Source organism: Ornithinimicrobium humiphilum (assembly GCF_006716885.1).
GTDB classification, from domain to species: domain Bacteria; phylum Actinomycetota; class Actinomycetes; order Actinomycetales; family Dermatophilaceae; genus Ornithinicoccus; species Ornithinicoccus humiphilus.
In genome coordinates this window covers 1539414-1596572 of sequence record NZ_VFPU01000001.1, presented here as the reverse complement: position 1 = coordinate 1596572, position 57159 = coordinate 1539414, and the positions used below count along the sequence as shown (strand labels likewise).

Annotated in this window: 51 protein-coding genes and 1 pseudogene (2 of these 52 running past the window's edge); 22 read left to right on the top strand and 30 right to left on the bottom strand. The window is 73.8% G+C overall.

Features of this window, described 5'->3' with window-relative positions; all coding sequences use genetic code 11:
- On the bottom strand, positions 1-759 hold the 5' portion of the coding sequence (locus tag FB476_RS07305) for a DegT/DnrJ/EryC1/StrS family aminotransferase (protein ID WP_141818191.1). It extends 369 nt beyond the left edge of the window; 759 of the gene's 1128 nt are visible here — the first part of the coding sequence; the start codon lies at positions 757-759; its stop codon lies beyond the left edge, outside the window.
- The gene (locus FB476_RS07300; protein ID WP_141818190.1) at positions 756-1358 is read right to left on the bottom strand and encodes an acyltransferase; all 603 of its coding nucleotides are present in this window, start codon (positions 1356-1358) and stop codon (positions 756-758) included. Before FB476_RS07300 ends, FB476_RS07305 begins: the two co-directional genes overlap by 4 nt.
- Before the next feature lie 60 nt (positions 1359-1418).
- On the opposite strand from FB476_RS07300, the gene FB476_RS07295 reads away from it, so the two are divergent.
- Together FB476_RS07295 and FB476_RS07290 are read left to right on the top strand one after the other, a co-directional pair.
- The gene (locus FB476_RS07295; RefSeq protein WP_202876926.1) at positions 1419-2102 is read left to right on the top strand and encodes a glycosyltransferase family 2 protein; all 684 of its coding nucleotides are present in this window, start codon (positions 1419-1421) and stop codon (positions 2100-2102) included.
- Positions 2103-2115: 13 nt separating this feature from the next.
- On the top strand, positions 2116-2502 hold the full coding sequence (locus tag FB476_RS07290) for a DUF2304 domain-containing protein (RefSeq protein ID WP_141818188.1): 387 nt from the start codon (positions 2116-2118) through the stop codon (positions 2500-2502).
- 37 nt (positions 2503-2539) lie between these two features.
- Here the strand turns inward: FB476_RS07290 and FB476_RS07285 are convergent, their stop codons facing one another.
- Positions 2540-3316, bottom strand: coding sequence for an inositol monophosphatase family protein (locus tag FB476_RS07285; protein ID WP_141820012.1), 777 nt, complete (start codon positions 3314-3316; stop codon positions 2540-2542).
- Between the two features lie 194 nt (positions 3317-3510).
- Here FB476_RS07285 and FB476_RS07280 point away from each other — a divergent pair, with 194 nt between their 5' ends.
- Positions 3511-4374: a serine protein kinase RIO gene (locus FB476_RS07280; protein WP_238329600.1), complete on the top strand. Its 864-nt coding sequence runs from the start codon at positions 3511-3513 to the stop codon at positions 4372-4374.
- 4 nt (positions 4375-4378) lie between these two features.
- Here FB476_RS07280 and FB476_RS07275 read toward each other — a convergent pair whose 3' ends face one another.
- From FB476_RS07275 to FB476_RS07255, 5 genes are all read right to left on the bottom strand, one after another.
- The gene (locus FB476_RS07275) at positions 4379-4807 is read right to left on the bottom strand and encodes an OsmC family protein (RefSeq protein WP_141818186.1); all 429 of its coding nucleotides are present in this window, start codon (positions 4805-4807) and stop codon (positions 4379-4381) included.
- A 129-nt stretch (positions 4808-4936) separates the two neighbouring features.
- Positions 4937-6109 carry a phosphatase domain-containing protein gene (locus FB476_RS07270; RefSeq protein ID WP_141818185.1) on the bottom strand — a complete coding sequence of 391 codons (1173 nt, stop codon included), beginning with the start codon at positions 6107-6109 and terminating at the stop codon, positions 4937-4939.
- A 46-nt stretch (positions 6110-6155) separates the two neighbouring features.
- A complete protein-coding gene (locus FB476_RS07265; RefSeq protein ID WP_170233564.1) occupies positions 6156-7109 on the bottom strand; it encodes a diacylglycerol/lipid kinase family protein in 954 nt (317 codons plus the stop codon).
- Between the two features lie 13 nt (positions 7110-7122).
- A complete protein-coding gene (dxs, locus tag FB476_RS07260) occupies positions 7123-9054 on the bottom strand; it encodes a 1-deoxy-D-xylulose-5-phosphate synthase (RefSeq protein WP_141818183.1) in 1932 nt (643 codons plus the stop codon).
- A 110-nt stretch (positions 9055-9164) separates the two neighbouring features.
- Positions 9165-9524 carry a hypothetical protein gene (locus tag FB476_RS07255; RefSeq protein ID WP_141818182.1) on the bottom strand — a complete coding sequence of 120 codons (360 nt, stop codon included), beginning with the start codon at positions 9522-9524 and terminating at the stop codon, positions 9165-9167.
- A gap of 143 nt (positions 9525-9667) precedes the next feature.
- On the opposite strand from FB476_RS07255, the gene FB476_RS07250 reads away from it, so the two are divergent.
- The 5 genes and pseudogenes from FB476_RS07250 (at position 9668) to FB476_RS07230 (ending at position 13937) form a co-directional block, all read left to right on the top strand.
- Positions 9668-10648: a siderophore ABC transporter substrate-binding protein gene (locus tag FB476_RS07250; RefSeq protein ID WP_141818181.1), complete on the top strand. Its 981-nt coding sequence runs from the start codon at positions 9668-9670 to the stop codon at positions 10646-10648.
- 80 nt (positions 10649-10728) lie between these two features.
- Positions 10729-11715 carry an ABC transporter permease gene (locus FB476_RS07245; protein WP_141818180.1) on the top strand — a complete coding sequence of 329 codons (987 nt, stop codon included), beginning with the start codon at positions 10729-10731 and terminating at the stop codon, positions 11713-11715.
- Positions 11708-12748: an iron chelate uptake ABC transporter family permease subunit gene (locus tag FB476_RS07240; protein WP_420359353.1), complete on the top strand. Its 1041-nt coding sequence runs from the start codon at positions 11708-11710 to the stop codon at positions 12746-12748. Before FB476_RS07245 ends, FB476_RS07240 begins: the two co-directional genes overlap by 8 nt.
- Positions 12745-13497, top strand: a pseudogene (locus FB476_RS07235) (iron ABC transporter ATP-binding protein); the annotation flags it as partial. The gene FB476_RS07240 and the pseudogene FB476_RS07235, both read left to right, overlap by 4 nt.
- 119 nt (positions 13498-13616) lie before the next feature.
- Positions 13617-13937 (top strand): DUF2218 domain-containing protein, encoded by a 321-nt coding sequence (locus tag FB476_RS07230; RefSeq protein WP_141818178.1) that lies wholly within the window; start codon positions 13617-13619, stop codon positions 13935-13937.
- A gap of 71 nt (positions 13938-14008) precedes the next feature.
- On the opposite strand, the gene FB476_RS07225 is transcribed toward FB476_RS07230, so the two are convergent.
- The 14 genes from FB476_RS07225 to FB476_RS07160 all read right to left on the bottom strand — a co-directional run bounded on the left by FB476_RS07225 (position 14009) and on the right by FB476_RS07160 (position 30257).
- A complete protein-coding gene (locus FB476_RS07225) occupies positions 14009-14326 on the bottom strand; it encodes a hypothetical protein (RefSeq protein WP_141818177.1) in 318 nt (105 codons plus the stop codon).
- Positions 14327-14358: 32 nt separating this feature from the next.
- Positions 14359-16026 carry an LLM class flavin-dependent oxidoreductase gene (locus tag FB476_RS07220; RefSeq protein WP_141818176.1) on the bottom strand — a complete coding sequence of 556 codons (1668 nt, stop codon included), beginning with the start codon at positions 16024-16026 and terminating at the stop codon, positions 14359-14361.
- A 19-nt stretch (positions 16027-16045) separates the two neighbouring features.
- The gene (locus FB476_RS07215; RefSeq protein ID WP_238329599.1) at positions 16046-16927 is read right to left on the bottom strand and encodes a VOC family protein; all 882 of its coding nucleotides are present in this window, start codon (positions 16925-16927) and stop codon (positions 16046-16048) included.
- Positions 16928-16960: 33 nt separating this feature from the next.
- Positions 16961-19912: a helix-turn-helix transcriptional regulator gene (locus tag FB476_RS07210; RefSeq protein ID WP_141818175.1), complete on the bottom strand. Its 2952-nt coding sequence runs from the start codon at positions 19910-19912 to the stop codon at positions 16961-16963.
- A gap of 68 nt (positions 19913-19980) precedes the next feature.
- A complete protein-coding gene (locus FB476_RS07205; protein WP_141818174.1) occupies positions 19981-20172 on the bottom strand; it encodes a hypothetical protein in 192 nt (63 codons plus the stop codon).
- Between the two features lie 254 nt (positions 20173-20426).
- The gene (locus tag FB476_RS07200) at positions 20427-23246 is read right to left on the bottom strand and encodes an aconitate hydratase (RefSeq protein WP_238329598.1); all 2820 of its coding nucleotides are present in this window, start codon (positions 23244-23246) and stop codon (positions 20427-20429) included.
- Between the two features lie 164 nt (positions 23247-23410).
- Positions 23411-24739 carry a class I SAM-dependent RNA methyltransferase gene (locus tag FB476_RS07195; RefSeq protein ID WP_141818172.1) on the bottom strand — a complete coding sequence of 443 codons (1329 nt, stop codon included), beginning with the start codon at positions 24737-24739 and terminating at the stop codon, positions 23411-23413.
- Positions 24736-25476, bottom strand: coding sequence for a DUF3159 domain-containing protein (locus FB476_RS07190; RefSeq protein WP_141818171.1), 741 nt, complete (start codon positions 25474-25476; stop codon positions 24736-24738). Before FB476_RS07190 ends, FB476_RS07195 begins: the two co-directional genes overlap by 4 nt.
- The gene (locus FB476_RS07185; RefSeq protein ID WP_170233563.1) at positions 25473-26348 is read right to left on the bottom strand and encodes a DUF3710 domain-containing protein; all 876 of its coding nucleotides are present in this window, start codon (positions 26346-26348) and stop codon (positions 25473-25475) included. The genes FB476_RS07190 and FB476_RS07185 overlap by 4 nt, the downstream gene beginning before the upstream one ends.
- Positions 26349-26355: 7 nt before the next feature.
- A complete protein-coding gene (gene dut, locus FB476_RS07180; protein WP_141818169.1) occupies positions 26356-26835 on the bottom strand; it encodes a dUTP diphosphatase in 480 nt (159 codons plus the stop codon).
- A 96-nt stretch (positions 26836-26931) separates the two neighbouring features.
- Positions 26932-27231 carry a DUF4193 domain-containing protein gene (locus FB476_RS07175; protein ID WP_141818168.1) on the bottom strand — a complete coding sequence of 100 codons (300 nt, stop codon included), beginning with the start codon at positions 27229-27231 and terminating at the stop codon, positions 26932-26934.
- Between the two features lie 181 nt (positions 27232-27412).
- Entirely contained in the window at positions 27413-28321 is a 909-nt protein-coding gene (locus FB476_RS07170; protein ID WP_141818167.1) for an inositol monophosphatase family protein, read from the bottom strand.
- Positions 28321-29589, bottom strand: coding sequence for a ferrochelatase (locus FB476_RS07165; protein WP_420359352.1), 1269 nt, complete (start codon positions 29587-29589; stop codon positions 28321-28323). Before FB476_RS07165 ends, FB476_RS07170 begins: the two co-directional genes overlap by 1 nt.
- A complete protein-coding gene (locus FB476_RS07160) occupies positions 29586-30257 on the bottom strand; it encodes a trimeric intracellular cation channel family protein (RefSeq protein WP_141818166.1) in 672 nt (223 codons plus the stop codon). Before FB476_RS07160 ends, FB476_RS07165 begins: the two co-directional genes overlap by 4 nt.
- Before the next feature lie 85 nt (positions 30258-30342).
- Here FB476_RS07160 and sepH point away from each other — a divergent pair, with 85 nt between their 5' ends.
- The gene (gene sepH, locus FB476_RS07155) at positions 30343-31758 is read left to right on the top strand and encodes a septation protein SepH (RefSeq protein WP_170233562.1); all 1416 of its coding nucleotides are present in this window, start codon (positions 30343-30345) and stop codon (positions 31756-31758) included.
- 95 nt (positions 31759-31853) lie between these two features.
- A complete protein-coding gene (locus tag FB476_RS07150; RefSeq protein WP_141818164.1) occupies positions 31854-32561 on the top strand; it encodes a thymidine kinase in 708 nt (235 codons plus the stop codon).
- A 166-nt stretch (positions 32562-32727) separates the two neighbouring features.
- Here FB476_RS07150 and FB476_RS07145 read toward each other — a convergent pair whose 3' ends face one another.
- The 5 genes from FB476_RS07145 to FB476_RS07125 all read right to left on the bottom strand — a co-directional run bounded on the left by FB476_RS07145 (position 32728) and on the right by FB476_RS07125 (position 39277).
- Positions 32728-33930, bottom strand: a complete 1203-nt coding sequence (locus tag FB476_RS07145; protein WP_238329597.1) for an alkaline phosphatase family protein — start codon at positions 33928-33930, stop codon at positions 32728-32730.
- 2 nt (positions 33931-33932) lie between these two features.
- Positions 33933-34511: a DUF5998 family protein gene (locus tag FB476_RS07140; protein WP_141818163.1), complete on the bottom strand. Its 579-nt coding sequence runs from the start codon at positions 34509-34511 to the stop codon at positions 33933-33935.
- A 26-nt stretch (positions 34512-34537) separates the two neighbouring features.
- The gene (locus FB476_RS07135; protein WP_141818162.1) at positions 34538-37201 is read right to left on the bottom strand and encodes a bifunctional acetate--CoA ligase family protein/GNAT family N-acetyltransferase; all 2664 of its coding nucleotides are present in this window, start codon (positions 37199-37201) and stop codon (positions 34538-34540) included.
- 73 nt (positions 37202-37274) lie between these two features.
- Positions 37275-38744 (bottom strand): hypothetical protein, encoded by a 1470-nt coding sequence (locus FB476_RS07130; RefSeq protein WP_141818161.1) that lies wholly within the window; start codon positions 38742-38744, stop codon positions 37275-37277.
- Positions 38741-39277, bottom strand: coding sequence for an RNA polymerase sigma factor (locus FB476_RS07125; protein WP_202876925.1), 537 nt, complete (start codon positions 39275-39277; stop codon positions 38741-38743). Before FB476_RS07125 ends, FB476_RS07130 begins: the two co-directional genes overlap by 4 nt.
- A gap of 161 nt (positions 39278-39438) precedes the next feature.
- Between FB476_RS07125 and FB476_RS07120 the strand changes: the two genes are divergently transcribed.
- The gene (locus tag FB476_RS07120) at positions 39439-40062 is read left to right on the top strand and encodes a nitroreductase family protein (RefSeq protein ID WP_141818160.1); all 624 of its coding nucleotides are present in this window, start codon (positions 39439-39441) and stop codon (positions 40060-40062) included.
- A 17-nt stretch (positions 40063-40079) separates the two neighbouring features.
- On the opposite strand, the gene FB476_RS07115 is transcribed toward FB476_RS07120, so the two are convergent.
- A complete protein-coding gene (locus FB476_RS07115; protein ID WP_141818159.1) occupies positions 40080-40340 on the bottom strand; it encodes a hypothetical protein in 261 nt (86 codons plus the stop codon).
- A 168-nt stretch (positions 40341-40508) separates the two neighbouring features.
- On the bottom strand, positions 40509-41453 hold the full coding sequence (locus FB476_RS07110) for a PfkB family carbohydrate kinase (RefSeq protein WP_238329596.1): 945 nt from the start codon (positions 41451-41453) through the stop codon (positions 40509-40511).
- 102 nt (positions 41454-41555) lie between these two features.
- Here FB476_RS07110 and FB476_RS07105 point away from each other — a divergent pair, with 102 nt between their 5' ends.
- From FB476_RS07105 to FB476_RS16415, 11 genes are all read left to right on the top strand, one after another.
- Entirely contained in the window at positions 41556-42827 is a 1272-nt protein-coding gene (locus FB476_RS07105) for an amidohydrolase (protein ID WP_141818158.1), read from the top strand.
- Positions 42828-42913: 86 nt separating this feature from the next.
- Positions 42914-43891 carry an ATP-binding cassette domain-containing protein gene (locus FB476_RS07100; RefSeq protein WP_141818157.1) on the top strand — a complete coding sequence of 326 codons (978 nt, stop codon included), beginning with the start codon at positions 42914-42916 and terminating at the stop codon, positions 43889-43891.
- The gene (locus FB476_RS07095; protein WP_141818156.1) at positions 43888-44760 is read left to right on the top strand and encodes an ABC transporter permease; all 873 of its coding nucleotides are present in this window, start codon (positions 43888-43890) and stop codon (positions 44758-44760) included. Before FB476_RS07100 ends, FB476_RS07095 begins: the two co-directional genes overlap by 4 nt.
- Positions 44761-44896: 136 nt before the next feature.
- Entirely contained in the window at positions 44897-46633 is a 1737-nt protein-coding gene (locus FB476_RS07090) for a cell wall-binding repeat-containing protein (RefSeq protein ID WP_141818155.1), read from the top strand.
- Positions 46634-46735: 102 nt separating this feature from the next.
- Complete coding sequence (locus FB476_RS07085; RefSeq protein WP_141818154.1) at positions 46736-49210, top strand: DNA gyrase/topoisomerase IV subunit A; 2475 nt, start codon at positions 46736-46738, stop codon at positions 49208-49210.
- 63 nt (positions 49211-49273) lie between these two features.
- Positions 49274-49717 (top strand): hypothetical protein, encoded by a 444-nt coding sequence (locus tag FB476_RS07080; protein WP_141818153.1) that lies wholly within the window; start codon positions 49274-49276, stop codon positions 49715-49717.
- Entirely contained in the window at positions 49714-51519 is a 1806-nt protein-coding gene (locus FB476_RS07075; RefSeq protein WP_141818152.1) for a DUF5671 domain-containing protein, read from the top strand. Before FB476_RS07080 ends, FB476_RS07075 begins: the two co-directional genes overlap by 4 nt.
- A 71-nt stretch (positions 51520-51590) precedes the next feature.
- Entirely contained in the window at positions 51591-52637 is a 1047-nt protein-coding gene (locus FB476_RS07070; RefSeq protein WP_141818151.1) for an NAD(P)-dependent alcohol dehydrogenase, read from the top strand.
- Between the two features lie 181 nt (positions 52638-52818).
- On the top strand, positions 52819-54342 hold the full coding sequence (locus FB476_RS07065) for a DEAD/DEAH box helicase (RefSeq protein ID WP_141818150.1): 1524 nt from the start codon (positions 52819-52821) through the stop codon (positions 54340-54342).
- 84 nt (positions 54343-54426) lie between these two features.
- Entirely contained in the window at positions 54427-55362 is a 936-nt protein-coding gene (locus FB476_RS07060; protein WP_141818149.1) for an aldo/keto reductase, read from the top strand.
- A 23-nt stretch (positions 55363-55385) separates the two neighbouring features.
- On the top strand, positions 55386-56657 hold the full coding sequence (locus FB476_RS16415) for a T3SS (YopN, CesT) and YbjN peptide-binding chaperone 1 (RefSeq protein WP_170233561.1): 1272 nt from the start codon (positions 55386-55388) through the stop codon (positions 56655-56657).
- On the opposite strand, the gene FB476_RS07055 is transcribed toward FB476_RS16415, so the two are convergent.
- Positions 56654-57159, bottom strand: the 3' portion of a protein-coding gene (locus FB476_RS07055; RefSeq protein ID WP_141818148.1) for an alpha/beta fold hydrolase. It continues 361 nt past the right edge of the window; the window shows 506 of its 867 coding nt (coding positions 362-867); its start codon lies off the right edge, out of view; its stop codon occupies positions 56654-56656. The genes FB476_RS16415 and FB476_RS07055 overlap by 4 nt on opposite strands.

Genomic DNA, 57159 nt, shown 5'->3' with positions numbered 1-57159 from the left:
CTCGGTCCAGCCCCACACCTTCGTCAGCTGCACCCGCCCGATCGCGGCGTGGATGTCGGTCATCCGGTTGTTGAGCCCGATGACCTCGTTGGCGTACTGACGCTCCATACCCTGGTTGCGCAGCAGCCGCACCCCCCGGGCGATGTCCTCGTCGGCGCAGGCGACCATGCCGCCCTCGCCGGAAGTCATGTTCTTCGTCGGGTAGAGGCTGAACATCGCGAACACCCCGAAGGACCCCACCGGCGACCCGTGGTAGCTCGCACCGTGCGCCTGCGCGGCGTCCTCGAAGAGCGCCAGCCCGTGCTCGGAGGCGACCGCGCCCAGCCCGTCCATGTCCGCCGGGTGACCGTAGAGGTGCACCGGCATCACCGCCGCGGTCCGCTCCGTGATCGCGGCCCGGACCGACCCCGGGTCCAGGTTGAAGGTGTCCGGGCTGATGTCGGCGAACACCGGCGTCGCACCCGTCAGCGCCACCGCGTTGGCGGTCGCGGCGAACGTGAACGACGGCACGATGACCTCGTCCCCCGCGCCGATGCCCGCGGCCAGCAGACCCAGGTGCAGCCCCGAGGTGCCCGAGTTGACCGCCACGCACTCACGGCCACCCACCAGCACCTGCGCGAACTCCGACTCGAAGGCCGCGACCTCCGGCCCCTGCGCCACCATCCCCGAGCGCATCACCCGGTCCACCGCCGCCCGCTCCTCATCCCCGATGATCGGCCTCGCAGCAGGGATCATGGGCAGGTCCTCGGTCGCGGTCATGCGTCGTTCTCCTCGGTGAGGGAGCCGTCGAGCTCCCGGTACAGGGTCCCGGTCGTGGGGCAGCGCCACTGCCCGGGCGTGGTGGTCTGCTCCAGCGGGTGACCGGCGCGCCCGACCCACCCGACCTGGCGGGCGGGGACGCCCACCATGAGCGCGTGCGCGGGCACGTCACGGGTGACGACCGCACCGGCCGCCACGGTCGCCCAGGCGCCGATGCGCACCGGCGCGACGCAGACCGCGCGGGCGCCGATCGAGGCCCCCTGGCCGATCGTCACGCCGACCGCCTCCCAGTCGGAGGCGTCCTTGAGCGAGCCGTCGGGATTGATCGCCCGCGGGAAGGTGTCGTTGGTCAGCACGGCCGCGGGGCCGATGAAGACGCCGTCGGCCAGCTCGGCCGGCTCGTAGACCAGCGCGTAGTTCTGGACCTTGCAGTGGTCGCCCATCCGGACGCCGGTGCCGACGTAGGCGCCGCGCCCGATGACGCACCCCCGCCCGAGCACGGCGCCCTCGCGCACCTGCGCGAGGTGCCAGATCGAGCTGTCCTCACCCACGGTCGCCTCCGGCGACACGTCGGCGCTGTCCACGATGCGAGTCGTCACACCACTCCTAGATCGGGCCGTTGCCGGGCATCCCGGCCTGCGTGCGGGACAATGACGGGTATGACCCTACCGTCCCGTCTCGACGACGCCTGGTTGGTCATCCCCCTCTACAACGAGGCCACCGTCGTCGAGGAGGTCGTGCGGGCCGCCCGCGAGACCTTCCCCAACGTGGTCTGCGTCGACGACGCCTCGACCGACGACTCCGCCGCCCGGGCGAGGGCCGCCGGGGCCGTCGTCGTGAGCCACCCCTTCAACCTCGGTCAGGGCGCGGCGCTGCAGACGGGGCTGCGCTACGTGCTCGAGGCGACGGACGCGGCATACCTCGTGACGTTCGACGCCGACGGCCAGCACCGCACCGAGGACGCCGCCGCGATGGTGCGGCGCGCCGAGGAGGAGGACCTCGCGGTCGTCTACGGCTCGCGCTTCCTCGACGACCGGACGCAGCCGGGGTTGCTGAAGAAGCTCGTGCTCAAGGCGGCGGTCTTCCTCACCAACCAGCAGACGGGGGTGCGCCTCACCGACGCCCACAACGGGCTGCGGGTGATCCGTCGCGACGCCGCCGAGCAGCTGGACCTGCGCCAGAACCGGATGGCGCACGCCACCGAGATCGTGCTGCAGCTCGGGCGGACCGGCCTGCCCTGGGCCGAGCACCCGGTGCACATCATCTACAGCGACTACAGCAAGGCCAAGGGTCAGTCGCTGATCAACTCGGTCAACATCCTCGTCGACACGCTGCTGAAGTGAGGGAGCGACCGCCATGCTCGACCAGCCCCTGATCAAGATCGTCCTGCTGCTGGCCGTCGTCGTCATCACGGCGATGCTCAACCGGTCGACCGCCGACTCGCGCCACCAGGCCGTGCGGCGGCTGCTGCTCATCGCGTTCGTGATCCTCGCCGCGATGGCCGTGCTCTTCCCGCGGCTGCTCACGCAGGTCGCGCAGTTCCTGGGCGTCGGGCGTGGTGCCGACCTGCTGCTCTACGGCCTGACGGTCTTCTTCCTCGGGTATGTCGCTTCCTCCTACCGGCGCATGCGTCACATGGAGCAGCAGGTCACCACGCTCGCTCGCGAGCTGGCGCTGCGGGCGGCGATCCACGACGCGCGGGAGCACCCGAGGCCGGGTTCTGGGGAGACGCAGGGCGACTGACGTCGGCCGGAGGCGGCCTCCTCGGACGTGATCCTCCTCAGAGGTGGCGGCGGAGGGTCTCGTAGACCTCGCGGCCCTGGGCGACGACGATCCCCCTGGGGCGGCAACGCGGCGTGTAGGGCTCCCCGTCCGTCGTGCCGACGTGGCCGCCGACCTCGGTGACCATGAGCGAGCCGGGCGCGTGGTCCCAGGGCATCGTGCCGCTGTAGACGATCGCGTCACAGGCCCCGGTCGCGACCTTGGGGTAGTCGACGCCGCTGCAGACCCAGGTGAGCGTGAGCGGCCCGGTCTCTCCGAGCATCGACCCGATCATTGTCCGGGTGGAGGTGCGGACGTCCCAGTCGCGCGGGTCCGTCGAGGGCGCGCGAAGGTCGGGGACCCGATCGCCGTTGCACCAGAGCCCGGCCCCGCGCTCGGCGACGAAGGCCGTCCGGTGCTGGGGCTGCCAGATCCAGGCCCGGACCGTCTCGCCGTCGCGGACCTCGGCGGCCATGACCGCGTGGTCGGGCGAACCGTGGACGAAGTTGCGGGTGCCGTCGACCGGGTCGACCGTGAAGGCGTGGTCGGCGGCCCGGAACTGCTCCAGCAGCGAGGCGTCCTCGGCGTAGGCCTCCTCCCCCAGGACCAGCGCGTCGGGGTAGGCCGCGCGCAGCGCCGCGGTGATGAGCACCTCGGCCTCACGGTCGGCGATCGTCACCCAGTCGCCCGGGTGGGTCTTGGAGGTGATCTCCCCGTCCTCGAGCGCCCTGAAGCGCGGCGTGATCACCTCCTCGGCGGTGTCCTGCAGGAGGGTGAGCACGGCGTCGGTGTCCATCGGCACGGCACCAGCGTGTCATGAGGGGACGGGGCAGAAAAATGCGTTGCGCGCCGGCGCGCACCCCGGGCACGCTCGTGCCCTCGACCAACGCACCGGCAGACGGCCGGCGCCCGGAGGAAGGAGGCCGCAGATGTTCGTCGCTGTCCGCAGCCTGCCCACTGCACCGTTCTTCCCTTCCTCCAGGAGCACCGTTGACCCTCTCGCACGAGCACCCCACAACGGGTGACCTCGACCTCTTCTTCACCTTCGACTACGTCCCGCTCGACCAGCCCGAGGTCGCGACCCCGGACCGACGCCCCACCACCTGGTGGGACGTCGAGCGCGGCGACCGCGGCCCCGAGCCACGCCCCGACTGGGTGGTGGTCGACGCGGGCGCCGTCGACACCGAGCTCGGCATCCTCAAGACCGGCAAGGAGGCGGACGTCTTCCTGCTGGAGCGCGCCGCCGAGCTGACCGGGGAGGCGTGCCTGCTCGCGGCGAAGCGTTACCGCGACGCCGACCACACCTCCTTCCGACGCAGCGCCCTCTACACCGAGGGCCGCGGGGTGCGCCGCAGCCGCGACCAGCGAGCGCTCGCCAAGGGCACCACCTACGGCCGGCAGGTCGCCTCGGGCATGTGGGCCCGCGCCGAGTGGACGGCCCTGTGCGCCGCCTGGGCGGCGGGTGTCGCCGTGCCCTATCCGGTGTGCGTGCAGGGGACCGAGCTGCTGCTGGAGTTCGTCGGGACGCCCGACGGCCTGGCCGCACCACGGTTGGCCCAGACCCGGCCGGCGGACGACCTGCTGGACCACGCCTGGCACCAGGTCCGGGAGATCGTGCTCGGCCTGGCCGGGCTCGGCTGGGCGCACGGGGACCTCAGCCCCTACAACCTGCTGCTGCACGACGAGGTCGTCGTCGCCATCGACCTGCCGCAGGTGGTCGACCTGGTGGCCAACCCCTCGGGCCCCGAGCTGCTGCACCGCGACTGCTCGGTCGTGGCGGCGTGGTTCGGGGCCCGGGGGCTCGAGGCCGATGGCGAGGCGCTCTTCGCGGAGGCCCTCGCCGAGGCCCTCTAGCCGGTCAGGCGAGCTCGGCCGTCAGCGTGATCTCGGTGCCGGCGAGCGCCTGGGAGACCGGGCAACCCGCCTTGGCCTCCTCGGCGATCCGCTGGAAGTCCTCGGCGCTGATGCCGTCGACCTGGCCCCGGACCGTGATGTGGATGCCGGTGATGCCCTCGCCTCCGACGAACGAGACGTCGGCGCGGGTGTCGAGCTGGGTCGGCGGGGTGCCGAACTTGTCGAGCATGTTGGAGAAGGCCATCGAGAAGCAGGCCGAGTGCGCTGCGCCGATGAGCTCTTCGGGGTTGGTCGTGCGCTCACCGTCCTCGGTGCGGCCCTTCCAGGTCATCTCGAAGCTGCCCAGTCCCGAGGTCTCCATGCGGGTGGTGCCAAAGCCCTCGAACAGGCTGCCCTGCCAGGTCGTGCTCCCCGTGCTCACCTTCGGTGCCATGCGTGCCTCCTTCGGCTGCGGCCGGGCCGTCCGGCCGTCCCGGACCATCCTGCCGCGCGCCCTCGGCGCCCGCCACAGCACCGGACGGGTCGACCCACCGGAGTGGAACCCGCCGACCGGCCCTGCGGCTCACGACAGCGCGGCGACCGCCTCCACGTCCGCGGCGAGGTCGCGCTCGAGACGCTCGCGCTGCGCCGCGTCGAGCTCCAGCTCGGCGATCCCCTTCCGGGTGGCCTCGACGACCGTCTGCGCCTGCTCGGCGCGGATCAGCCCCAGCCGCAGCGCGTGCGCGGCCGCACCCGCATAGGTGTCGAAGGCGTGCACGCCGTCCTGGGCGAGCTCGGCCCTGGCCTCGCGGGTGAGGTCGGTGACGTTGTGCAGCAGCGTGGCCACGATGTGGTCGGGGTCGCGCCGGTGCATCTCGGCGCCGACCTGGGCGTCCGCCTGGCCGCTGTCCCCGATGAACACCATCCGGCACTCGGGGAAGAGCTGCCGGTCCCGGTCCATGTTGAGGATCTTGCGGTCGGCCATCCGGGCCTTGGTGTGGAGGTTGAGGATCGAGCCGCCCATCACCGAGTGCGGTGGAAGCCCGAGGGTGGACAGGTCGTTGCGGGTGTAGCGCTCGACGAGCCCCCGCGGGCCGCCCGGCCGGGCGGTGACGAAGGTGAGGTCGCCGGCCCGGTTGGGCTTCTCGGCGGCACCGTCGTCGAGGGCCTGCAGCAGCTCGACCACCCCGGGGTAGATCGTGCCCCGCGGGTAACGGTCGTCGTGGATCGCGCACTTGACGGTGTCGTCGATGTCGCACAGCACCCGCAGGTCGGAGTTCGGGTCGACGTGCGCCTGCTCCGCGAAGTGCTCGAGCAGCGTCTCACGCAGGTCCTCGTCGATCTCCTCGAAGACGAGGTGCTCGAGGTCGTGGTGGTCGCGGGTGGAGTTCAACCGGTACTTCAGGTCGTGGAAGGCCGTGCCCGTGCGGCTGAGCAGCACCTCGGTGATCAGCTCCTGGTGCGTGCGGGGCGTCGGCCCGACGTGGAGCGCGGCGAGGAGCACGGCGAGCGACTCCAGCGACAGGGCGTCGCGGCGCTCGCGCAGCAGCAGGGTCATGAGCTGGGTCCGGTTGTCCGGCCCCCACACGTGGTTGTCGACGTCCCCGATCAGGTCGTCCACGTCGAGGTCGGCCAGCACGTCGTCGAGCTCCTCCGGCGGGGCGCTGCGCAGGATCTCGATCACCTGCGCCTCGGCCTCGGCGTCGGTGCGCCAGCCGTCGGTGAGGTCGATGATCTGCTGGGCACGGGGGTGCATCGGGCTCCTTCGGGGCCGGGCGGCGGGCGGGGGTCGCGAGGTGGGCTCAGCGGGCGACGTTTAGCGCGCCGGCGAGCACGGTGACCCGGGCCCTCACGATATCGGGGACCACGTCGCCGTCGACCTGGGCGAGCACCGGCTCGGGCGACTCCACCACGAGCGTCCGCCCCGACCGGTAGCGCAGCGCCGGGTGGTCGTGCGGCGCCACCCGCCCGGTCCCGGTCGCAGCGATGCGCGCCCAGTCGGCCAGGTTGCGTGGCGAGACGAGTACGGTGTGCAGCTCTCCGTCGTCGAGGGAGGCGCCCGGCACCACCCGCATCCCGGCCGGCAGCCGGGCCGCGTTGACGGCCAGCAGGCTCCACAGGGGGCCGGCGTCGACCGGCTCCCCGTCGAGGGCGAGGCGCAGCGCATGACCGGGGCTCCCCAGCCGTCCGAGACCGGGCAGCAGGTAGGCCAGCCAGCGCAGCCCCGCCTTGGCGCTCGGTCGCACCGCAGCGAGCGTCGCCGCGTCGTGCCCGAGACCCGCGAGGACCAGGAAGGGATGGTCGGCCGCTTCTCCCCCGGGCCCCTCGAAGCGGGCGTGCCCCAGGTCGGTCGGTCGCCCCGCGCCGGTCACGGCCAGCCGGGCTGCGCGGCGGACGTCCGCGACGGGCAGCAGCGCGCTGCGGGCGAAGAGGTTGGCGGTGCCGGTCGGCACCACGCCGAGCGTTGGCCGGGCAGGACCCACCCGGGCGTCGTCACCGTCGTCCGGTGACCGCTCCCCCAGAACGCCCGCCACCAGGCGCACCGTGCCGTCACCGCCGGCGACCACCACGCGCTCGACCCCGGCCTCCCGGGCCTGCCGGGCCTGGGCCCCGCCGGGTTGCTCGACGGTGGTGGGCAGGATCCACGGATTCCCCAGCCCGGCGTCGCGCGACGCGTGGGTCACCGCCTCGACGGCCGTTGCGGACGCACGCGAGACAGGGTTGACGACGAGCGCGACGCGGGGCGTCGGAGCCACGCCAGGCCTCGGCTCAGGCGGGGGCGAGGCGGGCGACGAGCGAGGTGGCGACGGAGTCGGCGGTGAGACCGACCCGCTCGAGGACCTGGTCACGCGACCCGTGGTCGAGGAACTGGTGCGGCAGGCCGTAGGCGTGCACCGGCACGGTCAGACCCGCCTCGGAGAACGCCTGGGCGACGCGGTCGCCCACACCACCCACGAGTCCGTCCTCGACCACGGCGACGGCCCCGGCCGAGCGCGCCAGGTCGACCAGGTCGGGGCTCACCGGGAGCACCCAGCGCGGGTCGACGACGCGCACGCTGCGGCCCTGGGCCTCCAGCTTGTCGGCGACCTCGAGGGAGGTGGCGGCCATCGAGCCGACCCCCACGAGCAGCAGGTCGACGGGCTGCCCCGCCGCGCCGGCCTCGTCCCCCGATTCGTCCGCCGCCCCCTCGTCGGCGCCGAACGCGGGCATCGGGTCGCGCAGCACGTCGACCCCGCCCACGGTGCGCACGGCCTCGAGCGGGGCACCCACGGTGCCCTTCGGGAAGCGCACGACGGTCGGGGCGTCGTCGACGGCCACGGCCTCGCGCAGGGCGAGCGCGACCTGCTGGCCGTCACGGGGCGCGGCCACGCGCACCCCGGGGACGAGGCCGAGCAGGCGCAGGTCCCACATCCCGTTGTGGCTCGCGCCGTCGGTGCCGGTGACGCCCGCGCGGTCGAGGACGAAGGTCACGCCCTGCCCGTGCAGCGCGCAGTCCATGAGCAGCTGGTCGAAGGCCCGGTTGAGGAAGGTCGCGTAGACGCAGACGACGGGGTGCAGGCCGGTGAACGACAGCCCGGCCGCCATGGTGACGGCGTGCTGCTCGGCGATCCCGACGTCGAAGACGCGGTCCGGGAAGCGCTCGGCGAAGGGCTGCAGCCCGACGGGGATGAGCATGGCCGCGGTGAGCGCCACGATGTCGTCGCGCTCCTTGCCCAGCCGCACCAGCTCGTCGCTGAACTCGTCGGTCCAGCTGCGCCCGGAGAGCTCCAGCGGCAGGCCGGTCTCGGGGTTGATCTTGCCGACGGCGTGGAAGCGGTCGGCCTCGTCGGCCGTCGCCGGGTCGTAGCCGTGCCCCTTCTCGGTGATGGCGTGGACGAGCACGACGCCGCCGAAGTCGTGCGCGCGGCGCAGCGCCGTCTCCATGGCCTCCACGTCGTGGCCGTCGACCGGGCCGAGGTACTTCAGGCCGAGGTCCTCGAACATGCCCTGCGGGCTGACGATGTCCTTGAGGCCCTTCTTCATGCCGTGAAGGGTCTCGTAGACCTGCTTGCCCACGACCGGCGTCCGGTTCAGCTGCCGCTTGCCCCAGGACAGCATGTTCTCGTAGCCCGGCTTGGCCCGCAGCGAGGCGAGGTAGTCGGCCATCCCGCCACGGGTGGCGGCGTAGGAGCGCTCGTTGTCGTTGATGACGATGATGAGCGGCAGGTCGCGGTTCTCGGCGATGTTGTTGAGGGCCTCCCACACCATGCCGCCGGTGAGCGCGCCGTCACCGATCACCGCCACGGTGTGCCGGTCGCTCTCGCCGCGCAGCCGCCGGCCGTTGGCGATGCCGAGGGCCCAGGACAGCGAGGTCGAGGCGTGGGAGTTCTCGATGACGTCGTGGTCGGACTCCGCCCGCGACGGGTAGCCCGAGAGGCCGCCCTCCTTGCGCAGGGTCGAGAAGTCGTGGCGCCCGGTGAGCAGCTTGTGGACGTAGCCGATGTGACCGGTGTCGAAGAGGATCGTGTCGCGCGGGGAGTCGAAGACCCGGTGCAGCGCGATGGTCAGCTCGACGACCCCCAGGTTGGGGCCGAGGTGGCCACCGGTGCGGGAGACGGAGTGGATCAGGTAGTCGCGGATCTCGTCGGCGAGGACGTCGACCTGGGACGGCGTCAGCCGCTTCAGGTCGCTCGGCCCGCTGATGGTGCGCAGGAGTGCCACGGCTCTCGCCCTCTCGTCGTCTCGACCACGTCCGCGCGACGCACCGTCAAGGACCACGTCACGAACCCCGCCAGTGTAGGTGCCGGACGCTGAGGAGTCGCTGTGCACGCTCAGGAACGGAGGGGCGCCCGCAGGCGCAGCGCCTCGAGCAGCAGCCCGGCCGCCCGGTGCGCCGCGCGCAGCCGCAGCCCCTCGCGCGCCAGCGAGTCGAGCACGTCGGCGAGGCTGCCGGGAGGCAGCAACGGACCGAGCTCCGGACGCACGTCGCGCCAGGCGCCCCGCATCGCCTCCAGCTGGGCCTCCAGGTGGCGGGTCGCGACCCACGCCAACGCGGCCGGGTGCCGACGCCAGGCGGCGTAGGCGCGGTAGTCGGCCGGGCACTGGTCGAGCAGCCACGACACCGCCGCCTCCTCCCACCCGGGCACCCCGGCCGGGGGCACCCGGTCCGGCCAGCCAGGAGGTCCGCTCATACGAACAAGTGTACGACTGTCCCACCCACGGGCATGACCTTGATCACATTGGCAAGACCCGACTGTCGTTAATGCTCACGACTGTGGTTAGGCTTGCCTCACTGTCACCGCCGACCCCCACTTTCTCCGGAGGCCATACCCGCATGCGTGCACCCGCCCTGATCGCCCTCGCCGTCGCCGGCTCCCTGACCCTCGCCGCCTGCGGGTCCGACGCCGACACCGGCACGGAGGCCGAGGCCGCCGACACGACCACCATCGAGGTCGAGGACAACTTCGGGACCCACACCATCACGGTGCCCCCGCGCTCGGTCGTCGCGACCGACAACCGCACCTTCGAGACGCTGGACGCCTGGGGCGTCGAGCTGACCGCCGCCGCGGTCGCCCTCATGCCGAGCTCGATCGGCTACAAGACCGACGACTCGATCATCGACCTGGGCACGCACAACGAGCCCGACCTCGAGGCCGTCGTCGCCGCCGAGCCCGACGTCATCCTGGCCGGCCAGCGCTTCGCGCAGTACCGCGAGGACTTCATCAAGCTCGCGCCGGAGGCCGCCGTCCTCACGCTCGACCCGCGCGAGGGCGAGGACCTCGCCGAGGAGCTCAAGCGCCAGACCACGATCCTGGGCTCGATCTTCGGCAAGGAGTCCGAGGCCGAGGCGCTCAACGCCGACCTCGACGCCGCCATCGAGCGCGCCCGCGCCGCCTACGACCCGGCCGACACCGTCATGGCCGTCATCACCTCCGGCGGCGAGATCGGCTATGTCGCCCCGGGCGTCGGCCGCACCCTCGGCCCGGTCTTCGACATCCTCGGCATGACCCCGGCCCTCGAGGTCGAGGGCAGCGAGGACCACCAGGGCGACGACATCTCGGTCGAGGCGATCGCCGCCTCCAACCCCGACTGGATCCTCGTCATGGACCGTGACGCCGCCGTCTCCGCCGACGACCCGGCCTACACCCCGGCCGCCGAGGTCCTCGAGGACAGCGAGGCGCTGGCCAACGTCACCGCGGTGAAGGAGGACCGGATCGTCTACCTGCCCGCCGACACCTACACCAACGAGGGCATCCAGACCTACACCGAGTTCTTCAACACCCTGGCCGACGCCCTGGAGGCCGCGGCCCGCTGAGCCGGTAGGGTCGCGGGGCTCCGCACGCCGGAGCCCCGCGGCCGCACGGCCCGCCCGACCGCCCTCCCCGAAGGCCTCGTGTGACGACCACCACGTCCCCCCGCCCGCCGCAGACCCGGCGGCGGCTGTTCGACCCCAAGCTCCTCCTCGGCATCGCCGGGGTGGGGCTTCTGCTCGTGCTGTCCCTCCTCACCGGCGTCTACGACATCTTCGGCGCCGAGGACGGCGCCCAGATGTTCGCGATCACCCGGATCCCCCGCACCATCGCCCTGGTGCTGGCCGGCGCCGCCATGGCCATGTGCGGCCTGGTCCTGCAGCTGCTCACCCAGAACCGCTTCGTCGAGCCCACCACGACAGGCACCACCGAGTGGGCGGGCCTGGGCCTGCTCGCGGTCATGATCGCCATGCCGGACGCCAGCATCCTCACCCGGATGATCGGCGCGGTGGTCGCGGCCTTCGTCGGCACGATGGTCTTCTTCCTCTTCCTGCGCCGGGTGTCGCTGCGCAGCTCGCTCATCGTGCCGATCGTCGGCATCATGCTCGGCGCGGTGGTGGGCTCGATCTCGACCTTCATCGCGCTGCAGACCGACATGCTGCAGAGCCTGGGCGTCTGGTTCGCCGGCAGCTTCACCTCGGTGCTGCGCGGCCAGTACGAGGTCCTCTGGGTCGTCGCCCTGGTCGTCGTCGCGGTCTTCGTCGCCGCCGACCGGTTCACGGTCGCGGGCCTGGGCGAGGAGATCGCCACCAACGTCGGCCTCAACTACAACCGCATGGTGCTCATCGGCACCGCCCTCATCGCCGTCGCGACCGGGGTCGTCACGGTCGTCGTGGGCAACCTGCCCTTCCTCGGCCTCATCGTGCCCAACGTGGTCTCGATGGCCCGGGGCGACGACCTGCGCAGCAACCTGCCGTGGGTGTGCCTGCTGGGCATCGCGATCGTCACGGTCTGCGACCTCGTGGGCCGCACGATCATCGCGCCCTTCGAGGTGCCGGTCTCGCTGATCCTCGGCGTCATCGGCGCGGTCGTCTTCATCACCCTGCTCCTGAGGCAGCGTCGTCGTGGCTGAGGCGACCATCTCCCCCACCGCGCCGGCCCGCCGCCGCGAGTCCGGCCCGCTGCCCGGCCCCCACGCCCGGCGGCGCTACGCGCTCGTCCTCCTCGGTCTGCTGACGCTCGCGCTGCTCCTCGGCGGCGGTCTGCTGACCTGGGACAACCCGATGCCCTACGGCACCCCCGGTTTCTGGCGGATCGCCGAGATGCGGGCGACGAACATCGTGGTCATGGCGGTCGTCGCGATCTGCCAGGCCGTCGCCACGGTGAGCTTCCAGACCGTGACCAACAACCGCATCCTCACGCCCTCGATCATGGGCTTCGAGTCGCTGTACGTCGCCGTGCAGACCAGTGCCGTCTACCTGCTGGGCGTCTCCGGAGTCGTGGTCCTCGCCGGGCTGCGGCAGTTCGTCCTCATGGTCGTGCTCATGGTGGTGCTCTCGCTGCTGCTCTACGGCTGGCTGCTGTCCGGGCGCTACGGCAACATCCAGGTGATGCTGCTCATCGGCATCATCCTGGGCGCCGGCCTCGGCTCGGTGTCGACGTTCATGCAGCGTCTGCTCAGCCCGAGCGAGTTCGACGTCCTCACCGCCCGGCTCTTCGGCTCGGTGAGCAACGCCGACCCCAGCTACCTGCCGGTGGCGATCCCGCTGTGCCTCGGGGCCTCGCTGCTGCTCTGGCTGGGCTCGCCCCGCCTCAACGTGCTGGCGCTGGGCAAGGAAACCACGCTCAACCTCGGGCTCAACCACCGCTTCGAGACCATGCGCGTGCTCTTCCTCGTCTCGGTGCTGATGGCGACGTCGACCGCGCTCGTGGGTCCGATGACCTTCCTCGGCTTCCTCGTGGCCACGCTGGCCTACCAGTTCGCCGACACCTACGACCACCGGCGTATCTTCCCGGTGGCAGCGCTGACCGGTTTCGTCGTCCTCGCGGGCGCCTACTTCGTCATGCGCAACATCTTCTACGCCCAGGGCGTGGTGTCGATCATCATCGAGCTCGTCGGGGGCTCGGTGTTCCTCTACGTCATCCTCAGGAAGGGACGACTGTGATCCGCCTGACCTCGGTCCGCAGGGACTACAGCGACGAGGTGTCCATCGGCCCGGTGGACCTGGAGATCCCCCGTGGCGGGATCACCGCGCTCATCGGCCCCAACGGCGCCGGCAAGTCGACGCTGCTGACGATGATCGGCCGCCTCCAGGGGCTCGACGACGGTGTCATCGAGGTCGCCGGCTACGACGTCACCCGCACCGCCTCCGGCGACCTGGCCAAGATCCTGTCGATCCTGCGCCAGGAGAACCACTTCATCACCCGTCTGACGGTGCGCCAGCTCGTCGGCTTCGGCCGCTTCCCCTACACCAAGGGGCGCCTGACGGCCGCGGACGAGGAGATCATCAGCCAGGCCCTCGGCTTCCTCGAGCTCGAGGACCTCGAGGGTCGCTACCTCGACGAGCTCTCCGGCGGCCAGCGCCAGCGCGCCTACGTCGCGATGGTGCTCGCCCAGGACACCGAGTACCTGCTGCTCGACGAGCCGCTCAACAACCTCGACATGCGCCACGCCGCGGCCACCATGGGCCTGCTCCGCCGCGCGGCCGACGAGCTCGGCAAGACCGTGGTCGTCGTGCTCCACGACATCAACTTCGCCTCGGCCTACGCCGACCACATCGTCGCCATGCGCGACGGGCAGGTCGTGGCGCTGGGCTCCCCCGCCGAGATCATGCACCGCACCGTGCTCCAGCAGGTCTTCGACATGGACATCCACGTCCAGGACCTGCACGGTATGCGGCTCGGCATCTTCTGGACCCCGGGCGCCCCGGTGCCCACCGCCCCGCCCGTCGGCCCGGGCGCTCTGACCGAGCCCGTGCTCGAGGCCGAGCTCGAGCGCCCCACCCACCCCGTCCCCGCAGGAGAGCAGCAGCGATGACCGACACCACCACCCTCGACGTGACCCGCACCGCACTGGTGGCGACCGACACCCCTGCCCGCTGGGCCAAGCAGCTCGCCTCGCACCTGGGCCGCCCGGGCAAGATGACCGTGGAGGAGACCGACCGCGGCCCGCAGCTGGCCATGGCCTTCGACGACCAGCAGGCGACCTGCCTCATGGACACCACGGCCGCGGACACCCTGGGTCTGCACGTCGCCAGCTCCACCGAGGAGGCCGCCGAGCGCATGACCCGCGTCGTCGGCAGCCACCTGGAGCGCTTCGGCGCCAAGGTCGGCCTCACCGTCACCTGGGGCTGAGCCCTCCCGCCGGACGGTGGGGCACGACCCCTCTGGCCGGCCCGTGCCGGGCGGGTCGGTCGACGCCCGGCTCACGGCAGGCCGCGGTGCTCCGACCACAGCTGGCCCGCCCGCCGCGCCCCTTCCTCGACCAAGGCCCTCAGCTCGGGCCGGTCGGGCACGCGGAACGACGTGTAGGCCCCGCGCCCGCCCGCGGTCGGCCGCCCGTAGGCCTTCGCGGCCAGCCCACCGTCGGGCAGCAGACGCACGTTGAGCGAGCTCAGCTCGAACTCGACACCGCGACGTTCGTCGGTCCACCGGAGGTGCTCGGGGACCGTGACGTTGATGGCGAGGGCCGAGACGACGACCTCGGCAGCCTCGCCGGTCGGCTCATCGGGTACAGCATCCATGCCCCGATGCTGGCACGCGGCCGGGCGCCCCGTCAGGCGAAGCCGTGGCGGGCCAGCGGCCCGCCGAGCTCCCGCTCCTCGTAGGCCAGGTGCGACAGCAGGGTGTCGGTGAGCAGGTCGACGCTGCGCCCCAGCTCGTCCAGGGCCCTCCGCCCGTGCTCGCCGTAACCCTCCTCGTCGGCGAGCGCCACGAGGGCCCGGTCGAGCTGGTCGAGGACGTCGGCGATCACCTCGTGCTCCTCGTGCAGCCTGTCCAGCACGGGTCCCACCGTGGGCTCGGCCCGCCGCAGGTGCGGGAAGACCGAGCGGTCCTCCAGCGTGTGGTGGCCGGTGACGATGCGGCAGTAGGACTGGCAGAAGGCACCGAGCGTCCAGGTGTTCTGGCGCATCGCCATCGTGTTGATGACCGAGCGGGCCTGACCGACCTCGAGGTGCCCCGCCCGCACCTGGTCCACGATGTCGCGGACCCGCGCCAGCTCGCCCCGCAGGTGGTCGTGGATGTCGACCAGGTGCTGCGGCGCCGCGAGCTGCTGCGCGGTGTATGCCGTGGGCGCGCCGGGCGGCTCCGGAGCGGTCGGGCGCGCGGCCTCGTCCCACTCGAGCTCGCCGGTCAGGCGGGTGCCGTCGTCCGGGGTCGGCCGGAAGACCGACCCGGCCTGGGTCACCCCGGCGGCGGGGATGCCCGCACCACCGGGAGCACCCGCTTCGCCGGAGGCGCTGGCACCACCGGAGGCGATCGCGCCACCGGCAGCACCGACATCGATCTGCTCCTGAGCACCACCCTCGACCTCGTCGACCTCGGTCGCCGCGGCCCGCTCCCGCCCGGCCGAGACCAGGTCGCGCACCATCGGCCCGACCTCCTCGCCGAACACCCGCACCGCGCGCGCGTCGTCGGTGGCCAGGATGAAGGTCGACATCCCCTCGCCCAGCGCCAGCCCGGCCAGCTGCTCGGCCCAGTCAGCGGGCGTCCCGTGCAGGCCGCCGCGGCCCGAGGCCGGGCCGAAGGTGCCGTGGACGTTGTAGAGCCGCACCACGTCCTGCGGGGCGCGACCTGCCTTGCGGGCAGCCTCGTCGATGCGGGCGTTGGCCTCGGCGAGACGCTCCGGCGGCAGGTAGCCCATGCTCGGCAGCCAGCCGTCGGCCAGCCGGCCGGTGACCCGCTGCATGCGGGGCCCGTAGGCGCCGATCCAGATCGCCGGCTCCCCCGCCGGGGCGGGGCCGGAGTGCAGACCACGGATGCGGTAGTGCTCCCCGTCGACGCGCACCGCGCCCTCTCCGCGCCAGACCTGCCGGACGACGTCGATCGCCTCGACGAGCGCGTCGACGGCCTCGCCCGGCGTCCGGCGCGGGCCACCGGCCGCCGCGATCGCGTCCCAGAACGCCCCGGTTCCCAGACCCAGGTCGGCACGACCGCCCGACAGCAGGTCGAGGGTAGCGACGGCGCGGGCGAGCACGACCGGCTGGTGCAGCGGCAGGCTGGCCACGTTGGGACCGACCCGCACGCTCGTGGTGCGGGCGGCGATCCACGACAGCAGCGTCCAGCTGTCGACCTGCCGGGCGTTGTAGGGGTGGTCCTGGACCGTGACCAGGTCGATCCCCGAGGTGTCGGCGACCTCGGCCAGCGCGACCGCGCGTTGCGGGTCGGCCGCGTCGGGCGTGGGGAAGATGCCGAGCCGGATGTCGTGGCCGTAGTCGGTCATGGCTCCAGAGCCTGCCAGGTCAGGAGCCGGCGACGGTGACCCGGATGAGGTTGGCCCACGGGTCCTCGAAGGAGACCGTGCGGCCGTCGTCGGCTGCCTGCACCCCGTAGTGGCGCATCCGCTCGGCGAGCTCCCCCACGTCGTCACCGGTCGGCAGCTCGATGTCGACCTGCCCCAGGCCCAGGGTGGGGAACCGGCGACCGGCGCCACGGCTGTTCCAGACGTTCATGGCCATGTGGTGGTGGTATCCGCCGGCGCTGACGAAGAGCGCCTGGTTGCCCAGCTCGGCGGTGGTGTCGAAACCGAGGCGGTCGACGTAGAACTCCTTGGCGGTCCGGGTGTCGCCCACCGACAGGTGCACGTGCCCGACCTCGGCGTCGCTCGTGCCCGGCTCCTCGAGCGCCTGCGGCGTGAGGTGCTGGCGGAGGAAGTCGTTGGGGTCGAGGTAGAGGGTCGCCATCTCGACCTGGCCGTGCACCCAGCTCCACTGCGTGCGGTCGCGGTCCCAGTAGAGCTCGATGCCGTTGCCCTCGGGGTCGTCGAGGTAGAACGCCTGGCTCACCAGGTGGTCGGCGCTGCCGGTGAAGCGCTGCGGCGCCTTCTGCGCGACGGAGGCGAGCACGGCGGCCAGGTCGGTCTGGGTCGGGAAGAGGATCGCGGTGTGGAACAGGCCGGCCGAACCGGGGGCCGCGTGCCGCAGCTGGGGGCTGTGGCGCAGGATGACGATCGGCGTCCTGCCGCGGCCGAGGGTGACGACCGGGCCCTCCTCGGAGAGCACCTGCAGCGTGATCACGTCACGGTAGAAGGCCGTCATGCCCGCCAGGTCGGCGACGTCGAGGGTCACCGGACCCATCGCGGTGTCGGCGGCGAGACGGTCGGGGCGTGCGGTCGGGGCGGTCATCGGATCCTCCATGTGTATGACGTGTCACCTATCTTAACCCATGCGGTCGCCGCTTTCTTCCGCCGCCAGCTCCAGCCCCAGCCGTCCGGCCAGCACCGCGGCCTCGGTCCGGCTCGTCGCCCCGAGCTTGCGCAGGATCGCCGAGACGTGGACGCTCGCGGTCTTGTCGCTGATGAAGAGCCGCTCCCCGATCTGCCGGTTGGTCAGGCCCAGCGTGACGAGGCCCAGCACCTGCTGCTCGCGCGTGGTGAGCTCCAGCGGCCCCGCGGCGCGCCCCGGCCGCTCGGTCCCGGACCGGGACGCCAGCTCGTCGACGAGACGACCGAGCCGCACCAGTCCGTGCTGCTCCGCCAGCGCGGTCGCCCCGGCCAGGGCGTCGGCCGCCCCCGCCCGATCGCCCGCGGCCAGCTGGGCCTCGGCCAGGCGGTAGAGGGCGTAGGCGTGCTCGGGGAGCGGCACACGTCCGCCCGCCGCGGCGCGCACCGCCTCCTCCCAGGCGGCGACATCGGTCCCGTCCCGGCCAGGGCCGGACAGCTCGGCCTCGAGCAGCGCGCCCCAGACCGCCTTGACGTCCCACGTGGGAACCCCTGCGAAGACCGTGCGCAGGCGCTGCTCCGCCTCGTCCGGGGTCAGGTCTCCGAGCACCGCACCCCCGCGCCGCGCGGCCGCGACCACCGCCGCACCGGTCGCCAGGAGGGCGTAGGACGACCCCGGCAGGACCTGGGGGTGACGGTCGAAACGGTCCACCGTCGACCAGGCACGCAGCAGGTCGCCCCGGGCGAGCGCGAGGCGGGCCGGGGCCAGGGCCAGGGCCATCGCGTCCTCGGCGTCGTTGTCGGCGGCCGTCTCGAGCAGGGCGCCCGCGTCGTGCAGCACCTCCTCGGCGGCGACCAGCTCGTCCCGGACGAGGTGCAGCTCGGCCCGGTGGCAGGCCTCGTAGGCCCCGACCAGGCCCCAGGGACGCATGGTCCGCACCCGGTCGAGGAGCGCCTCGGCCTCGTCCCACCGGCAGAGCGCGAGCAGGGCGGCGACCGCGGAGAGCCCGATCGACAGGCCCCAGCCCCGCTCCATGCCGAGATCCCGCGCCACGGCCTGGCCCCGCAGTCCGGCCTCGATCGCCTCCTTGTAACGTCCCGTGGCCCAGAGCAGCATCGCGCGGCGCTCGGCGTCGCGCAGCACCGCGCTGGGGTCGTCGCCCGCCTCGGCCACCGCCTCGTCGAAGATCGCGACGGCGGTGTCCGTGTCGCCCTCCCACGCGCGGACGGAGCCGAGGTTGGTCAGGGCGCGGACCAGCTCCACCCGGGCCCGCTCCTGCACGTCGGGATCGGTGGCCTCCGCCTGGAGGCGCCGCGCGTCGGCAGCGACCTCCTCGAGCAGGTCGGCCGACCCCAGGTCCCCCTCGAAGGCGCGCACCAGCGCCACGCCGCAACGGACCCTCAGACGCACGACACGGTCCTCGTCCTCGTCCCCCTGGGGGAGGTGGGCCAAGGCCTGCTCGCCCAGCTCTCGCGTGCCGGGTCGACCGTGGGCGTGCCAGACCACCATCGCCTCGTGCAGCAGCGGGGCGTAACGGCGGCGGTCCTCGCGCGGGCATTCCGCCAGCCCCTCCTCCATCACTGCCAGGGCCCGCGCGTCCCCCGCCTCGTCGTAGTCGACCGCCGTCTCCACGAACAGGTCGGCCCGCTCCAGACCGGCGACCGCCGCCGCGTCGGGCACCTGCGGCCACAGCTCCAGGGCGCGCTCCCCCAGCCGCGCGGCGCTCCCGGGCGCGCCCGCGGCACGGGCCTCGCGCTGCGCGGCCAGCGTCGCGGCGAAGGCGCGGGGCAGGTCGTGAGCGAGCAGCCAGTGGTGGGCGACCTCGGCCGCCCGCGTGGCGACGTCCGGACGGGCCTCAAGGGCGGCGGCGTAGCGCGCGTGGTAGCGCACCCGCTCGCCCGGCAGCAGCTCGTCGTGCACCGCCTCCTGGGTCAGCGCGTGACGGAAGGAGTATGCCGTGCCGCTGGTGGTGAGCACCTGCGCGGCCACGGCCTCACGCACCGCGGCCTCGAAGTCCTCCGCGGCGCCGTCATGGACGGCGGTCACGAGGTCGTGCTCGACCGTGACGCCACCGGCCGAGAGCAGTCGGACGACGGCCTGGGTGGCCTCGCCGAGGTGGGCGTAGCGGGCGAGCACGAGGTCGCGCAGCGTCTCGGGCAGGGACCCCACCCCCACGCCCTGCAGCCCCACGAGCTCCTCGACGAAGAACGGCACGCCCTCGCTGCGTTCGAGGAGCAGGTCGAGCGCGGCGGGATCGAGCCGCTCCCCGCGGATGAGAAGGGCCAGCTCTGCTGCGGCCTCGGTGTCGAGCCGGCGCAGCTCGAGGCGGGTCACGGCGCGGTCGCGCTCCAGCTCGAGGAGGACAGGGCGCAGCGGGTGGCCGCGGCCCACGTCGTCGGTGCGATAGCTGAGCACCACCAGCGCCCGGGAGTCGCGGAGGGTGGCGAGCAGCGACCGCACCAGGCCGAGCGTCGCGACGTCCGCCCAGTGCACGTCCTCCACGAGGAGCACCAGCGGGGCACGCCGCGACAGCTGTGCCACGAGCTGGCCGACGATGTCGTGCAGCTGCTCCTGGGCCACCTCCTCACCGCTGGCGCCCTCCCCCGCCAGCTCGGGCACGAGAGCGCTCAGCAGGTGGCCGGCCGGACCCGCCGCCTCCACGACCGACCCCGCGCCGAAGCGGCCCACCAGGTCGCGCAGCACGGCGCGCACCGGGGCGAGCGGGCTGCCCAGCGTCCCGATGGCGACGCACTGCCCACGCGCGACGACCACGTCGTCCCCGAGGCCCTCGACGAACTCGTCGAGGAGCCGCGTCTTGCCGATGCCGACCTCGCCGGCCACCACGACACCACGTGGCGCACCCGACGTCGTCGCCAGGTGCGCCTCGTGCAGGGCCGCCAGGTCACGGTCGCGGCCCACCATGACCGGGCTGGTCGCGGGTGTGCGCATGGCCCATGCTTGCACCTGGGCGGCCTGGTGACCAGGGTCGACGCGGGAGCCCTGGTCCGTCCCGGTGGTCACCGGGCCGGGTGGAGGACCAGCGACAGACGGGCCAGCAGCGCGGGCCGACGACGGACGACCTGACCGACCGGGTCGGTGCTGCCGGCGGCCCGCGCGGCGGCGGTGCGGCGGTGCTCCAGGTCGCGGGTGAGGCTGCGCTCACGCTCGGCAGCGACGGACTGTGCGGCGAAGAGGTCGAGCTGTCCCATGGTTCCTGCTCCTTCGAGTGGGTGTCCCCGTCCTTCGGGGTTGACTCCACACTCGTCCCTGAGGCGGGGCCCGCGGATCGGGCAGGTGCCCTATCTTTCGGGACCGCATACCCCGGGGACGCCGCCTAAGGGCCCCTTAGAGGCCCCCGGTCCCACCTCGGTCCGCCGAGGTGCCGCCGCACGCCGCCCACCGGGCACGGCGACGCCCCGCCGACCGGGTGGTCGACGGGGCGTCGTGGATCAGCCGTGGTGCGTCAGGCGCTGACCAGGGACCGCAGCACGTACTGGAGGATGCCGTCGTTGCGGTAGTAGTCGGCCTCGCCGGGGGTGTCGATGCGGACCACCGCGTCGAAGTCCACCGTCTCGCCGGACTCCTTGGTGGCGGACACCTTGACCGACTTCGGCGTCGTTCCGTCGTTGAGGGCGGTGATGCCGGAGATCGCGTAGGTCTCGGTGCCGTCCAGGCCGAGGGACTCGGCGTTCTGGCCCTCCGGGAACTGCAGCGGCAGCACGCCCATGCCGATGAGGTTGGAGCGGTGGATGCGCTCGTAGGACTCGGCGATGACGGCCTTGACGCCAAGCAGGCGGGTGCCCTTGGCGGCCCAGTCGCGCGAGGAGCCCGAGCCGTACTCCTTGCCGGCCAGGATGACCAGCGGGGTGCCCTGCTCGGCGTAGTTCTGCGCGGCGTCGTAGATCGTCTCCTGCGGGGCGCCCTCCCGGGTGAAGTCGCGGGTGAAGCCGCCCTCGACGCCGTCCAGCAGCTCGTTCCTGAGCCGGATGTTGGCGAACGTGCCGCGGATCATCACCTCGTGGTTGCCCCGGCGCGAGCCGTAGGAGTTGAAGTCCTTGCGCTCGATGCCGTGCTCGGACAGGTACTTGCCCGCGGGGCTGTCGGCCTTGATCGAGCCGGCCGGGCTGATGTGGTCGGTCGTGACCGAGTCTCCCAGCTTGGCCAGCACGCGCGCGCCGGAGATGTCCTCCACCGGCGACGGCTCGCGCTGCATGCCGTCGAAGTAGGGGGGCTTGCGCACGTAGGTCGAGTCCTCGGCCCACTCGAAGGTGTCGCCCGCCGGGGTGGGCAGCGACTGCCAGCGGTGGTCGCCCGCGAACACGTCGGCGTAGTCCTCGGTGAACATGTCGCGGCTGATCGAGGTGGCGATCGTCGCCTCGACGTCGTCCGGCGAGGGCCAGATGTCCCTGAGGTAGACGTCGTTGCCGTCGGTGCCCTTGCCCAGCGGCTCGGCCTCGAAGTCGAAGTCCATCGTGCCGGCCAGGGCGTAGGCGATGACCAGCGGCGGGGAGGCAAGGTAGTTCATCTTCACGTCCGGGTTGATCCGGCCCTCGAAGTTGCGGTTGCCCGACAGGACGGACACGACGGCCAGGTCCTTGTCGTTCACCGCCTTGGACACCTCGTCGATGATCGGGCCGGAGTTGCCGATGCAGGTGGTGCAGCCGTAGCCGACCAGGTGGAAGCCGAGCTTCTCCAGGTAGGGCCACATGCCGGCCTTGTCGTAGTAGCCGGTGACGACCTTGCTGCCCGGGGCCATGGAGGTCTTGACCCACGGCGGCACGGACAGACCCTTCTCCACGGCGTTCTTGGCCAGCATCGCGGCGGCCATCATCACCGAGGGGTTGGACGTGTTGGTGCAGGAGGTGATCGAGGCGATCGCCACGTGGCCGTGGTCGATCTGGACCTCCTGGCCGCTGATGCTCACGGTCGCCGGGTTGGTGACCCGGTCGCCGTTGAGCAGCGCGGAGTGCTCGGGGCGCCCGGCCTCCTCGGACTCCTCGGTGGCGTCGTGCGACGGGGCGTCGGAGGCCGGGAAGGTGTCCTGCAGCTCCTTGTCCACCGAGCTCTTGAGGATGCCGTTGCCGTCGACCACGTAGTTCTTGAGGTCGGCGCGGAACTGCTTCTTGGCGTTCGTGAGCTCGATGCGGTCCTGCGGACGCTTCGGGCCGGCGATGGAGGGGACGACCGTGGACAGGTCGAGCTCGAGGTACTCGCTGTAGCGGGCCTCCTTGCTCGGGTCGGCCCACATGCCCTGCTCCTTGGCGTAGGCCTCGACCAGGGCGACCTGCTCCTCGGAGCGGCCGGTCAGGCGCAGGTAGTCGAGCGTGACCTGGTCGATCGGGAACATCGCCGCGGTCGAGCCGAACTCGGGGCTCATGTTGCCGATCGTGGCGCGGTTGGCCAGCGGCACCTGGGCGACGCCCTCGCCGTAGAACTCGACGAACTTGCCGACCACACCGTGGTCGCGCAGCATCTCGGTGATCGTCAGCACGACGTCGGTCGCGGTCGCACCGGACGGGATGGAGCCGGAGAGCTTGAAGCCGACGACGCGCGGGATGAGCATCGAGACCGGCTGGCCGAGCATCGCGGCCTCGGCCTCGATGCCGCCGACGCCCCAGCCCAGCACGCCCAGGCCGTTGACCATGGTGGTGTGCGAGTCGGTGCCGACCAGGGTGTCGGGGTAGGCGAGCAGCTCGCCCTCGACCTCGCGGGTCATGGTGACGCGGGCCAGGTGCTCGATGTTGACCTGGTGGACGATGCCCGTGCCCGGGGGCACGACCTTGAAGTCCTCGAAGGCGGTCTGGCCCCAGCGCAGGAACTGGTAGCGCTCGCCGTTGCGCTCGTACTCGATCTCGACGTTGCGCTCGAAGGCGTCCGGGCGACCGAAGACGTCGATGATGACGGAGTGGTCGATGACCAGCTCGGCGGGGGCGAGCGGGTTGATCTTCGTCGGGTCGCCGCCGAGGTCGCCCATCGCCTCGCGCATGGTGGCGAGGTCGACGATGCAGGGGACACCGGTGAAGTCCTGCATGATCACGCGGGCCGGCGTGAACTGGATCTCGGTGTCGGGCTGCGCGTCCTTGTCCCAGCCGGACAGGGCGCGGATGTGGTCGGCCGTGATGTTGGCGCCGTCCTCGGTCCGCAGCAGGTTCTCCAGCAGCACCTTCAGGGAGTACGGGAGCGTCTCGGCACCCTCGAGGCCGCCGATGCGGTAGATGCCATAGCTCCGGTCACCCACCTCCAGGGTGCCCTTGGCACCGAAGCTGTTCGGGTTCGTGCTCACGTTCGCTCCTTCGACTCGCGTGCTATTTATCTCGACATCAAGATATCTGACCGGGCCGCCGGAGGCAAAACTCCGACACGCGCACCTGGGGCCCATCCTGCCGCATGGTCAACCGGCGCGCAGGGCCGCCCCGACCGGGGAGGAAGGACGGCCGCCGCCGCTGCTCAGCGCACGGGGCGCAGCAGCGCGAGGCACTCCATGTGGTGGGTCATCGGGAAGGCGTCGAGGACGCGCAGGTCCACCAGCTCGAGACCGTGCTCGCGGGCGGTGCCCACGTCCCGGGCCAGCGCGGCGGGGTCGCAGGCGACGTAGACGACCGCCCGCGGCGACAGGGCGGCGACCGCCTCGACGACGGCACGGCCGGCGCCGGTCCGGGGCGGGTCGAGCACGACCACGTCGGCCCGCTCCCCCGCGGCGACGAGGTCGGCGAGGGCGGCCTCGGTCGGCTTGGCGACCGCCCGGGCCCAGGGGTATGACGTGAGGTGGCGCTCGGCGGCGGCCGCCGCCTCGCGGTCGGCCTCCACGGCCCGGACCGAGCCGGTCAGACCGACCCGCTCGGCCAGCGGCACGGCGAAGAGGCCGACGCCGGCGTAGAGGTCCAGCGCCCGCTCCCCCGGCTGCGGGTCGAGCCACGCGAGCACCTGGTCGGTGAAGGTCGTCGCCGCACCGGGATGCACCTGCCAGAAGCCGCGGGCCGAGAGGGTGAACTCGTGGTCGCCGACGCGCTCGGTCACCTCGGGCACCGGGCCGAGCGGCACGGGCGCGGGCTCGCGCCGTCCCCGGCGGTGGTCGCGTCCGGGCTGGCCCGGGCCGCCACGGTGCCCGCGGCGTCGGTCGCGGGAGGGGGCACGCGGCATACCCAGGGGCACGACGACGGCCTCGCCCCGACCGGGTGCGACGACGTCGACACCGACGACGCCGTCCGGCACGGGGGCGCCCAGCACGCCGCTCCTGGCGATGCGCTCATCGGCGATGAGGCAGTCGGTGACGGGCAGCACCTCGTGGGAGCGGTGCAGGCGCAGGCCCGGCACGCGCTCCCCCGCGTCGTCCCTGGTGACCGCGAACTCCACGCGGGTGCGCCAGCGCAGCCCGTCCACGTCGCCCGGGACGGGCTCGCACGCGACGTCGTCGAGCACCAGTCCGGCGAGCCGGCGGAGCTGCCCCTGGACGACCTGCGCCTTGAGCCGGCGCTGCTCCTCGAGACTCGCGTGCTGCCAGTCGCAGCCGCCGCAGCGGCCGGGTCCGGAGAACGGGCACGGGGGCACCACGCGGGCGGGCGAGGCCTCCAGCACCTCGGTGGCGTCGGCACGGACGAAGCGGCTGCCGGTCTCGGTCACCGTCGCGCGGACGATCTCGCCGGGCAGGGTGTGCCGGACGAAGAGGACGAGGCCGTCCTCCTCGCGCCGGGCGACGCAGAATCCGCCGTGGGCGACCGGGCCGACCGTCACCGTGAGGACGTCGCCGACCTCGGGGACGGCCGGGCCGGTGGTCACGACGGGCGCCCGCCCTCGGCGGGGTGCTCGCCCTCGTGCTCGAGGTGCGCAGCCAGCATCCGCTCGGTGACGTCGTCCGGACCGTCGTCGGTCTGCGGGGTCCGTCCCTTGGCCAGCATGAGGCCCATGACGACGATCGCGAGCAGGTAGGCCGGCCAGCCGAGCGCGACCTTGGCCGCTCCGAGCCAGGCCACCTCGGCGGCCAGGTAGAGCGGGAGCATGATGGCGACGCGGAGCGCGAAGAGCGCCACGAGCACCCAGGTCAGACGGCTGCAGACCCGCACGAGGCCCTTGTCGCGGCGCCACTGGGCCGGGCGCTCGGCGAACTCCGGGTCGCCGATGGCGACGATGAAGCCGACGAGCGGCCAGCGGACCAGGATCGACACCACGGCGGCGACGCCGTAGGCGGCGCTGGTGATGATGCCGGGCAGGAAGGCGTCCTCGGCCTGGCCCGAGCGCAGCGCGAAGAAGGCCGCCAGGGCGGTCGCCAGCACGGCGGAGCCGAGGTAGCGCCAGCCGCCCCCGACGAAGTGCCGCACGACGGCGAGGACCACGAGCAGCACGGCCGCGGCCGCCACGGCGGTGCGGACGTCGTCGAAGACCACCCAGGTGAGAACGAAGGCGATGGTCGGCAGCGCCGTCTCGAGCGAGCCGTACCAGCCGCCCAGCGCGTCGCTGACCCGCTGGCGGATCACCTGCTCGACGGTGACCTCGGCGGGCGCCGCCCCCGTGCTCACGTGAACTCGGGCTTGTTCGGCGCCTTCGGCACGCCGTCCTGCGGCGCCTCGGGCGCCGGGGCAGGAGCGCGGTGGCGCCCGGGCTCGGCACCGGGGGCGATGCCCGCGACGCCCGTGGCGTCGCCGGTGCGCAGGACCGCGGTGGCGGGGGCGGCCTGCTCGGCGGCGGCCCGCTGGGCGGCCTCGCGGCGGGCCTGGGCCTGCTTGGCGGCGGCCTCGACGACCCCGGCCGGCGCGGTCAGCTCGAGCAGCTCGCGGGGCGGGCGCGGCTCGTCGCCGCGGCGGACGACCGCCTGCCGGACGTAGGCGAGGACCGGGCGCAGCTGGGTGTCGTCGGTCGCGGCCGGGCCGTTGACGACGACGCGCAGGAACCAGCGGGGGCCGTCGATGCCGAGGAAGCGGGCCGGCTGGAAGGCCACGCGACCGTCGGGGGCGCGCCCGGGCATCCGGGCCCGGATCTCCTTGCCCATCATCCCCTCGACGATCTCGGCCGCGCCGCCGGCGTCGACCAGGCCGCGGGCGATGTCGGGACGCAGCTCGTCCCACAGACCCATGGTGCGCGGAGCGGCGAAGACCTGGAGCTGGGCCTGCGAGGCGCCGAAACCGAGGGTCACCCCGACCACGCGGCCGGTGCCCTGCTCGAGGTCCAGGCGCATCTGCATACCCTGCACGGCCGGGACCCTCAGCGCACCGAGGTCGACACGGCCGTCCAGGTCGGGCCACTCGCTCACGTCGTAGGGGCCGTCGGAGGCGCGGTCCCAGTCGCGGTCGACCCCGGGCTCCCCCTCGGCCGGCTGCGGGCGTGCGGGTGTCTCGAGCTCCTCGACGTCGTCGGGGAGCGGCTGGCTCTTCTTCCGGCCAAACAGTGCCACGGGCGGGTCAGTCCTTCGGTCGATGGGGATCGGGGTAGGCGGAGCCGGTGCCGGTGTGGCCGTGCCCACCGGTCCCGCGCTCGGACGGCGGCAGCTCGTCGACGACGTCGAAGACGGGCGTGACCACCTGCTGCACGACCAGCTGCGCGATGCGGTCCCCGCGCCGCACGGTGACGCTCTCGGTCGTGTCGGTGTTGACCAGGTTCACCAGGATCTCGCCGCGGTAGCCGGCGTCCACGGTGCCCGGGGCGTTGACGATGGAGATGCCGTGCCGGGCCGCCAGGCCGGACCGGGGGTGCACGAAGCCCGCGTGGCCCGCCGGGATGGCGAGGGCCACGCCGGTCGGGACCAGGGCCCGCTCGCCGGGGGCCAGGGTGCGGTCCTCGCGCGCGTGCAGGTCCACGCCCGCGTCGTCGGGCCGGGCCTGCCGCGGCACGGGCAGGTCGGGGTCGAGGAGGCGCAGGGCGATCCGGAGGGGTTCAGGCATCGGGGCAGACATCGTCAACGAGGGTACGCCCCGGCCACCGGGTGGTGGCCGAGGCGTGCTGGGCCGCCGAGGTCGGCGGCCGGGACGTCCTGGGGCTCAGGCCGCACACTCGGTGCAGACCGGCAGACCGCCGACCTCCTTGGCCAGCTGGCTGCGGTGGTGCACCAGGAAGCAGCGCGAGCAGGTGAACTCGTCCTGCTGACGGGGCAGCACGTGCACCGACAGCTCCTCGTTGGACAGGTCGGCCCCCGGGAGCTCGAAGCCCTCGGCCTGCTCGGTCTCGTCGACGTCGACGCTGCCGGACGACTTGTCGTTGCGACGAGCCTTGAGCTCCTCGATCGAATCCTCGCTGAGCTCGTCGTCAGTCTTGCGCGGGGCGTCGTAGTCCGTCGCCATCCTCAACCTCCATCAGTGCCGGTTTCAACGTCGTCTAGCCGTCCAGAACGCACAGACGTCCGGATTTGTGCCCGGCCCCCTGCGCACCGGATGAACGGACGCGTCGGGCGGATTGTGCCCTATACCCGACCACCCGCGCGAACCGGGTGTCCGCGTGTCGCCGGAGCCGGGGCGCGCGGACCTACTCGACGAGCTCGTCGGCGGTCAGCGAGGGGTGTCCCGCACCCAGCTCCCGCAGCTCCCCGACCAGCAACCGGTGCGTCGTCGGGCCCGCCGCGACCACCATCGCCCGGGAGGGCGGGCTGCCCTCCTCGAGCCCGGACACGACGGCGCCCGCCTCGGTGGCGACCAGCACGCCGGCGGCGAAGTCCCACGGGTGGATGCCCCACTCGTAGTAGCCGTCGAGCCGGCCCGCGCCCACGTGGCACAGGTCGAGGGCGGCCGAGCCCAGCCGCCGCAGGTCACGCACCCGCGGCAGCAGGTCGGCCATCACGGCGGCCTGCCCCTGCCGACGCTCCCGGTCGTAGGCGAACCCGGTGGCGAGCAGCACCGAGCCGAGGTCGTCGACGTCGGTCGCGCGCAGCACCTCCGGCTCGACGGTCGGGTCGAGACCGCCCGAGCCGATCCGCCGCAGGCGCGAGCCGCCGCCGGCCCGGGCGGAGAAGACCTCGCCGGTCGACGGGTTGGCCACCGCTCCGGCGACGGGTGCCCACGCCCCGGCCCTCGTCGGGTCGCCCACGACGACGGCCACGGAGACGGAGTAGGTGGGCAGGTCGTAGAGGTAGTTGACGGTGCCGTCGATCGGGTCGATCACCCACGTCAGGCCGCTCGTGCCGGCGGAGACGCCCGAGCCCTCCTCCCCGAGGATGGCGTCGTCGGGGCGGGCCACCGCGAGCCGCTCGCGCAGCAGGGCCTCGGACCGCTCGTCCATGACGGTGACGACGTCGAGGTCGGTCGACTTGGTGTGCTGGACGTCGAGGTCCTGCGGCCGACCGCCGTGGACGAAGAGCGCCGCCTCCACGGCGAGGTCGACGGCGAGCTGCTCGAGCGTCGCGCGCTGGCCGTCGGGGACGAGCGTGGGGTCGCCCATTAGTCCATCCCGCACGCGGCCGGCTTGCTCACCCGCAGGTTCGGGCAGCAGCCCGGCAGGCAGACCGAGGGGCGCGGCTCGTTGCCGGGCCAGCACGGCATGACCACCTGCTCGCCGCGGGCCTCCGCCGCGCGCTCCAGGACGAGGTCGACCAGACCGGAGACGAACTCCGCGTCGGTGCCGACCGTGGGCACCCGCACCATCTGCAGGCCGAGCTCCTCGGCGGTCTCAACCGCCTCGGTGTCGAGGTCGAAGACGACCTCCATGTGGTCGGAGACGAAGCCGATCGGCGCCAGGACCACGGAGGTGGCACCGCGCTCGGCGAGGAACCGCAGGTGGTCGTTGACGTCCGGCTCCAGCCACGGCTGGCTGGGCGGACCGGAGCGGGAGCAGTAGGTGAGGTCGTGCTCGAGGGAGACACCGAGGGTCGCCTCGACCTCGCCGGTGATGGCGTCGGCGAGCTGCAGGTGCTGGGTGGAGTAGAGGTTGCCCTCGTCATCGCCCGGGCCGGAGGTGTCGTCCATGGCGATCGGCAACGAGTGTGTCACGAAGACGAGGTGGGGCGTCGCGCCCGACTCGAGGACGCCACGGACGGCCTCGGTGACGAGGCGGACGTTGGCGCGCGAGAAGCCGGGGTGGTTCCAGTACTGACGGATCTTGTCGACCGCCACCGTGCGGCCCTCCCGGGCCAGTTCGTCGATCGCCGCGGCGATGTCCTCGCGGTACTGCCGGCACGAGGAGTAGCTGGAGTAGGCGCTGGTCGTGACGGCCAGCAGGCGGGTCATCCCCTCCTCGTGCGCCTGACGGAGGGTATCGGCGAGGAAGGGCTCGGAGTTGCGGTTGCCGAAGAGCACCGGCAGCGAGATCTCCCGCCGCTGCAGCTCGGCCCGGAGCGCGTCGATGAGCGCGCGGTTCTGGTCGTTGATCGGGCTCTTGCCGCCGAAGTGCAGGTAGTGCTCGGCGACCTCGGCGAGGCGCTCGTCGGGGATCCCGCGGCCGGCGGTCACCCGGCGCAGGAAGGGCATGACCTCCTCGGGCCCCTCGGGGCCGCCGAAGGAGGTGAGCACGATCGCCTGGTAGGGCTCGAGCCGGGTGTCGTCCTCGCGGTCCAGCTGCTCCTCCAGCTCGGCGACGACCTCGTCGGTCGCGTCGGCGACGGGGTCGGTGGCGGGACCGTCCGCAGGGGTGCCCTCGGGGCCGGCGGGGACGGCCTCGGGGCGGGGCTCGACGGGGTCGGTGGGCGGCTGGGCGCCGGTGGGGAGGGTCACGGGGATGCTCCTTGTCGTGGGGCGGTGGGGACCTGCAGGTCGAGAAGGATGGCGGCGACGCGGATGCCGAGGACCAGGACGACGGCCGCCCAGGCCACGACCGAGGTCAGCGCGTCCATGGAGGCGGCGACGACCACGACGGTCGCGCCGATCAGGGCGGGCACGGCATACACCTCGCGGCGGAGCACCTCGGGCACCTGCCCGGCGAGCACGTCGCGGAGGGCGCCGCCGCCCACGGCGGTCACGGCGCCGACGAGGATGCACGCCAGCGGTGGCGCACCCCAGGCGAGGGCCTTGAGGGCGCCGGAGACGGCGAAGACGGCCAGGCCCACGGCGTCGAGGTACTTGACCGCGCGGCCGATGAGCTGGACCCGCAGCCGCGGACGTCGGCGGGAGAGGTCCGTGAGCATCGGCTGGGCCAGGACGGCCGCGACGCTGGCGGCGAGGACGGTGCCGAGGTACCAGGGGTCGTGGATGCCGCGCGGCGGGACGTCACCGAGGAGGACGTCACGGATGATCCCGCCCCCGAGCCCGGTGATCCAGGCCAGCACGGCGATCCCGAAGAGGTCGAACCGGGCCCGCACGCCGACCAGCCCGCCGGACACGGCGAAGGCGAAGATGCCGATGACGTCCAGGGCGAGACTCAGGTCGGCGTGGGCGGTCAGCATGTCCCCGTCAGGGTATCCCGCGGTCCCCCGGCGGGCGGCGTGCCGATGCCTCCCAGGCCCGTCCCGGGTGGCACAGTGGGGAACCATGCAGGAGCTGGAGTTCACGGAGCTGGACGAGAGCGGCCGTCTCGTGGTCGTCGCCGAGGACGGGTCGCGCTACGTCGTGCCCGTCGACGACCGCCTGCGCGCCGCGCTGCGCCGGCGTCCCCCGTCGGAGTCGGGTGGCACGACGTCGGCGTCGGCGACCCCGCGCGAGATCCAGTCCATGATCCGGGCCGGGCAGACCGCCGAGGAGGTGGCCGCGGCGACCGGGTGGGAGCTGGAGCGGGTCCGCCGCTTCGAGGGCCCGGTCATCGCCGAGCGCGAGCACGTCGTCGGGCTGGCCAAGGCCGCCCACGTCCGCGCCCAGGGCCGCACCGACGGGTCCCACACCCTCGAGCGCCGGGTGCGCGAGCGGCTCCAGAGCCGCGGGGTCTCCCCCGCCGAGACCCGCTGGGACGCGGCCCGGACGTCTGCCCACGGGCCCTGGACGGTCGTCGTGACCTTCCCCGCCGGCGGCCGCGAGCGGCAGGCGACCTGGCACTACGGCGTGCAGGACCGCTCGATCGACGCGCTGGACGACGAGGCGCGCTGGCTGAGCGAGGACGAGCAGGCCCTGCCCGGCGGCCTTGCCGGGCACCCGCTGCTCGGGGGCAGCCACGTCGAGGACGAGGCGGCCGACCTCATGGCGACCATGCGCGAGCGTCGCCAGGCCCGGGGCCGGCGTCGCCGCTCCGAGCCGGTCCGCGAGGACCGTCCCCGCCCGACGGGCGGCATCGACAACGAGCCGCTCCCCCTCGAGGACCTGGACTACGACCCGCAACGCATGGGCGACCCGCCGGCCGCCCACCCGCGGGGCTCCGCTCCGGAGTCCCCGACGCCCGTCGCGGCGCCCGTGGTCGACGACGCCGCCGAGGAGGTGGAGGACGAGGGCCGCGCCGCGTCCTCCCGGAGCCGTCGTGAGCGTCGCCGGCTGCGCATCCCCAAGCTGCCGCCCGTGCCCGGCGAGCCCGAGGACGAGGACACCGGCACCGACGACGCCGAGCTCTCCTACGCCCGCACGCGGGACCCGCAGGAGGTCAGCTTCGAGGAGTTCTTCGGCACCGACGAGGAGCTGCTCGAGGTCGGCGACGACGAGCTGCTCGTCGCCGAGGAGGAGGTGCTCGTCGTCGAGGACGAGGTCGTCGTCGAGGTGGACGACGCCCCGGACGTGCCGGACCTGGCTCCCGACGTGCCGGAGGACCTCGAGCCCGACGTGCCGGACGTCGCCGACGAGGATCCCGACGTGCCGGAGGACCTCGAGCCCGACATGCCGGACGAGACACCCGAGGCGTCCGACGACGCCCCGGACGAGCCCGAGGACCGCTCCGCCGGCCAGTCCGGCCGCCGCAAGGGCCGCCCGAGCGTCCCGAGCTGGGACGACATCATGTTCGGCGGTGGCGGCACCCGCCGGCGCGGCTGACACGGCATACCCCCCGCGGCAGACCGCCACGCGGAGCCTCGACGCGCCAACGCAGAAGGGTCGGGAGCACCCCTGCGGCCTCGTAGACTGCCCGGGTGGCTGAGCTCGTCTTCTTCACCGGGACCATGGACTGCGGGAAGTCGACCCTGGCTCTCCAGATGGATCACACCCACTCGACCCGGGGTCGCTCCGGCCTGCTGTTCACCCAGCACGACCGGTCCGGCGAGGCGGTGCTGTCCTCCCGGCTGGGCCTGACCAAGTCGGCCTTCGAGGTCCGCGACGACCTCGACCTGTGGGAGTTCGTCGTCGAGCAGGTCACGAGCGGGGTGCGCGTGGACTACCTCGTCTGCGACGAGGCGCAGTTCTACACCCCCGACCAGGTCGAGCAGCTCGCCCGGCTGGTCGACGAGATGGGGATCGACGTCTTCGCCTTCGGCATCACCGCCGACTTCCGCACCGAGCTCTTCCCCGGGTCGCGCCGGCTCATCGAGCTCGCCGACCGCACCGAGCAGCTGCAGGTCCGCGCGCTGTGCTGGTGCGGCAAGGCCGCCACCGTCAACGCGCGCGTCGTCGACGGCGTCATGGTCGTCGAGGGCGAGCAGGTGGTCGTCGGCGACGTCGCCGGGTCCGAGGGCACCACCCCGCTGGTCGAGTACGAGATGCTCTGCCGCCGCCACTACATGCGCCGGATGAACGCCTCCGCCGCCCGTGCCCAGGCCCTCTCCCCCGACGTCCTGCCCTTCGACCTCGACCTGTGCCCGATCCCCGGCCCTCCGGGCGGGCGCCCGAGCGCCGAGGGCTGACCGCGGATCCGTCCTGGCGACGCGCCCGCCCCGAGCGGCTGCAGCGAGCACGTGCTCGCCCGGGCCGACGGAACCGGGCGTGTCGGCGGGACGAACGGCGCGCCGGGGTATGCCGTCGGCCGGCCGCGCGGCCCCGTCCGGGGGGCACGGCCCGGCGGGGCGCGTCTCAGACCTGGTGCACCAGCAGCGGGACGGCCGTCTCGGCCTCGGTGATGCTGCCGTGGTGCCCGCGGAGCCGCAGCACCTCGGGGCGCAGCAGCCGGGAGTCCAGCACGGTCGCCCGGCCCAGCATGGCCGCGACCACCTCGCCGATGCGCTCGGCGTAGCCCTCGCGCACGGGGCCGAACCAGCCCGCCTCGATCGCCTCCTCGCGCCGCAGCACGAGCGCGTCGTCCCCGAGCTCATCGCGCCAGGTCGCGACGACGTCGTCGACGGCTCCCCGGCGGCACCAGGCCTGCGGCGCACGGGGCTCCCCGGCCAGGAGGCGCACCCCCTCGTCGAGCACGGGATCGATGGCGAGGTCGCGACGCTCGGCCACGGGGGCCTCGACCATGCCGTGGTCGGAGGTCACGACGATCACGGTGCCCTCCGGCGCCTGCTCGGCCAGGCCGGCGACGAAGGCGTCGACCGCTTCCACGGCCTCGCCCCACTCGAGCGTGTCGGGACCGTGCACGTGCCCGGCCTTGTCGACCTCGTCCCAGTAGGCGTAGACGAGCGCGCGGCCGCGCCGCCCGGCCTCGGCGAGGGCGCGCAGCACGCCGGCGGTGCGCTCCTCGGCCGTGTCGGCGGGGAGGTAGCCGCCGCCCCGCAGCGCGGCCCGGGTGAAGCCCGAGGTCTCGAACGCCGTCCGCGAGACCGTGGTGGCGGTGACGTTGGCGCGCCCGGCCTCCTGCAGCAGCGTGCGCAGCGGCTGGTAGCTGTGCGGGTCGGGCCCCTCGCGCCACCCGAGGTGGTTGAAGAGCCGGTCGCCGCGCAGGGCGGTCTGCCAGCCGATGATGCCGTGGTCGCCGGCGCGGCGCCCGGTGCCGAGGCTGGTCAGGCTCGTCGACGTCGTCGAGGGGAAGCCGCAGTGCGCGTCCGCGACGGGTGAGGCGAGGGTCCGCAGGAACGGGGCGTGGCCGGTCCGGCGCTCGAGCTGCCGTGCGCCGAGCCCGTCGACGAGCACGACGACGACCCGCCGGGTCTCCGGCAGCGCCCACGTCGGAGCAGGTATGTCGTGGGGAAGGTCCGCGCCCAGCGCCACGAGGGCGGCGGGCAGCACGGACGGCAGGCCCTCCCCCGGCCCGGGCGGCTTGTAGGTCTCCGCCGCGCGGGCCACGACGTCGCCCGCGGGGGCGCCGGCGTCCTCGGCCGTCGGTCCTGCCGCCACGGTCACCGTCCGAGCCGGGCCGACAGCTCCTGGGCGAAGACGAGCGCGCGCTCGAGCTGGTCGACGCCGTCCGCGTCGGACGAGACGCGCAGCGAGATGTCGTCGCCGGCCACCGTGCCCTCGTAGCCGTGGTCACCCTCGCACTGCGGGTCCTCGCACATCGCGGGGATGAGGTCGACGCGGGCGACGGCGCCCCACCCGAGGGTGAGGGTGATCGCCCTGCCCTCGAGGCTGCCGTCGTAGCTCTCCGGGTCGGCGACCACGTGGGTGAGCATGACGCCGCGCACCTGGCGCAGCGGCACGGTCTCGCTGGTGGCCGTCGCCATGCGCTGGCGCTCCGGGCCCTCGTGGTCGTCGGCGTGCGCGATGACGAGGCGCCGGTCGGTCAGCACCAGGACCGTGAGGTGGTTGCGGACCGCCTGCTCGTCGAAGGTGGTCTCGGCGTGCACCAGGTGGGCGACCACCTGGTCCCGGCCCACGGCCGTGACGACGACGTCGTGCACCACGGCCGGCAGGTAGCCGGCCCGCTCGATGTCGGCCACGAGGGAGTCGGGCAGCGGGGACCTGAGGCGACGGACCATGCGCCCCATCGTGCCACCTGCGCCGCTCACGAGAGCATCGCCCGCCGCTCGGCGTCGGTCCGGGTGGGCGCCGGGGCGATCTGCACCTGCGCGCCGAGGACGTCGACGCCGTCCTGGTGGGCCATGACGGGCGTGAGCCGGAGCTGGGCGACCTCCGGGTGGTCGTCGGCGAGCACGGACACCCGCGCGATGAGGTCGTAGAGGGCGGTGTGGTCCACCGGCTTGGCGCCCTTGTAGCCGTCGAGCATCGGCGCGGCCTTGATGGAGGTGACCATGTCGACGATGTCGACGTCGGTCAGCGGCGGGAACCGGCTCGAGACGTCGCCGAGCAGGTCGATCGGCACGCCGGCGACGCCGAAGCCCACCACCGGGCCGAAGAGCGGGTCCTCGCTGCTGTGCACCTCGACCGTCACGCCACCGGGCGCCGCCATCCGCTGGAGCGCGATGCCCTCGGCGCCCAGCGGCTCGAGCAGCGCCTTGAGGTCCCGGTATGCCGCACCGACGGCCTTGGGGTGACGCAGGCCGGTGCGGATCCAGCCCTGGCCGGGCTGGTGCTGCAGCAGCGGGGAGGTCGCCTTGAGCACCACGGTGCCCTTCATCTGGCGGTAGACCTCGACGGCCTCCTCGTCCGAGCTGACCGGCACCGACGTCCAGAGGGTGATGCCGTAGGCGGCAAGCAGCGCCGCGGTGTCCTCCTGCGAGAGCTCCTCGCCGCGGGGCGAGCGCTCGAGCACCGCGTCGATCAGGTCGTGCACCGCGCGCCGGTTGATGCGGTCCGGCCGCACCGGGGTGCCGCGGTCGCTGTTGCGCCACTGCGCGTAGCGGGTCGCCGCGGCGAGGGCGCGGACCGCGTCCTCGGGGGTGGTGTAGGTGGGCAGCGAGCCGCCGGGGCTCACGCCGCGCATGCCGAGGAAGGTCGCCACGCAGGGCTTCTCGTGCCCGGCGACCGTCGCGCCGACCGCCTGCACGACCTCGGGGTCGATCGAGGCGACCGGCGGGATGAAGCAGGCCACGAGGGAGTCGACGTCGTCGCGTGCCAGGGCCTCCTCGACCACCCGGCGGAACTCCTCCACCCGCGCCTCGGCGTTGACGCTGACCGGGCCGTGCACGACCTCTAGGCCCCACGAGAGCGCGGCGTCGGCCGCCAGCGACCCGAGGGCGTCGCTGTTGGTGACCACACCGACCCGCTGGCCGCGCGGCAGCGGCTGGTTGACCACGAGCTGGGCGACGTCGAAGAGCTGGTGGATGTTCTCCGCCCGGATGACACCGGCCTGCTTGAGCATCTGCGCGAATGCCTCGGGGCGCTCCTGCGTGCTGCGCACCCGGTGGCCGCGCGGGGTGCCGTACTTGCCCACGCCGGACTTCACGACGATCACCGGCTTGATCGAGGAGAGGCGGCGGGCGATGCGCGAGAACTTGCGGGGGTTGCCCATCGACTCCAGGTAGAGGCCCACCACGCTGGTGGCCTCGTCGTCGAGCCAGTACTGCATGAGGTCGTTGCCGGAGACGTCGACCCGGTTGCCGGCCGAGGCGAAGGTCGAGATGCCGAGCCGCCGGCGCTGGGCGGAGGCGAGGACGGCCACGCCGAGGGCGCCGGACTGGGCGAAGAGGCCCAGCCGCCCGTGCGGGGGAAGGTGCTCCGGAGCCGCGAGCGACGCGTCGAGGCTCATCTCCGGGTCGTTGTTGATGAGCCCGAAGCTGTTGGGGCCGAGCACGCGCATGCCGTGGCGGCGGGCCCGGGTCAGCAGCTGCTCCTGGAGCTGCTCACCCTCGCGGCCGGCCTCGGCGAAGCCCTCGGACGCCACGACCAGCGCCTTGACGCCCGCGTCGGCGCACTCGTCGACGATCGCCAGCACGTCCGGGGCCGGCACCGCGACGACGGCGAGCGCGACCCCGCCCTCGATGTCCCGCACCGAGGCGCGGGACGGCAGCCCACCGATGAGGGTGCCGGGCTCGGCGCGGTTGTTCACGACGTGCAGGCGCCCGGTGTAGCCGCCGGCGACGATGTGCTCGAGGAAGGCCCGGCCGACCGTCCCGTCGCGGCGGGACGCGCCGATGACCGCGACCGAGGGCGGGTGCAGCACCTGGCGCACCGAGCGGGCCTCGGAGCGGTGCTCGCGCGACATCCGGACGGCGCGGGAGGCGTCGGTGGGCTCGATGTCGAAGGAGACCGCGATGACGCCGTCGTCGAACTCGTGCGAGGCGTCGTAGCCGGCGTCGCGGAAGACGCCGATCATCTTGCGGTTCTGCGGCAGGACGTCGGCGACGAAGCGCCGCACACCGAGCTCGCGGCCGATGTCGGCCAGGTGCTCGAGCAGGACCGAGCCGATGCCGCGGCCCTGGTGGTGGTCGGAGACGTTGAAGGCGACCTCGGCGACCGGGCCGCCCGGCTGCAGGCGGTCGTAGCGGCCGATGCCGGCGATCTTGTCGCGGATGGTCATCACGAGCGCGACCCGGTCGGAGTAGTCCACGTGCGTGAAGCGGTGGACGTCCTTGTCGGACAGCCGCTTGATGGGCGCGAAGAAGCGCAGGTAGATGGACTCCTCGGACTGGGCCGCGTGGAACTCGTGGATCGCCTCGGCGTCGTCGGGGCGGATCGGGCGGATGTGCCCGACCATGCCGTCCGCGAGGACGACGTCGGCCTCCCACTCCTGGGGGTAGCCCGGCGGCAGCGCGTCCTGCTCGGTCATGGCCCAACTATGGCAGGTGGGGTCTGGCGGGGCACGGGACGGTCCGGGCGTCCCGGACCGTCCCGCACCGTGCTCACCCGCCCCAGCTCACCTCGATGGGGGGCAGCTCGGTCCAGCTCTCCCAGTCGTCCTCGGTGACCCAGCGCTGCGACTCCTTCTCCGCCCCCTCGGGATAGGCACGGTAGGGGCCGCCGAAGCTCATCGAGCTGCCGCCGAGGGCCTGGAGCAGGGTGGCCCCGCCCGGCCACGGGAGGACCTCCTCCCAGTCCTGGTCCTCGCCCCCGGTCCAGAGGGCACCGTCGGTCGCCACCGCCAGGCGCGCGCCGTCGTTGCTGGCCACCCCACGGACGAGGCCCTCGGGCAGCGGGACGTCGGTCCAGGTCCTCCCGCCGTCCGAGGAGACCTGGACGGCCTCCCCGTCGGCGCACCAGTGCAGGAGGCCGTCAGGGCTCTCGGGGGCGGTGGTGAGCGTGCACTGCTCCTCCGGCCGTTCGACGACGGTCGCGACCTCCGCGCCGTCGGCGATGCGCCAGGTGGTGCCCATGTAGGTCACGTAGACGGCGTCGTAGGTGGCGGAGAGCTCGGCCCAGAGCAGGCCGGGAGCGCCCTGCGCCTGCTCGGGAAGGTCCTCCAGACGCACCACCCGGCGGCCGGTCGTGGCGTCGTCCGCGGCGACGTCGGTGATCACGACCTCGGCACAGGTGCCGGGCTCGCCGCCCTCGCAGCCGTCGGTGACCACCACGAGGGTGCTGCGGAAGGCCTCGACCGCGAGCGGGTGGTCCCCGCGGGTCGGGACCAGGGTCCAGGTGCGCCCGCCGTCGTCGGAGCGGACCAGCTCGCCGCTGGGCTCCGGGACACCGGGGCGTCCCAGCGCCCCGTCGGGGCCGGGACCCCACATCCAGGTGCGCTCCCGGGACGAGACGGCCTCGTAGTAGCCGGCGGCGAACATGTCGACTCGCCCCGTCCAGGTCTCCCCGGCGTCCTCGCTCACGGCGAGGGCGGGGCACATCCACTCGTAGTTCGCGGCGTCGCACTCCGTCTGGACGACGGCGGTGCGCAGGTCGCCGTCCTCGCCGGTGGGCTCGTGGACCGCGACGGTCACCGTGCCCGGGGCGGGCGCCGGCAGGGCGACCGCGGGCGGGGACTCCACGTCACCGGGGTCGTCGGTGACCGCCGGCTCGTCGGTGGCGCCGGGCTCGTCGTCACCGGGCACCCCGCTCTCCTCGGGCTCGTCGGTGGTCTCCGGCTCGGGGGTCGAGGTGGCGGCCACCGGGCCCGGCTCGGACGGACCGGCGGGGAGGGCGTCCGGCCCGCCGAGGCCCTGGCCCACGAGGACCGCGACGGCCAGGGCGGAGGCCGCGACGGCACCCGCGACGAACCACGTGCCCCGGGAGCGGCGCGAGCCGCGCCCGGCGCGCTCCACGACCACCTGCCAGGTCTCCTCGTCGGCACCGAGGTCGCGCACCGCCCTGCGGTGGGCGGCGAAGAAGTCGTCGACGACGCGGTCGTCGGGCTCGGGGGGCTGCTGGGTGCGGTCGGTCATCGGACACTCTCCAGGGTGCGTGCGAGGCGGGCTCGCGCCTCGTACAGGTCGGACTTGATGGTGCCCTCGGCCTTGCCGAGGGACCGGGCGACCTCTGCCACGGTGAGGTCGCCGAAGTAGTGCAGGAGGACGGCCGAGCGCAGCCGCTCGGGGAGCGACTCCACGGCGTCGCGGACGGAGACGCGGAGGGCCCAGTCGTCGGGTCGGTGCACGGCCGTCTCCGGGTCGGTCCCGCCGAACTCCCGGTCGTAGGCGGCGCGTTCGCGGCCGCGCTTGCGCCAGTGGTCCTTCACGAGGTTGGCGACGGTCGTGTAGAGCCAGGGGCGCGGCTGGTCGACCTTCTCCCAGTGCCCGAGGAGGCGGACGAAGGCGTCGGTGGCCATGTCGTGCCCGAGGTCCACGTCGCCGACCAGGTGCGCCGCCCAGCCCGCGAGCGCACCGAAGTGGGCCTGGTAGACCGCATGGACGGTCTCCTCCACGGGGTCGCTGGTGCGCGCTCTCGCTGGGCGGCGGTGGGCGGTCAGTGCGGTCACATCTCCTGTGACGCCGCTGGGCCCCCGACGGTTGGACATCATTTTCGGGCCCTTCTCCTCCCCCGGGACGGCGTCGTCCCGGACCGACTCCCCCGGTGCCCGCCGCACCTTGCCACACCCGGTGCCGGGGCCGGGGCCGACACGCGTGCCACGATGCGGGTATGCAGCTGCGCGAGGTGATCCGCCGCCGCCGGATGGTGCGGGCCTACGACCCCGCCCGGTCGGTGCCCGAGGACGTGCTGGCCCGGGTGCTCGACGCCGCGGTGCGCGCTCCCAGCGCCGGCTTCTCCCAGGGCTGGGACTTCGTGGTGCTCACCGACGCGCAGGACCGGGAGGCCTTCTGGGCGGCCACGACGGACCCCGGCCGGGAGCCCGACAGCTGGCTGCGGGGGGTCTCGACGGCCCCCTGCCTGATCCTGTGCCTCTCCGACCGGGACGCCTACCTCGACCGCTACGCCGAGCCCGACAAGGGCTGGACCGACCGCGACGAGGCCCGGTGGCCGGTCCCCTACTGGGACGTCGACACCGGCATGGCGGCGATGCTCATGCTCCTGACCGCCGTCGACGAGGAGCTCGGGGCGCTTTTCTTCGGGGTGCCGCCGCAGGCGCACCCGCGGGTCCGGGAGACGTTCGGGATCCCCGTCGGACGGCGGATCGTCGGGGTCGTGGCGATGGGCACCCCCGCGCCCGACCGCCGCTCCCCCTCGCTGCGGCGGGGACGCCGCCCGGTGGCCGAGGTGGCCCACCGCGGCCGCTTCGGGGTGCCCTGGTCCCCGGCCGGCTGAGCGGCGTGGAGGACTCCTCAGGCGCCGCTGCGGCCGAGCAGGTGCCTGACGGCGTCGACGGCGAGCGCCAGGGCCACGAGCAGCAGCGCCGCCGACCCGGCGGCGACCCAGGCGCTCTCGGGGGCGACGGTCCGGGCCACCGGCCCGGCCAGCACCACGAGGACGGCCGCGAGCGCCAGCAGGACCTCCGGAGCGTGCTCGGCGCGGCTGGTCGGCGCGGCCCCGGCGTCGGTGCGGTGGAAGAGGTGGGTGGGTGCGCGGTGCGCGTGCGTGGTCATGACGGGTCCCCTGCTTCTCCTCGTGCGGGAGGCCCCGTGTCTCCCGCCCTACCCCATTCTCGTCCTGCACCCCGGGGGTGCTTCAAGCCCCTGACGATCGTGACCTGACGGAGGCCCGGGAGGCTCCCGGGCGACCTGACGTGGCCTCGCCCGAGGGCCGCAGGACGCTCAGCCGGACGTCGGTCCGGCCGGCCCCCGCTCGGCGAGGAAGGCGTCCACCTCGACCCGGGTGGGGGCCGTCGCCGGGCCCCGTCGGGTGACCTTGACCGCTCCCGCGGCGTTGGCCCGGCGGGCCGCCTCGTGCCAGGGGGTGCCCAGGGCTCGCTCGGCGAGCAGGACGCCGGTGTGGGCGTCACCGGCGCCGTTGGTGTCGACCGGCGCCTGCGGATAGCCGGCGACGTAGGTCGTCTCCCCCTCGACCCGCACGTAGCACCCGTCGGCACCGTCACGCACGACGACGACCGCCCCGTCGGGGAGGTGCTCGGCGACCGCGGCACAGGCCGCGAAGGGGTCGCGGACGCCGGTGAGCTCCTGCGCCTCCTGGGCGTTGGACGTCCAGACGTCGGTGAGCCCCAGCGCGCGGGCCCCGTGCTCGCGGGGCAGGTCGGCGAGCGCGGCGCCCGGGTCGAGGACGACATCGACACCCTCGGGCAGGGCCTCGAGCCACGCCAGCAGGGGGTCCCGGGTGGGCGGGTACAGGCTGTAGCCCGTCAGGCACACGAGGTCGCCCGGGCGCGGCTCGCTGGTCGCGAGCAGGTCGACGCTGATCTCGCGCTCCGCGCCGTAGGTGGTCACGAAGGTGCGCTCGGCCGTCGGCTCGACCAGCACGACGCAGATGCCGGTGTCCTTGCCGGGGACCGGGGGCGAGGCCAGCTCGATGCCCTCGCGCGCCATGGCCTCACGGAGCAGGTCGCCGTTGGGTCCGGTGCCGACGGCTCCGGCGTGCACCGCCGGGGCCCCGGTCCGGGCCGCGGCCACGAGGATGCTCACCGCTCCCCCGGCGTAGCGGGTGTAGGTCGCGGCGTTGACGTTGGCGCCGCGCACCGGCAGGTCGGGCACCTCCAGCACGACGTCGACCAGCGCCTGGCCCGTGTGGATCACCCTCGCACTCACCCGCCTACCTTGCCACGAACCGGGCGAGGGGCCCGGCGCCGGTCGACCCGACGCTGTCGTAGCCTCCTCGGGAGACGTGCCGCCCGGACGAGAGGACGCCCCATGACCACCCCCACCCCCGCCGCGACCGTGCTCTCCGGGCTCGACACGGTCCGACCCTGGCTGGAGGACCTCTACCGGCACCTGCACGCCCACCCCGAGCTGTCGATGGACGAGCACGAGACCGCCGCCCGGGTCGTGAGCGAGGTCCGCGCGATGGCCGGCGGCGAGGAGCTGGAGATCATCACCGGCATCGCCGGCACCGGCGTCGCCGTGGTGGTGCGGGGCGGCGAGGGACCGACGGTGCTGCTGCGCGCCGACATGGACGGGCTGCCGGTCCAGGAGGCGACGGGGCTGGACTACGCCTCGACGGTCTGGACGCAGAACCGCCAGGGCGAGTCGGTGCCCGTCATGCACGCCTGCGGGCACGACACCCACGTGGCGACCCTGCTCGCCGCGCTCCGGCTGATGCTGGAGCGCCGGGACGCCTGGTCGGGCACCCTGGTCGCGGTCTTCCAGCCCGCGGAGGAGCAGTACAACGGCGCCGAGGCCATGGTGGCCGACGGCCTCGTCGACCGGCTCCCGCGGCCCGACGTCGCGCTGGGCCAGCACGTGCTCCCCGGCCCCGCCGGCTCCGTGCAGGTCGCGCCGGGCCCGATCATGGCCAGCTGCGACGACTTCCGCATCACGATGCGCGGCCGCGGCGGGCACGGCTCCACGCCCCACCAGACGCTGGACCCCGTCGTCATGGCCGCCTCGCTCGTCCTGCGCCTGCAGACGATCGTGTCCCGGCAGGTGGACCCGCGTGCCACCGCGGTGGTCACGGTCGGCCGCATCAGCGGCGGCACCAAGACCAACATCATCCCGGACACGGCCGTCCTCGAGGGGACCGTCCGCACCTACGACGCCGAGGTCGCGGCGACCTGCCTGGCCGCCATCGAGCGCGCGGCCCGTGCCGAGGCCGCGGCCTGGGGCGCCCCGGAGCCGGACGTCGAGACCTTCGACCACCTGCCCGTCACCGACAACGACCGCGGCGTCACCGACCGGGTTCGGGCCGCGCTCGCGGCCGAGCTCGGCGAGGACGCGGTGCGGGTCTTCGAGCCGGAGAGCGGCTCGGAGGACTTCGGGGTGCTGCCCGACGCGTGGGGCGTCCCCTACTCCTACTGGGGCTTCGGCGGCTTCGACGCGGCGGAGTGGGCCGCCGCCGAGGAGGCCGGGACGACCGACGACCTGCCCTCCAACCACTCGGCGCTCTTCGCCCCGGTGCTGCAGCCGACCCTCGACACCGGCGTGCGCGCGATGGTGGCGGCGGCGATGGAGTGGCTCGGCCGCTGACGCCGGGACGGCTCCCCGCCCCGGAAGATCGGCCCCGCCCGAAAATCGCTTGAGGGGGTGTCCCCGGGCGGTTCTACCCTCGGGACGTGGGCATCATCGAGGCGCAGGACCTGCACAAGACCTATCGCTCCCGCAGCGGGGAGGTGCGGGCCCTCGACGGGCTGAGCCTGTCCGTCCCGGAGGGCACCGTCGAGGCGCTGCTCGGCCCCAACGGCGCGGGCAAGACGACGACCGTCAAGGTCCTCAACACCCTCGTCCGCCCCGACGCGGGGTCGGCCTCGGTCGCGGGCGTCGACGTGCTCGCCGACCCGGCCGCGGTGCGTCGCGTCATCGGCGCCAGCGGGCAGTACGCCGCCGTGGACGAGAACCTCACCGGCCGCGAGAACCTCGAGATGGTGGGCCGGCTCTACCACCTGGGGCGGCGGGTGTCCGCCGCCCGGGCCCGCGAGCTGGTCGAGGCCTTCGGCCTCGCCGACGCGGCCGACCGTCCGGTGAAGGGCTTCTCGGGCGGGATGCGCAGACGCATCGACCTCGCGTGCGCGCTGGTCAACACCCCGCCGATCCTCTTCCTCGACGAGCCCACCACCGGGCTGGACCCCCGCAGCCGCATCGGGCTCTGGGAGGTGATCGAGGACCTCGTGCGGGACGGCACCACCGTGCTGCTCACCACCCAGTACCTCGAGGAGGCCGACTACCTCGCCGACCACATCAGCGTGGTCGACCACGGGCAGATCATCGCCCAGGGGACCGCCGACGAGCTCAAGGCGCAGGTGGGTGGCCACCACGTCGCCCTGACCCTGGTGGACGCGGCCGACGCCCACGGCGCCCGGGAGATCCTGGCCCGCCACGGCTCGGGCGAGGTGCGCCTCGACGCCGACGGCCGCACGCTGGACGTCGCGGTCGAGGGCGGCCCGGCGGCCCTGCAGCGGGTGCTCACCGAGCTCGACGCCGCCGGCGTAGCCCTCCACGACGCCGGGATGCGCCGACCGACCCTCGACGACGTCTTCCTCACCCTCACCGGACGCGAGCACGTCACCGACGACGAGAGCGAGCAGAGCGCATGACCACCGGCACCTCCGACCCCTCGGCCGTCGTCCCGGCCACCGCCGTCGAGCCGGGCCCCGACGCCCCGCGGGGAGCGCTGGCCACCTGGCTGTCCGACGGCTGGACGGTGACCTGGCGCAACCTGCTCAAGCTGAGGCGCAACCCCGAGGTCCTCGTCTTCGCGGTGCTCCAGCCGATCATGTTCGTCGTCCTGTTCTCCCAGGTCTACGGCGGCTCGATCCGGATCGACGGCGGCAACTACACCGACTACCTCATGGCCGGCATCTTCGGCCAGACCGTGCTGTTCGGGTCCACCTTCTCCGGCTACCTCATGGCGCAGGACCTCAAGGAGGGCCTGATCGACCGCTTCCGCACGCTGCCGATGCACTCCTCGGCGGTGCTCTTCGGACGCACCAACGCCGACCTGGTCCTCAACACCGTCTCGATGGTCATCATGATCGGCGCAGGTGCGGTCGTCGGCTGGCGCTTCCACGACGGGCCCGCCGCCTTCGTCGCCGGCGTCGCGCTGCTGCTGCTCTTCAGCTATGCCTTCAGCTGGGTCATGGCCTTCCTGGGCATCCTGGTGCGCACCCCGGAGGTCATCAACAACGCGGCGTTCATGGTGCTCTTCCCGCTGACCTTCATCTCCAACGCCTTCGTGCAGGCCTCCAACCTGCCGCGCCCGCTCGAGGTCTTCGCCAACTGGAACCCCGTCTCGGCGCTGGTGCAGGCGGCGCGCGAGCTGTTCGGCAACACCGGCTCGGTGCCCGTCGCCGACACCTTCCCGATGCAGCACCCCGTGCCCACGGTCGTCGTCGGCTCGCTGGTCCTGCTCGCCGTCTTCGTCCCGCTGGCGGTCGCGCGCTTCCGGAGCGCCTCCTCGCGCTGAGCGCCGACCGCCCGCGGCCGCGCCCGGCGGCGCGCACCCCCGCGGGGGGCACACTGAACCTTCCGTCGGCCTGCGGCGACTTCCGGGTAGAGGGGCGCCGGCGTGGGTTCCCCGGCTCGCAGCGAAGGAGCTCGCCATGCGCACGGTCCACCTCCTCACCTCGGCCCTCACGGCCCTCGGGCTGCTCCTCGGACCGGTGGCGGCGGCCGCACCGCCGGTGGCCGTCGCGGCCCCCGTCGTCCCGGCCGCCCCCACGCTGCAGGACGGCGACCTCGCCTTCCGGGTGGAGCGGCTCGCGGGCGTCGACCGCTTCGCCTCGGCCGCCGCCGTCAGCCGGCGGTTCGCCGCGGTGGGCACGCCCGTGGTCTACGTGGCCAACGGCACCGGCTTCCCGGACGCGCTGAGCGCGGGGCCGGCCGCCTCCCGCACCGGGGGCCCGGTGCTCTTCGTGCGCCCGGACGGCGTGCCCGGCGCCACCGGCACCGAGCTGCGGCGGTTGCGCCCCGGGCGCATCGTGGTGGTCGGCGGGACCGGGGCGGTCGCCCCGTCCGTGCTCACCACGCTGCAGGGCTACACGACCGGGACCGTCACCCGGCTCAGCGGCACCGACCGCTTCGCCACCTCGGTCGCGGTGAGCCGGGCGGCCTTCCCCACGGGCGCCGCCACCGTCTACGTCGCCAGCGGGCGGGACTGGCCCGACGCCCTCTCCGGCGGCGCCGCCGCGGTGGTCCAGGACGCTCCCGTGCTCCTCACCGATCCCGCGCGGCTGCCCCAGGCGGTCGAGCAGGAGATCGTCCGCCTGGCGCCGTCGCGGATCATCCTCGTCGGCGGCACGGCCGCCGTCTCGGAGCAGGTGGCCGCGCGCCTGCGCACCATCACCGTCACCGAGCGCGTCTCGGGCGACGACCGCTACCAGACCGCGCTGGCCGTCTCGCGCCGCGTCTTCGGCGCCTCGCGGCCCGGCGTGATGATCGCGAGCGGCGCGGCCTTCCCGGACGCCCTGGCCGGCGTCCCCGCCGCCGAGCACACCCGCGGGCCGATCCTGCTGGCACGGCCCACCAGCCTGCCCGGCGCCGCCGAGCTGGACCGGCTCACCCCCCGCACCGCCTACGTGCTCGGCGGCACCTCGGCCCTGTCGATCGAGGTGGCCAAGGCCGCGCAGCGCGAGCGCGGCGTCTGCTGGGCCGGACCCGACTACACCGGTGGCACCCCGCAGGTGCTGACCACCGTGGCGGGCACCGACAGCCGCAAGATCGCCTTCACGCTCGACATGGGCGGGCGGCTCACGGGCGCCGAGGGCATCGTCGACTTCCTCGTGGCCAACCAGGTCTGCACGACCTTCTTCCCCACCAGCCTGATGGCGGACACCGCCGAGGGCCGGCGGGTGATGGCCAAGATCGCGGCGCACCCCGAGCTCTTCGAGATCGGCAACCACACCGTGCACCACTGCGACTTCGTCAACGGCGGGGGCGGCTCCCCCACCGGTGCGCCGTGCCAGCGGGCGATGACCGGAGCGTTCATCCGCTCCGAGCTGACGTCGGCCGAGGAGACCCTGGTGCGCCTCACCGGGCTGTCGACCAAGCCCTACTGGCGCCCGCCCTACGGCTCGCACAACGCCACGGTGCGGGCGGAGGCGACGACCGCAGGATTCCCGATCACCGTGATGTGGACCCGCGACACCATCGACTGGGACCCCGCCACGACGACCGCGCAGATCGTCGCCCGCACCACCAGCCCGCTCCCGCCGTCCGGCGCGACCGTCCTGGCCCACCTCGGCGGCTACAACACGGCCGCGGCGCTGCCCCAGATCGTGCAGACCCTGCGGGCCAACGGCTACACGATGACGACGGTCTCGGACCTGCGGGACGGCTGAGCCGCGGCGCTTCTCCGCCGTGCCTGCGCGGACCGCGGGCGAGCACGGCATACCCTTGACCGGTCCCGTCCCCGGACCCCGAGCAGGAGCGCACGCATCCCGATGGCCCGCCGCAAGCCGCCCCAGAGCGAGGACCTCTTCGACGTCGAGGAGAAGATCGTCGAGGTCGACGTCCAGGAGGAGATGGAAGGGGCCTTCCTGGAGTACGCCTACTCGGTCATCTACTCCCGCGCCCTGCCCGACGCCCGCGACGGCCTGAAGCCGGTCCAGCGCCGCATCCTCTACTCGATGGACGAGCTCGGGCTGCGTCCCGACAAGGCGCACGTCAAGTGCTCCCGCGTCGTCGGTGAGGTCATGGGCAAGTACCACCCCCACGGCGACAGCGCGATCTACGACGCCATGGTCCGTATGGCGCAGCCGTTCACCATGCGGCTGCCGCTGGTCGACGGGCACGGCAACTTCGGCTCCCTCGACGACGGTCCCGCCGCCAGCCGCTACACCGAGGCCCGCATGGCCCCGGCGGCGCTGCTCATGACGGGCGGTCTGGACGAGAGCACCGTCGACTTCGTCCCCAACTACGACGACCAGCTGCTGCAGCCGGAGGTGCTGCCGGCGGCCTTCCCCAACCTGCTGGTCAACGGCGCCTCGGGGATCGCGGTCGGCATGGCGACCAACATGCCGCCGCACAACCTCGTCGAGGTCATCGGTGCGGCGCGCCACCTCATCGCCAACCCCGACGCCGACCTCGAGGCCCTGATGCGCTTCGTGCCCGGCCCCGACCTGCCGCTGGGTGGCCGCATCGTCGGCCTCGACGGCATCCGCGAGGCCTACGAGACCGGGCGCGGCTCGTTCCGGACCCGGGCCACCGCCCGCATCGAGAACGTCACCCCCCGCAAGAAGGGCATCGTCGTCACCGACCTGCCCTACCTCGTCGGCCCCGAGAAGGTCATCGAGAAGGTCAAGCAGCTCGTGCAGAGCAAGAAGCTGCAGGGCATCTCCGACATCATCGACCTCACCGACCGCACCAAGGGCCTGCACCTGGTCATCGAGGTCAAGACGGGCTTCAACCCCGAGGCCGTGCTGGAGCAGCTCTACAAGCTCACGCCGATGGAGGAGTCCTTCGGCATCAACAACGTCGCGCTCGTCGACGGCCAGCCGCGCACGCTCGGCCTGCGCGAGCTGCTCAAGGTCTACGTCGACTTCCGCACCTCCGTGGTGCGCCGGCGCACCGAGCACCGGCTGGGCAAGCGGCAGGACCGGTTGCACCTCGTCGAGGGCCTGCTCGTCGCGATCCTCGACATCGACGAGGTCATCCAGCTCATCCGGTCCTCCGACGACACGGCGATGGCCCGCCAGCGCCTCATGCAGGTCTTCGACCTGTCCCAACTGCAGGCCGACTACATCCTCGAGCTGCAGCTGCGCCGGCTGACGAAGTTCTCCCGGATCGAGCTCGAGGCCGAGCGCGACGAGCTGCTCCGCGAGATCGAGCGCCTGCAGGCGATCCTCGACGACCCCCAGGTGCTGCTCGCGGTCGTCTCCGACGAGCTGGCCGAGGTCGCCAAGGAGCACGGCACTCCCCGCCGCACCGTGCTGCTGGAGTCCGACGGCCAGTCCGGCACCACCTCCGCGGCGACCGCCGGCGCCAAGGGGGCCGCGGCCTCCCTCGAGGTGCCCGACGACCCCTGCTGGGTACTGCTGTCCTCGACCGGTCTGCTGGCCCGGACGAGCGACGCCGAGCCGCTGGAGACCGGTGGACGCCGGGCCAAGCACGACGTGATCGTCTCGCGGGTGCGCACCACGGCCCGCGGTGACGTCGGCCTCGTGACCTCCGCGGGCCGCGTCGTGCGGCTGTCGGTGGTCGAGCTCCCGGCCCTGCCTCCCACCGCCGGCGCCCCCTCGCTGTCGGGCGGCGCCCCGCTGTCGGCCTTCGTCGACCTGCCCCCGGCCGAGTCCGTGCTCGCGCTCACCTCGCTCGCCGGCGAGGGCCCCGGCCTGGCGCTCGGCACCCTCCAGGGCGTCGTCAAGCGGGTCAACCCCGACTACCCCGGCAACAAGGAGTCCTTCGAGGTCATCTCGCTCAAGGACGGCGACCGCGTCGTCGGCGCCGTCGAGCTGACCACCGGCGAGGAGTCGCTCGTCTTCGTCACGACCGACGCCCAGCTGCTCCACTACCCCGCCTCGCTCGTCCGGCCCCAGGGTCGCTCCGGCGGCGGTATGGCCGGCATCAAGCTCTCCCCGGGCGCCACCGTGGTCGGCTTCTCGGCGGTGGACCCCGCGGCCGAGAACGTCGTCGTCACCGTCGCAGGCTCCGCCGACGCCCTGCCGGGCACGGAGGCCGGGTCGGTCAAGGTCACGGACATGTGGGCCTACCCGTCCAAGGGGCGGGCGACCGGCGGCGTGCGCTGCCACCGCTTCCTGCGCGGCGAGAGCGTGCTGACCCTCGGCTGGGCCGGGGCCGCTCCCCCGATGGCCGCCTCGGCCAACGGGGTCGCCGTCGACCTGCCCGAGACCAACGACAAGCGCGACGGCTCCGGCGTGCCCGCCGCGGCGCCGATCAGCGCGGTGGCCGCCCCCTGACCTGAGGCCCGCGCCGTGGCGCGCCTCCCCCACCCCGTCCCGCGGCGGTGGGACGCTGCGCGCATGAGGAACAGGGCCGGTCTGGTGCTGGGGTTGGCGGTCGGGGTGCTCGTGCTGCTGGCGGTGGTCGCCGGCGTGCTCTCGGCGGCCCGGTCGGGGCCGAGCCTGCCCGAGGGCTCGCCCGAGGCGGTCGTGCAGGCCTACGTGAGCGCGGTGGTCGGCGACGACGCCGACGTGGCCGCGACGCACCTGGACCCCGAGGGGCGGTGCTCCGAGAGCGACGTCCGGGGCTACGGGCGCACCACCGCCCGGGTCGTGCTGCGCGACGTAGACATCATCGGTGAGACCGCGACCGTCGACGTCGAGTTCGTGCACGGCGGCTCCGGGCCCTTCGGCGGCGACGAATGGCGCGAGGAGCAGACCTACGAGCTGCGCCGCCACGACGGGACGTGGGTCATCACCGGCGAGCCCTGGCCGATGTACTACTGCGAGGGGAACGGCCGATGAGCCTCTCGGCGGTGGGCCTGCTCGTGGTCGTCCTGGTGCCGCTGGCCGTCCTGGTCGGCGTCGTCCTGGTCGTGGTGCGGCTCGCCCGGCCGGGCCCGTCCGGCACGGCTCGGGCCGGGGCGTCGGCCACCCAGACCTCCGGCCAGGCGGTGCGCCGGTTCTTCCAGTTCCTGCTCCTGACCGGGCTGCTCGTCGCGGCCGGGAGCGGCGTCGCCGGCCTCCTCGGACGCCTGCTCGACCCCGGCCGCGTGCTGGTCCGTGACGACGGCGGGCTGGCCCTGCAGCTGACCTTCACCTTCATCGCGCTGCCGATCTGGGCCGCGCTGGCCTGGTGGACCTCGCGCCGCCTGCGCACCGACCCCGCGGAGTCCCGTTCCCTGGGCTGGGCGGCCTACCTGACCATCGTCGGCATCATCTCCCTCGTGGTCGCGATGGTCGCCTGGCAGGAGGTGCTCGACGGCGCACTGACGGCCACCACCTATCGCGGCCAGCGTCTCGCCACCGCTCTCGTGTGGACCGCCGTCTGGGGCGGGCACCGGTGGTGGGGCCGGTCGGTCACCCCGCGCCCCCTGCTGCGGGCGGAGCTGCTCCTGGGCTCCCTCGTCGGCCTGCTCACCGCCGCGGCCGGTCTCCTCATGGTGGTCTCCCCCGCGCTGCGCGAGCTCTTCGGGCTGACCAGCGACAGCATCGTCGGCGGCAGCCTGCCCGACATCCTGCGCGGCGCCGCCACCCTCGTCGTCGGCGCCGTGGTGTGGGCCGTCTACTGGCTGCGCGAGGCCGTCCGCGGCCCGCGGGACACCGGATGGCTGGCCCTGGTGCTGCTCGCGGGCGTGGCCGGAGGACTCCTCGTGGCCGTCGTCGCCGCCAGCGTGCTGGGCTACGACGTGCTCGTCTGGCTCGTCGGCGACCCCGCCACGACCCGGGCGACCCTGCACTTCGCCGCGCTCCCGGGCGAGCTGGCCACGTTGCTCGTCGGGCTCCTCGTGTGGTGGTACCACAGCGCGGTCCTGGAGGCCGGGGCCGAACGCCGCACGGAGGTCCGCCGGGTCTACGAGTACGTGCTCGCCGCCGTCGGCCTGCTCGCCGCCTCGGCCGGGCTGGTGATGGTCCTCGTGACCATCGTGGAGGCCATCGCGGCCGGCAGCGACCTCGTCGTCGGCGGCAGCGCCCTCAACGCGCTGCTGGCCGCCCTGGTGCTGCTGGCCGTGGGCCTGCCGCTGTGGTGGTGGCACTGGCGCTCGGCCCAGCGGGCCCGTGCCGCCTCCCCGGCCGAGGAGCTGGAGTCCCCGACGCGCCGCACCTACCTGCTCGTCCTCTTCGGGCTCGCCGGCGTCGTCGCGGTCGTCGCCCTGCTCACGCTGGTCTACCTGCTGCTGCAGGATGCCCTGGAGAGCGGCATCGACGTCGAGACGATGCGCAGCATCCGCTTCCCGTTCGGCATCCTCGCGACCACGTCGCTGCTGTCGGCCTACCACTGGACGGTCTTCCGCACCGACCGGGCCGAGACCGAGCGTCGCCGCTCCAGCGGCGCCCCCGCTCCGGGCGGGGCCGCCGGCACGACCCGGCTGCGGCACGTGCTCCTCGTCGGGGCCGGCGACCCGGGCGTCGCGGCCGAGGTGTCGCGGCAGGTGGGGGCGTCGGTCCAGGTCATGCGCCGGACCGATCTCCACGCGAACCCCTGGGTCGTCGAGCAGGTCGTCGCGCTGCTGCAGGACGTGCCCACCTCCTCCGCGGTCGTCCTGGCCGACACGGACGGGATCCGGGTGGTTCCGGTCGAGACCCTTGACCCCTACACTGGGTAGTAGATGGGCCCCCGCACCCGCCACCCTGACGGGACCGCCGGCACCGGCCCACTGCCGACCAAGGAGGCGCGATGCGCGCAGTCGTGTTCGAGGGCTACCAGACCTTCCCCGTGCTCAAGGAGGTCCCGCGCCCCACCCCGGGCCCCGGCGAGGTCCTGCTCAAGGTCGCCGGCGCGGGTGCCTGCCACTCCGACGTGGGTCTCTTCGCGGAGTTCGAGGGTGACCCGACCGGGCTGCTGACCCCGCCGTTCGTGCTCGGCCACGAGAGCTCGGGATGGGTGGAGGAGGTCGGCCCGGGCGTGACCGGGTTCGAGCCCGGCGCGGCCTACCTGGTCTACGGGCCGACCGGCTGCGGTCGCTGCCCCGCCTGCTCCCGCGGCCAGGACACCTACTGCGCCCACCCCGAGGAGGCCGGTGTCGCCGGTATGGGGCTGGGCCGGGACGGCGGGATGGCGGAGTACCTCCTGGCCCCCGCCCGCAACCTCGTCCCGCTGGGCGACGCCGACCCGATCGATGCCGCGCCCCTGGCGGACGCGGGCCTCACGCCCTACCACGCCATCAAGCGGGCGCTGCCCTCGCTGGCCGGCGGCGGACGCTCGGCCCTCGTCATCGGCCTGGGCGGGCTGGGCCTGGTCGCCGTGCAGATCCTGCGCGCGCTCACCGGCGCCACCGTGATCGCGACCGACGTCAAGCCCGAGGCGATGGTCCAGGCGGAGCGGTACGGCGCGGTGACGGTGCCCGGCGGCGAGGGCCAGGTCGCGCGGATCCGTGAGCTGACGGGCGGCCGCGGCGTGGACGCCGTCCTCGACATGGTCGGCGTGGACGCCACCCTGGCCCTGGCCGCGGGCGTCGTCGCGCAGCAGGGCTCGCTGACCGTCGTCGGCATCGGTGGCGGCACCCTGCCGTGGAACTTCTTCACGATGCCCTACGAGGTGAACTTCTCCTCGACCTACTGGGGCACGATCGAGGACCTGCACGAGGTCGTCGCGATGTACCGCGCGGGCCAGATCACGCCCGTGGTCGAGCGATTCCGCCTCGACGACGCCCTCGAGGCCTACCGCCAGCTGCGTGACGGCGAGCTGACCTCGCGGGCCGTGGTCGTGCCGCACGGCTGGTGAACACGCCGGGATGAGGGCTCCGGGGCGCTGAGCGGCTAGACTGTCCTCAGCGCCCCGCACCGTCTCACCTCGGGGCGCATGATCGTGCCGGACCCCTTGCAGGGCCGTCCAAGGTCGCGCCGCCCCGTCGGGGCCTGCGCGCCGGGTGGGACGTCGTTCCCTTTCCGAAGGACCCTTTTTCGTGACCTCCAGCTTCGCCGACCTCGGCGTGCCCTCCATCCTGACCGCCCCCCTCGCTGAGCTCGGCATCACCACGCCGACCCCGATCCAGGCGGCCACCCTGCCGGACTCCCTCGCCGGGCGCGACGTGCTCGGCCGCGGCCGCACCGGCTCGGGCAAGACCTACGCCTTCCTGCTCCCCCTGGTGGCGCGCCTCGCGGCCGACCGCGGCGCCACCTCCCGCCGGGGCCGTGCCCCGCGCGCCCTCGTCCTGGCCCCGACCCGTGAGCTGGCCCGCCAGATCGAGGAGTCCCTGGCCCCCCTCGCCGCCGTCACCGGGCTGCGCTCGCTGACCATCTTCGGCGGCGTCGGCCAGAACCCCCAGGTCCGCGCTCTTCAGGCCGGTGTCGACGTGCTCGTCGCCACCCCCGGCCGCCTCGAGGACCTCATCGGCCAGGGCCACGCCGACCTGTCCCGGATCTCGGTGACCGTGCTGGACGAGGCCGACCACATGTCCGACCTCGGCTTCCTGCCGGCCGTCAAGCGCCTGCTGGACCGCACGCCGCGCGACGGGCAGCGGATGCTCTTCTCCGCGACGCTGGACGCGGGGATCGACGTCATCGCCAAGCGCTACCTGTCGAGCCCGGTCACCCACTCCGCCGACTCGGCGCAGTCGCCGGTGTCCACCATGAGCCACCACGTGCTCCACGTCGACGCGGCCGAGCGGCTCCACGTGCTCACCGACCTCGGCGCGGCGCCCGGCAAGGTCATCATGTTCACCCGCACCAAGCACGGCGCCAAGAAGCTGGCCAAGCAGCTCAACGCCGCCGGCGTGCCCGCGGTCGACCTGCACGGCAACCTGAGCCAGAACGCCCGGGTGCGCAACCTCGACGCCTTCTCCTCGGGCAAGGCCCCGACGCTGGTCGCCACCGACATCGCCGCGCGCGGCATCCACGTCGACGACGTCTCGCTCGTCGTGCACGCCGACCCGCCGGTCGAGCACAAGGCCTACCTGCACCGCTCCGGGCGCACCGCCCGCGCCGGCAACGAGGGCACCGTGGTCACCCTCATGACCGACGACCAGGTGCGCGACGTGCGGTCGTTGACCCGCGCCGCCGGCATCCGGCCCACCACCACCCGCGTGGACCGTCGTCACCCGCTCCTGGGCGAGCTGGCCCCGGGCGAGCGCACGCTCGTGCCCGGCGGCTTCGCGCCCGAGGAGCTCCCCGGGGCCGGCGGCTCCGGCCAGGGTCGTTCCTCCGGCGGCGGCCGCGGACGCGGCGCTTCCGGAGGCGGCCGTGGTCGCTCCGGCGGCGGCCGTGGTGGCGAGGCCCGCACCGGTGGCGGCCGTGGTCGCGGCGGCCAGGGCGGCGAGCGGTCCCCCCGCGGTGGCGAGCAGGGCGGCCGTGGCGGCTCCTCGCGCCAGGGTGCCGGGTCGACCTCGGGGCAGGCACGCTCCGGTCGCGGGCGCCGTCCCGCTGCTGCCTCCAGCGGCTCGGTCGTGGCCTTCTCGTCCTCGAGCCGGGGCGGTCGCGGCGGGCGCTGAGCCCCCACCGGTGGCGGTGTAGCGTCGGAAGGCGCGGTGTCCTCGGGCACCGCGCCTTCCGCTTTCCCCGACGAGAGGACCCCCATGCCCACCCTGCCCGGCAGCAGCGTCGAGATCTTCCCGGTCAACCTGGGAGGCAACGCCTTCGGCTGGACGGCCGACGAGGAGACGTCCTTCGCGATCCTCGACCGGTTCGTCGAGCTGGGCGGCACCTTCGTCGACACGGCGGACTCCTACGCCGCCTGGGTGGACGAGGTCGGCGGGCAGTCCGAGACCATCATCGGTCGCTGGCTCGCCGCGCGCGGGAACCGGGACGACGTGCTCGTCGCGACCAAGGTGGCGCGCAAGCCCGGCCGGGTGGGTCTGGCCCACGACAACGTCGTGGCGGCGCTCGAGGAGTCCCTCGAGCGGCTGCAGACCGACCACGTCGACCTCTACTACGCCCACTACGACGACGAGGACGTGCCGGTGGCCGACCAGGTCGCGACCTTCGACGAGCTGGTGCGCTCCGGCCGCGTCCGGTCGGTGGGCCTGTCGAACTTCACCCCCGAGCGGCTCCGCGAGTGGTTCGAGACCGCCCGCGAGCAGGGCGCGGCGGTGCCCGTGGCCCTGCAGCCGCGCTACACCCTCGTCTCCCGCACCGACTTCGAGACGTCCGTGGCGCCGATCGCCGGCGAGTTCGGCGCGATGGTCTTCAGCTATCCCGCGCTGGCCTCGGGCTTCCTCACCGGCAAGTACCGCACCGAGGCCGACCTCGAGGGGATGCCGCGCGGCGGCGCCGCCCGCCGCTACCTCGAGGCCGGTGGCCTGCGCGTCGTCGACGAGCTCGTGCGCATCGGCGAGGCCCACGGCGTCGAGCCGGCCACCGTCGCGCTCGCCTGGGTGCTCGCCAAGGGGGTCACCGCACCGATCGCCTCGGTCTCGCGCCCCGCGCAGCTCGACGCCCTCATGGCCGCCCCCGGCCTGACCCTCACGGTCGACGAGGTCGCGGCGCTCGACGCGGCGTCCGACGGCTTCTGAGCCGCAGCACTAGATTGGCGGGCATGGAGGAATTCGACCTCGACCGCACCACCGAGGTCGGCTGGGCGGCGTTCCTGAGCCGCCTGGCCGACCACCTCGGCACGGCCCGCGAGCCGCTCGTCATGACCCCGATGGGCGGCGAGGACGACCACCTGCCCGTCCTCGAGGTCACGCCGGGCGCCGGGGGCGACGACGCGCTGCTGCACGCCGAGCTCCGCGGTCCCGGCGAGGACCCGTGGCCCGAGGAGGCGCGGACCCGGCACCTGCTCTCCCTGGGCTGGACCCCGGCCCCCGGGGGCACTGCATACCTGCTCGACCTGCCGCGCTCCCACGCCCACCTCCTCGCGGCGGTCGTGACCGACACCCTGCGCGACGTCGTCGGGGTCCCGCACCCCGCCTTCCTCGACGCCGGGGCGCTGACGATCGCGGCGCCGACCGAGGCCGAGCCGGAGGAGCCCGCTCCCCCGCCGCAGGTCGACCTCGACACGGCCGTGATGGTCCGCACCCCGGCCGAGCTGCGCGAGCTCGTCGACACGACGTTGCACGCCGCCCTGGGGCACCCGCCGCGGCACGACCACGACGGGGACGTGCCGATCCTCTACGGCAGCGCCCTGGTCTACGTCCGCACCGCCGACGCGGCGCCGGTCGTCACCGTCTTCGCCATCCCGGTCCAGGACATCGGCGACCTCGAGGCCGCCCGCCGCGAGGTCGAGATCTTCAACCGGCGCGCGATCTTCGGCAAGTTCACCCTGGTCGGACGGCAGATCGTGGCCAGCGTGGCCGTGCCCTGCCTGCCGTTCGTGCCCCGGCACCTGGTCGGCATGGTCGAGCTGATGGGCCGGGAGATCGACCAGCTCGACGAGGACCTCGCGCTGCGCGTGCAGGGACGGCGCTGGATCGACCTGGTCAGCGGGACCGGTCCGGCGGGCGCTCCGCCGACGCAGCCCGTGGTGCGTGCGGTGGACGTGGCGCCGCCCGCCGCTCCCGAGGCCGAGCCGCCCGCCGAGCTCCAGACGCTCGTCCAGCTGCAGCTCGACGCGGAGGGTGGCGACCTCGAGCCCGCCCTCGTCGCCGACGTCTGCCACCGCGACCGCGACCTCATCCTGCGGCTCATCCGGATGGCCGAGGACCAGACGCTGCGCTGGCGCTCCGGCGTCGGGCGCGCCCGGGCCGCGGGAGACGCGGACGGGGCGCGCTCCGCCGGCGACCAGGTGCGCGCGTGGGCGCGGACGGTGCGCAACCTGCGCGCCGCGCTGCGTCACGTCGTCACCTTCGGCGGCTCCGCCGAGGGCTAGGGGCGCACCCGCTCCAGCACCATCCGCGCGACGAGCCCGGGCTCGCGCTCCGGGAGCCAGTGACCGGCCCCGCACTCGACGAAGCGGTAGTCCGCCGAGACGTACCTCCCCGTGCGCTCGGCGGCCTCGCGGCCGAGGAAGGGGTCGCGGCCGCCCCAGAGGTAGGTCGTCGGCACGGTGACGGTCGCGTCGCGGGACGCGTCGTCACCTCCTGGCCCGCGCCTGCGGCGCCGGCCGGGCTCGGGGCGCAGCGCCGCGCGGTACCAGTGGACCGGGCCGCGGAGCGCGTCCGCCCGACGCAGGCGTTCGGCATACCCCTGGTCGGCCGCGGCCGGGAGACCGGTGCGGCGCAGCCCGCCGCGTCGCAGCGCGCGGGCGAGGAGGTGCTCGGGCAGGAGGGGCACCTGGAAGGCGAGGACGTACCAGCTGCGCCGGGCCTGGTCGCCGTGCCGTAGCGACTCGCGCAGCGCCCGGGGGTGCGGGGTGGAGAGGACGACGAGGC

Excerpts from the sequence above, each read along its gene's own strand:
- FB476_RS07295 (WP_202876926.1), top strand. The coding sequence starts at position 1,419 with ATGACCCTACCGTCCCGTCTCGACGACGCCTGGTTGGTCATCCCCCTC.
- FB476_RS07290 (WP_141818188.1), top strand. The coding sequence starts at position 2,116 with ATGCTCGACCAGCCCCTGATCAAGATCGTCCTGCTGCTGGCCGTCGTC.
- FB476_RS07285 (WP_141820012.1), bottom strand. The coding sequence starts at position 3,316 with ATGGACACCGACGCCGTGCTCACCCTCCTGCAGGACACCGCCGAGGAG.
- FB476_RS07275 (WP_141818186.1), bottom strand. The coding sequence starts at position 4,807 with ATGGCACCGAAGGTGAGCACGGGGAGCACGACCTGGCAGGGCAGCCTG.
- FB476_RS07270 (WP_141818185.1), bottom strand. The coding sequence starts at position 6,109 with ATGCACCCCCGTGCCCAGCAGATCATCGACCTCACCGACGGCTGGCGC.
- FB476_RS07255 (WP_141818182.1), bottom strand. The coding sequence starts at position 9,524 with ATGAGCGGACCTCCTGGCTGGCCGGACCGGGTGCCCCCGGCCGGGGTG.
- FB476_RS07250 (WP_141818181.1), top strand. The coding sequence starts at position 9,668 with ATGCGTGCACCCGCCCTGATCGCCCTCGCCGTCGCCGGCTCCCTGACC.
- FB476_RS07230 (WP_141818178.1), top strand. The coding sequence starts at position 13,617 with ATGACCGACACCACCACCCTCGACGTGACCCGCACCGCACTGGTGGCG.
- FB476_RS07225 (WP_141818177.1), bottom strand. The coding sequence starts at position 14,326 with ATGGATGCTGTACCCGATGAGCCGACCGGCGAGGCTGCCGAGGTCGTC.
- FB476_RS07220 (WP_141818176.1), bottom strand. The coding sequence starts at position 16,026 with ATGACCGACTACGGCCACGACATCCGGCTCGGCATCTTCCCCACGCCC.
- FB476_RS07215 (WP_238329599.1), bottom strand. The coding sequence starts at position 16,927 with ATGACCGCCCCGACCGCACGCCCCGACCGTCTCGCCGCCGACACCGCG.
- FB476_RS07210 (WP_141818175.1), bottom strand. The coding sequence starts at position 19,912 with ATGCGCACACCCGCGACCAGCCCGGTCATGGTGGGCCGCGACCGTGAC.
- FB476_RS07205 (WP_141818174.1), bottom strand. The coding sequence starts at position 20,172 with ATGGGACAGCTCGACCTCTTCGCCGCACAGTCCGTCGCTGCCGAGCGT.
- dut (WP_141818169.1), bottom strand. The coding sequence starts at position 26,835 with ATGCCTGAACCCCTCCGGATCGCCCTGCGCCTCCTCGACCCCGACCTG.
- FB476_RS07175 (WP_141818168.1), bottom strand. The coding sequence starts at position 27,231 with ATGGCGACGGACTACGACGCCCCGCGCAAGACTGACGACGAGCTCAGC.
- FB476_RS07170 (WP_141818167.1), bottom strand. The coding sequence starts at position 28,321 with ATGGGCGACCCCACGCTCGTCCCCGACGGCCAGCGCGCGACGCTCGAG.
- FB476_RS07160 (WP_141818166.1), bottom strand. The coding sequence starts at position 30,257 with ATGCTGACCGCCCACGCCGACCTGAGTCTCGCCCTGGACGTCATCGGC.
- sepH (WP_170233562.1), top strand. The coding sequence starts at position 30,343 with ATGCAGGAGCTGGAGTTCACGGAGCTGGACGAGAGCGGCCGTCTCGTG.
- FB476_RS07140 (WP_141818163.1), bottom strand. The coding sequence starts at position 34,511 with ATGGTCCGTCGCCTCAGGTCCCCGCTGCCCGACTCCCTCGTGGCCGAC.
- FB476_RS07135 (WP_141818162.1), bottom strand. The coding sequence starts at position 37,201 with ATGACCGAGCAGGACGCGCTGCCGCCGGGCTACCCCCAGGAGTGGGAG.
- FB476_RS07130 (WP_141818161.1), bottom strand. The coding sequence starts at position 38,744 with ATGACCGACCGCACCCAGCAGCCCCCCGAGCCCGACGACCGCGTCGTC.
- FB476_RS07120 (WP_141818160.1), top strand. The coding sequence starts at position 39,439 with ATGCAGCTGCGCGAGGTGATCCGCCGCCGCCGGATGGTGCGGGCCTAC.
- FB476_RS07115 (WP_141818159.1), bottom strand. The coding sequence starts at position 40,340 with ATGACCACGCACGCGCACCGCGCACCCACCCACCTCTTCCACCGCACC.
- FB476_RS07105 (WP_141818158.1), top strand. The coding sequence starts at position 41,556 with ATGACCACCCCCACCCCCGCCGCGACCGTGCTCTCCGGGCTCGACACG.
- FB476_RS07095 (WP_141818156.1), top strand. The coding sequence starts at position 43,888 with ATGACCACCGGCACCTCCGACCCCTCGGCCGTCGTCCCGGCCACCGCC.
- FB476_RS07090 (WP_141818155.1), top strand. The coding sequence starts at position 44,897 with ATGCGCACGGTCCACCTCCTCACCTCGGCCCTCACGGCCCTCGGGCTG.
- FB476_RS07085 (WP_141818154.1), top strand. The coding sequence starts at position 46,736 with ATGGCCCGCCGCAAGCCGCCCCAGAGCGAGGACCTCTTCGACGTCGAG.
- FB476_RS07080 (WP_141818153.1), top strand. The coding sequence starts at position 49,274 with ATGAGGAACAGGGCCGGTCTGGTGCTGGGGTTGGCGGTCGGGGTGCTC.
- FB476_RS07075 (WP_141818152.1), top strand. The coding sequence starts at position 49,714 with ATGAGCCTCTCGGCGGTGGGCCTGCTCGTGGTCGTCCTGGTGCCGCTG.
- FB476_RS07070 (WP_141818151.1), top strand. The coding sequence starts at position 51,591 with ATGCGCGCAGTCGTGTTCGAGGGCTACCAGACCTTCCCCGTGCTCAAG.
- FB476_RS07060 (WP_141818149.1), top strand. The coding sequence starts at position 54,427 with ATGCCCACCCTGCCCGGCAGCAGCGTCGAGATCTTCCCGGTCAACCTG.
- FB476_RS16415 (WP_170233561.1), top strand. The coding sequence starts at position 55,386 with ATGGAGGAATTCGACCTCGACCGCACCACCGAGGTCGGCTGGGCGGCG.